General features: G+C 61.7%; 53 protein-coding genes, 1 tRNA gene and 1 riboswitch (1 of these 55 only partly in view). Of the genes, 28 read left to right on the top strand and 26 right to left on the bottom strand.

The genetic code is table 11. The features are described 5' to 3' along the window. Positions 1 to 791: the 5' portion of a polyamine ABC transporter substrate-binding protein gene (locus ACINK1_RS14340; protein WP_376802182.1), read on the bottom strand. Its footprint begins 313 nt before the window's first position; only the first 791 of its 1104 coding nucleotides appear in the window; the start codon lies at positions 789 to 791; the stop codon falls past the left edge of the window. 137 nt (positions 792 to 928) lie between these two features. Between ACINK1_RS14340 and ACINK1_RS14335 the strand changes: the two genes are divergently transcribed. After that, positions 929 to 1303 (top strand): hypothetical protein, encoded by a 375-nt coding sequence (locus ACINK1_RS14335; protein ID WP_376802181.1) that lies wholly within the window; start codon positions 929 to 931, stop codon positions 1301 to 1303. A gap of 5 nt (positions 1304 to 1308) precedes the next feature. Here ACINK1_RS14335 and ACINK1_RS14330 read toward each other — a convergent pair whose 3' ends face one another. From ACINK1_RS14330 to pcaD, 3 genes are all read right to left on the bottom strand, one after another. Continuing rightward, positions 1309 to 1887, bottom strand: a complete 579-nt coding sequence (locus ACINK1_RS14330; protein ID WP_376802180.1) for a TIGR00645 family protein — start codon at positions 1885 to 1887, stop codon at positions 1309 to 1311. Between the two features lie 31 nt (positions 1888 to 1918). Beyond that, a complete protein-coding gene (locus tag ACINK1_RS14325) occupies positions 1919 to 2416 on the bottom strand; it encodes a toxin-activating lysine-acyltransferase (RefSeq protein ID WP_376802179.1) in 498 nt (165 codons plus the stop codon). Positions 2417 to 2479: 63 nt separating this feature from the next. Further along, positions 2480 to 3661 (bottom strand): 3-oxoadipate enol-lactonase, encoded by a 1182-nt coding sequence (gene pcaD, locus ACINK1_RS14320; protein ID WP_395760163.1) that lies wholly within the window; start codon positions 3659 to 3661, stop codon positions 2480 to 2482. A gap of 323 nt (positions 3662 to 3984) precedes the next feature. Between pcaD and ACINK1_RS14315 the strand changes: the two genes are divergently transcribed. Beyond that, on the top strand, positions 3985 to 4455 hold the full coding sequence (locus tag ACINK1_RS14315; protein WP_376802177.1) for a flavin reductase family protein: 471 nt from the start codon (positions 3985 to 3987) through the stop codon (positions 4453 to 4455). Here the strand turns inward: ACINK1_RS14315 and ACINK1_RS14310 are convergent. Next, positions 4419 to 5501, bottom strand: coding sequence for a class I SAM-dependent methyltransferase (locus ACINK1_RS14310; protein WP_376802176.1), 1083 nt, complete (start codon positions 5499 to 5501; stop codon positions 4419 to 4421). The two genes, ACINK1_RS14315 and ACINK1_RS14310, sit on opposite strands and share 37 nt — an antisense overlap. An 11-nt stretch (positions 5502 to 5512) precedes the next feature. Then, positions 5513 to 6520 (bottom strand): fumarylacetoacetate hydrolase family protein, encoded by a 1008-nt coding sequence (locus tag ACINK1_RS14305; protein WP_376802175.1) that lies wholly within the window; start codon positions 6518 to 6520, stop codon positions 5513 to 5515. Between the two features lie 395 nt (positions 6521 to 6915). Between ACINK1_RS14305 and ACINK1_RS14300 the strand changes: the two genes are divergently transcribed. Continuing rightward, positions 6916 to 7305, top strand: coding sequence for a hypothetical protein (locus tag ACINK1_RS14300; RefSeq protein ID WP_376802174.1), 390 nt, complete (start codon positions 6916 to 6918; stop codon positions 7303 to 7305). A gap of 103 nt (positions 7306 to 7408) precedes the next feature. Continuing rightward, positions 7409 to 8935: a DUF4403 family protein gene (locus tag ACINK1_RS14295; protein ID WP_376802173.1), complete on the top strand. Its 1527-nt coding sequence runs from the start codon at positions 7409 to 7411 to the stop codon at positions 8933 to 8935. A gap of 44 nt (positions 8936 to 8979) precedes the next feature. Here the strand turns inward: ACINK1_RS14295 and ACINK1_RS14290 are convergent, their stop codons facing one another. Further along, complete coding sequence (locus tag ACINK1_RS14290) at positions 8980 to 9303, bottom strand: hypothetical protein (protein ID WP_376802172.1); 324 nt, start codon at positions 9301 to 9303, stop codon at positions 8980 to 8982. A 147-nt stretch (positions 9304 to 9450) separates the two neighbouring features. Further along, complete coding sequence (locus tag ACINK1_RS14285; RefSeq protein ID WP_376802171.1) at positions 9451 to 9912, bottom strand: Lrp/AsnC ligand binding domain-containing protein; 462 nt, start codon at positions 9910 to 9912, stop codon at positions 9451 to 9453. 115 nt (positions 9913 to 10027) lie between these two features. Here ACINK1_RS14285 and putA point away from each other — a divergent pair, with 115 nt between their 5' ends. After that, the gene (gene putA / locus ACINK1_RS14280; RefSeq protein ID WP_376802342.1) at positions 10028 to 13144 is read left to right on the top strand and encodes a bifunctional proline dehydrogenase/L-glutamate gamma-semialdehyde dehydrogenase PutA; all 3117 of its coding nucleotides are present in this window, start codon (positions 10028 to 10030) and stop codon (positions 13142 to 13144) included. Positions 13145 to 13158: 14 nt separating this feature from the next. On the opposite strand, the gene ACINK1_RS14275 is transcribed toward putA, so the two are convergent. Beyond that, positions 13159 to 13809 (bottom strand): energy-coupling factor ABC transporter permease, encoded by a 651-nt coding sequence (locus tag ACINK1_RS14275; protein WP_376802170.1) that lies wholly within the window; start codon positions 13807 to 13809, stop codon positions 13159 to 13161. Positions 13810 to 13827: 18 nt separating this feature from the next. After that, a complete protein-coding gene (gene mmsB / locus ACINK1_RS14270; RefSeq protein WP_376802169.1) occupies positions 13828 to 14721 on the bottom strand; it encodes a 3-hydroxyisobutyrate dehydrogenase in 894 nt (297 codons plus the stop codon). 214 nt (positions 14722 to 14935) lie between these two features. On the opposite strand from mmsB, the gene ACINK1_RS14265 reads away from it, so the two are divergent. Next, positions 14936 to 17110 carry a TonB-dependent receptor gene (locus ACINK1_RS14265; RefSeq protein ID WP_376802168.1) on the top strand — a complete coding sequence of 725 codons (2175 nt, stop codon included), beginning with the start codon at positions 14936 to 14938 and terminating at the stop codon, positions 17108 to 17110. 54 nt (positions 17111 to 17164) lie between these two features. On the opposite strand, the gene ACINK1_RS14260 is transcribed toward ACINK1_RS14265, so the two are convergent. Continuing rightward, positions 17165 to 18235, bottom strand: a complete 1071-nt coding sequence (locus tag ACINK1_RS14260; RefSeq protein WP_376802167.1) for an alpha/beta fold hydrolase — start codon at positions 18233 to 18235, stop codon at positions 17165 to 17167. Between the two features lie 131 nt (positions 18236 to 18366). Here ACINK1_RS14260 and ACINK1_RS14255 point away from each other — a divergent pair, with 131 nt between their 5' ends. The 4 genes from ACINK1_RS14255 to ACINK1_RS14240 all read left to right on the top strand — a co-directional run bounded on the left by ACINK1_RS14255 (position 18367) and on the right by ACINK1_RS14240 (position 23522). Next, complete coding sequence (locus tag ACINK1_RS14255) at positions 18367 to 19470, top strand: histone deacetylase family protein (protein ID WP_376802166.1); 1104 nt, start codon at positions 18367 to 18369, stop codon at positions 19468 to 19470. Between the two features lie 175 nt (positions 19471 to 19645). Further along, positions 19646 to 20884, top strand: coding sequence for a glycosyltransferase (locus ACINK1_RS14250; protein ID WP_376802165.1), 1239 nt, complete (start codon positions 19646 to 19648; stop codon positions 20882 to 20884). Positions 20885 to 20889: 5 nt separating this feature from the next. Next, positions 20890 to 22320, top strand: coding sequence for an undecaprenyl-phosphate glucose phosphotransferase (locus ACINK1_RS14245; protein ID WP_376802164.1), 1431 nt, complete (start codon positions 20890 to 20892; stop codon positions 22318 to 22320). An 11-nt stretch (positions 22321 to 22331) separates the two neighbouring features. Continuing rightward, positions 22332 to 23522 (top strand): acyltransferase family protein, encoded by a 1191-nt coding sequence (locus ACINK1_RS14240; protein WP_376802163.1) that lies wholly within the window; start codon positions 22332 to 22334, stop codon positions 23520 to 23522. On the opposite strand, the gene ppk2 is transcribed toward ACINK1_RS14240, so the two are convergent. Next, positions 23519 to 24394 (bottom strand): polyphosphate kinase 2, encoded by an 876-nt coding sequence (gene ppk2 / locus ACINK1_RS14235; RefSeq protein ID WP_376802162.1) that lies wholly within the window; start codon positions 24392 to 24394, stop codon positions 23519 to 23521. The genes ACINK1_RS14240 and ppk2 overlap by 4 nt on opposite strands. Before the next feature lie 152 nt (positions 24395 to 24546). Between ppk2 and ACINK1_RS14230 the strand changes: the two genes are divergently transcribed. From ACINK1_RS14230 to phoB, 3 genes are all read left to right on the top strand, one after another. Continuing rightward, complete coding sequence (locus tag ACINK1_RS14230; RefSeq protein ID WP_376802161.1) at positions 24547 to 25905, top strand: ATP-binding protein; 1359 nt, start codon at positions 24547 to 24549, stop codon at positions 25903 to 25905. Positions 25906 to 26037: 132 nt separating this feature from the next. Further along, entirely contained in the window at positions 26038 to 26769 is a 732-nt protein-coding gene (phoU, locus tag ACINK1_RS14225; RefSeq protein WP_376802160.1) for a phosphate signaling complex protein PhoU, read from the top strand. Positions 26770 to 26782: 13 nt separating this feature from the next. Continuing rightward, the gene (phoB, locus tag ACINK1_RS14220) at positions 26783 to 27493 is read left to right on the top strand and encodes a phosphate regulon transcriptional regulator PhoB (protein WP_376802341.1); all 711 of its coding nucleotides are present in this window, start codon (positions 26783 to 26785) and stop codon (positions 27491 to 27493) included. Positions 27494 to 27542: 49 nt separating this feature from the next. Here the strand turns inward: phoB and ACINK1_RS14215 are convergent, their stop codons facing one another. After that, positions 27543 to 28073, bottom strand: a complete 531-nt coding sequence (locus ACINK1_RS14215; protein ID WP_376802159.1) for a GcrA family cell cycle regulator — start codon at positions 28071 to 28073, stop codon at positions 27543 to 27545. A gap of 380 nt (positions 28074 to 28453) precedes the next feature. Here ACINK1_RS14215 and ACINK1_RS14210 point away from each other — a divergent pair, with 380 nt between their 5' ends. The 3 genes from ACINK1_RS14210 (at position 28454) to ACINK1_RS14200 (ending at position 31631) form a co-directional block, all read left to right on the top strand. Further along, the gene (locus ACINK1_RS14210; RefSeq protein WP_376802158.1) at positions 28454 to 29665 is read left to right on the top strand and encodes an aspartate aminotransferase family protein; all 1212 of its coding nucleotides are present in this window, start codon (positions 28454 to 28456) and stop codon (positions 29663 to 29665) included. A 116-nt stretch (positions 29666 to 29781) separates the two neighbouring features. Beyond that, positions 29782 to 30648, top strand: a complete 867-nt coding sequence (gene argF / locus ACINK1_RS14205; RefSeq protein WP_376802340.1) for an ornithine carbamoyltransferase — start codon at positions 29782 to 29784, stop codon at positions 30646 to 30648. Further along, a complete protein-coding gene (locus ACINK1_RS14200) occupies positions 30645 to 31631 on the top strand; it encodes an Hsp33 family molecular chaperone (RefSeq protein WP_376802157.1) in 987 nt (328 codons plus the stop codon). The genes argF and ACINK1_RS14200 overlap by 4 nt, the downstream gene beginning before the upstream one ends. A gap of 19 nt (positions 31632 to 31650) precedes the next feature. On the opposite strand, the gene argE is transcribed toward ACINK1_RS14200, so the two are convergent. The 3 genes from argE to metZ form a co-directional block, all read right to left on the bottom strand. Next, complete coding sequence (gene argE / locus ACINK1_RS14195; RefSeq protein ID WP_376802156.1) at positions 31651 to 32817, bottom strand: acetylornithine deacetylase; 1167 nt, start codon at positions 32815 to 32817, stop codon at positions 31651 to 31653. Between the two features lie 6 nt (positions 32818 to 32823). Further along, a complete protein-coding gene (gene apaG, locus ACINK1_RS14190; RefSeq protein ID WP_376802155.1) occupies positions 32824 to 33219 on the bottom strand; it encodes a Co2+/Mg2+ efflux protein ApaG in 396 nt (131 codons plus the stop codon). Positions 33220 to 33506: 287 nt separating this feature from the next. Further along, positions 33507 to 34709, bottom strand: coding sequence for an O-succinylhomoserine sulfhydrylase (gene metZ / locus ACINK1_RS14185; RefSeq protein ID WP_376802154.1), 1203 nt, complete (start codon positions 34707 to 34709; stop codon positions 33507 to 33509). Between the two features lie 43 nt (positions 34710 to 34752). Beyond that, a riboswitch (SAM riboswitch) is annotated at positions 34753 to 34833 on the bottom strand. 53 nt (positions 34834 to 34886) lie between these two features. Here metZ and ACINK1_RS14180 point away from each other — a divergent pair. Together ACINK1_RS14180 and ACINK1_RS14175 are read left to right on the top strand one after the other, a co-directional pair. After that, the gene (locus tag ACINK1_RS14180) at positions 34887 to 36023 is read left to right on the top strand and encodes a 2'-deoxycytidine 5'-triphosphate deaminase (protein WP_376802153.1); all 1137 of its coding nucleotides are present in this window, start codon (positions 34887 to 34889) and stop codon (positions 36021 to 36023) included. A gap of 186 nt (positions 36024 to 36209) precedes the next feature. Next, positions 36210 to 36467, top strand: a complete 258-nt coding sequence (locus ACINK1_RS14175) for a hypothetical protein (protein ID WP_376802152.1) — start codon at positions 36210 to 36212, stop codon at positions 36465 to 36467. A gap of 4 nt (positions 36468 to 36471) precedes the next feature. On the opposite strand, the gene ACINK1_RS14170 is transcribed toward ACINK1_RS14175, so the two are convergent. Together ACINK1_RS14170 and ACINK1_RS14165 are read right to left on the bottom strand one after the other, a co-directional pair. Beyond that, positions 36472 to 37464 carry a radical SAM protein gene (locus ACINK1_RS14170; RefSeq protein WP_376802151.1) on the bottom strand — a complete coding sequence of 331 codons (993 nt, stop codon included), beginning with the start codon at positions 37462 to 37464 and terminating at the stop codon, positions 36472 to 36474. Between the two features lie 136 nt (positions 37465 to 37600). Next, positions 37601 to 37674, bottom strand: a tRNA-Gly gene (locus ACINK1_RS14165). A gap of 145 nt (positions 37675 to 37819) precedes the next feature. Between ACINK1_RS14165 and ACINK1_RS14160 the strand changes: the two genes are divergently transcribed. Together ACINK1_RS14160 and ACINK1_RS14155 are read left to right on the top strand one after the other, a co-directional pair. After that, positions 37820 to 37999 carry a hypothetical protein gene (locus tag ACINK1_RS14160; RefSeq protein WP_376802150.1) on the top strand — a complete coding sequence of 60 codons (180 nt, stop codon included), beginning with the start codon at positions 37820 to 37822 and terminating at the stop codon, positions 37997 to 37999. Further along, positions 37996 to 38601 carry an SCO family protein gene (locus ACINK1_RS14155; protein WP_376802149.1) on the top strand — a complete coding sequence of 202 codons (606 nt, stop codon included), beginning with the start codon at positions 37996 to 37998 and terminating at the stop codon, positions 38599 to 38601. The genes ACINK1_RS14160 and ACINK1_RS14155 overlap by 4 nt, the downstream gene beginning before the upstream one ends. 5 nt (positions 38602 to 38606) lie before the next feature. Here ACINK1_RS14155 and ACINK1_RS14150 read toward each other — a convergent pair whose 3' ends face one another. From ACINK1_RS14150 to ACINK1_RS14140, 3 genes are all read right to left on the bottom strand, one after another. Beyond that, positions 38607 to 40547, bottom strand: coding sequence for a glycosyltransferase family 2 protein (locus tag ACINK1_RS14150; RefSeq protein WP_376802148.1), 1941 nt, complete (start codon positions 40545 to 40547; stop codon positions 38607 to 38609). Between the two features lie 11 nt (positions 40548 to 40558). Beyond that, positions 40559 to 41473, bottom strand: coding sequence for an EamA family transporter (locus tag ACINK1_RS14145; protein WP_376802147.1), 915 nt, complete (start codon positions 41471 to 41473; stop codon positions 40559 to 40561). A gap of 126 nt (positions 41474 to 41599) precedes the next feature. Further along, positions 41600 to 42115 carry a cupin domain-containing protein gene (locus ACINK1_RS14140; protein ID WP_376802146.1) on the bottom strand — a complete coding sequence of 172 codons (516 nt, stop codon included), beginning with the start codon at positions 42113 to 42115 and terminating at the stop codon, positions 41600 to 41602. Positions 42116 to 42303: 188 nt separating this feature from the next. Between ACINK1_RS14140 and ACINK1_RS14135 the strand changes: the two genes are divergently transcribed. The 3 genes from ACINK1_RS14135 to ACINK1_RS14125 all read left to right on the top strand — a co-directional run bounded on the left by ACINK1_RS14135 (position 42304) and on the right by ACINK1_RS14125 (position 45858). Continuing rightward, a complete protein-coding gene (locus ACINK1_RS14135; protein ID WP_376802145.1) occupies positions 42304 to 43170 on the top strand; it encodes a LysR substrate-binding domain-containing protein in 867 nt (288 codons plus the stop codon). A 77-nt stretch (positions 43171 to 43247) separates the two neighbouring features. Further along, positions 43248 to 44108, top strand: a complete 861-nt coding sequence (locus tag ACINK1_RS14130; protein WP_395760162.1) for a transporter substrate-binding domain-containing protein — start codon at positions 43248 to 43250, stop codon at positions 44106 to 44108. Positions 44109 to 44241: 133 nt separating this feature from the next. Then, positions 44242 to 45858: a lysine--tRNA ligase gene (locus ACINK1_RS14125; RefSeq protein ID WP_376802143.1), complete on the top strand. Its 1617-nt coding sequence runs from the start codon at positions 44242 to 44244 to the stop codon at positions 45856 to 45858. 7 nt (positions 45859 to 45865) lie between these two features. On the opposite strand, the gene ACINK1_RS14120 is transcribed toward ACINK1_RS14125, so the two are convergent. Both ACINK1_RS14120 and ACINK1_RS14115 read right to left on the bottom strand, forming a co-directional pair. After that, positions 45866 to 46933, bottom strand: a complete 1068-nt coding sequence (locus ACINK1_RS14120; RefSeq protein WP_376802142.1) for an energy transducer TonB — start codon at positions 46931 to 46933, stop codon at positions 45866 to 45868. A gap of 128 nt (positions 46934 to 47061) precedes the next feature. After that, positions 47062 to 47694 (bottom strand): helix-turn-helix transcriptional regulator, encoded by a 633-nt coding sequence (locus ACINK1_RS14115; protein WP_376802339.1) that lies wholly within the window; start codon positions 47692 to 47694, stop codon positions 47062 to 47064. Positions 47695 to 47880: 186 nt separating this feature from the next. Here ACINK1_RS14115 and ACINK1_RS14110 point away from each other — a divergent pair, with 186 nt between their 5' ends. Both ACINK1_RS14110 and ACINK1_RS14105 read left to right on the top strand, forming a co-directional pair. Next, a complete protein-coding gene (locus ACINK1_RS14110) occupies positions 47881 to 48240 on the top strand; it encodes a DUF952 domain-containing protein (RefSeq protein ID WP_376802141.1) in 360 nt (119 codons plus the stop codon). 17 nt (positions 48241 to 48257) lie between these two features. Beyond that, on the top strand, positions 48258 to 49322 hold the full coding sequence (locus ACINK1_RS14105; protein WP_376802140.1) for a quinone-dependent dihydroorotate dehydrogenase: 1065 nt from the start codon (positions 48258 to 48260) through the stop codon (positions 49320 to 49322). A gap of 3 nt (positions 49323 to 49325) precedes the next feature. Here the strand turns inward: ACINK1_RS14105 and ACINK1_RS14100 are convergent, their stop codons facing one another. Continuing rightward, positions 49326 to 50660 carry an MATE family efflux transporter gene (locus tag ACINK1_RS14100; protein WP_376802139.1) on the bottom strand — a complete coding sequence of 445 codons (1335 nt, stop codon included), beginning with the start codon at positions 50658 to 50660 and terminating at the stop codon, positions 49326 to 49328. Next, complete coding sequence (locus ACINK1_RS14095; RefSeq protein WP_376802138.1) at positions 50660 to 50929, bottom strand: DUF6460 domain-containing protein; 270 nt, start codon at positions 50927 to 50929, stop codon at positions 50660 to 50662. The genes ACINK1_RS14100 and ACINK1_RS14095 overlap by 1 nt, the downstream gene beginning before the upstream one ends. A 125-nt stretch (positions 50930 to 51054) precedes the next feature. Between ACINK1_RS14095 and ACINK1_RS14090 the strand changes: the two genes are divergently transcribed. From ACINK1_RS14090 to pdeM, 3 genes are read left to right on the top strand one after another with little or no spacing between them, the layout of a single operon-like run. Further along, positions 51055 to 51987 carry a class I SAM-dependent methyltransferase gene (locus tag ACINK1_RS14090; RefSeq protein WP_376802137.1) on the top strand — a complete coding sequence of 311 codons (933 nt, stop codon included), beginning with the start codon at positions 51055 to 51057 and terminating at the stop codon, positions 51985 to 51987. Between the two features lie 6 nt (positions 51988 to 51993). Beyond that, complete coding sequence (locus tag ACINK1_RS14085) at positions 51994 to 54498, top strand: ligase-associated DNA damage response DEXH box helicase (RefSeq protein WP_376802136.1); 2505 nt, start codon at positions 51994 to 51996, stop codon at positions 54496 to 54498. Then, positions 54495 to 55223, top strand: a complete 729-nt coding sequence (pdeM, locus tag ACINK1_RS14080) for a ligase-associated DNA damage response endonuclease PdeM (RefSeq protein WP_376802135.1) — start codon at positions 54495 to 54497, stop codon at positions 55221 to 55223. Before ACINK1_RS14085 ends, pdeM begins: the two co-directional genes overlap by 4 nt. 10 nt (positions 55224 to 55233) lie before the next feature. On the opposite strand, the gene ACINK1_RS14075 is transcribed toward pdeM, so the two are convergent. After that, positions 55234 to 55869: TIGR02186 family protein (locus ACINK1_RS14075; RefSeq protein WP_395760161.1), on the bottom strand; the 636-nt coding region annotated here is incomplete at its 5' end.

The following is a 55869-nucleotide window of genomic DNA, read 5'->3' as shown; positions in this document are numbered from 1 at the left end:
ACATAGGCGATGTCAACGAGCGGCTTGCCGGTCTGTTCGGCGGCCTCACGGGCACGTTTGCGTGCCTGAAGCACATCACCGGAGTAACCGATCGCCAGACATATGTCCCCGCCTGCGAGCGCGTTGATATATTCCGAGGAATGGTACTTCTTCACGAAAGGGCGAACGGCCTGAAGCAACTCGGCCGCCCGGCGCAGATCAGCCTCACTTTTCGAATCGGGATCGAGACCCAGATAACGCAGCGCAGCAGGGAACAATTCCTCGGTGGCGTCCAGCATATAGACCCCGCAATCACGCAATTTTCGCAAGATCGCCGGATCAAAAACCAGCTTCCAGGACTCAAGCGGTGCGTCCGCGCCCAGACGCTGGCGCACTTTGGCAACATTATATCCGATGCCCGTCGTGCCCCACATATAGTTGACGGCAAAGCGGTTGCCGGGGTCATAGCGGCCAAGCCGTGAGGTCACCTCGTCCCAGGCATTGGCGAGGTTGCCAAGCTTGCTCTTGTCGAGCGGCAGATAAAGATTGAGCGGGATCTGGCGCGGCAGGAACGAGGCGGTGACAACCACCAGATCATAACCCGTCTTGCCGGCAAGCAGCTTGCTTTCGACGATATCCATCTGATCGAAGGTATCGTAAATGACCTTGATACCCGTTTCCTGTTCGAAAGCGGCGATAACCAGCGGATTGACGTAATCAGACCAGTTATAAATGCGCAGCTCTTCACTGCGCGCCGGTGTCAGAATAGAGAGCAGGACGCCCAGAATGATCATCGTTCCTGATTTCAACATCGCCGTTACCCCGTGCAAACCACGGCAAAACCTAGCAGCCCGCGCCGCAAGCTCAAGCGGTCCGCAGACAGTCTTTTACGTTTTGCTAACCCCTCGCATTCACAACTTGACGTGCACCAGTGGCAAGGAGGCCTGTTATGGCAATCGATATCGGACTTGGCAGCGTCAACAACGCCCAGGTGCTCATAAGCCTTGCTGAAAGTCTCGGCACAGGCACGCAGCCAAGGCGCATCAGGGCGCCCACCGTTACCGCCGAGCAGGCCGAAGGTACCTTTACCGGCAGACTGCCCGATGGCCGCAACGTGTCGTTCAATGTCAGCGACTTCAGGGATGGGCGGGCACGGGTACGTTATTCAAGCGCCAACGAGGTCAAAAACGGTCAGGTCCAGGTCAATGGCAATGTTCTGCGCTTCGACAATGTCCAGCTGGCCGTCCTGTCAAATGGCCGCGCCCAGTTTTCCCGCGTCGACCCGACCACAAGCCGGGTCCAGCAGGCGACGCTGCAGCGCTGATACGTTCAGTCGCCTTCGTATCCCAATGCCTTCGACTTGGCTGTGATATAATCCATGATCGCCAGCAGCACGCCCGACATCACGAAGGTGATATGGATGACAATCATCCAGTAAATGCGTTCGGATGAGAGATTGGCTTCGGTGACGAAGACTTTCAGCAGCTGGATGGCCGAGATGGCGGCAATCGAGGCGACCAGCTTCAGTTTCAACCCGCCAAAATCGATCTTGCCGAGCCACGCAGGGCGATCGGGGTGATCCTCGATATCCATTTTCGACACGAAGTTTTCATAGCCGGCAAAGGTGACGATCATCACCAGATTGGCCGCAAGCGAGATATCGATCAGCGACAGAATAACCAGAATGATCGATTCAGCCTTCGTGCTGCTCGAAACCGCAAGATGGAACAGTTCGAACAATTCGCGGGCGAAGATGATGAGGAGCGCCAGCGTGCCCAGGACGAGCCCGAGATAGATCGGTGCAAGCAGCCAGCGCGACATAAAGAGAGCGTTTTCAACGAAAGCCTCGACGGTGCTCGCCGGCGCGCGGGAGCGGGAGGGTTCAGGGTCTGTGGTCGATTTTGCCATGGCAGCTTTTGTCCTGAAACTGAAGGGTTACTCAAGTGAAGGCGGCGGGCGGCAGACGCGGCTGAACGCCGTTCAACGCGTGGCGGCTCACCTCATCGACGAGCGGGTGCAGATTGGCTGGGTGGCCGGCGGCATCGACAATCCACGGGATGTCCCCGCTGCGCCATTCATCACGCGACAGCGTGAGCGGAAACGAGGTCGCCCGCGACAGGCGTTTGTCAACATCAACAGATACCATGGCCCACCACAACGCCGCGACAGGTACGGTTTCGCCCGGGCGATCAGGGACCGGCGCATGGGCAACAACATATTGCCCCAGCAGCAGGGCGGGAATGATTGCGCTTTCGAGATCCTGAAGCTTGAATTTGCGATGGCGGGGCGAGCGCATGAGCGCCCCGACCATCGTGCCGAAGGCATGAGCCGCATCGCGGGTGCGTGCCTGCCCTGCCTGAACGTCGTCAGCAGCGCCCTGCGCTCCCGATGATCCGTTCGACGAGAGCGAAACAGACAGGCTGGGAAATGTCGTCATGATGCCAGAGACGTTCCTGGGGTCAGTCATTTTCGTCTATCCACCTTTTTTGTTTCGACGGGTTCACGCTTCGGCGATTTTATCGCCGAGCACATCGCGCACCCAGCGCATGGCGCTGTTGGCGGCAGGCACGCCGGCATAAATCGCTGATTGCATCAGCAGGGCGCGCAATTCTTCCATCGTCACGCCGTTCGTCTCAATCGCCGGCCGCAGATGGAGCTTGAATTCCTCCTCGCGGTTGATGGCCAGGGTGATGGCCAGAACAAGCATCGAGCGCGTCTTGCGCGGCAGCGTCGGGTCGCCCCAGATCTCGCCCCAGGCGATGCGCGTGATGAAATCCTGAAACGGGCGCCCGTACGCGCCAGCCCTGTCCAGCGCCCGCTCGACATATTCAGCGCCAAGAACGCTCTTGCGATTGGCAAGGCCTGCCTCGAAGCTCAGGCCACCGGATGTGGCGCGTGGTGAACCGGCGTGGAGATCAAGCCAGGCGATGAGATGGCGGTTGACGATCGCCTTCTGCTCGATATTGAGAAGATGAGCGGCATTGGGGATCACAACAAATTCCGCTCCCGGGATGAGGGCTGCGATTGCACTGCCATCGGCAACGGGGGTTGCCGGATCGTCGGCGCCTGATATCACCAGTGTCGGCGCCGCGATACGCGGCAGATGCGCCCGCAGATCCATGTCACGGATGGCCTGACAGCACACCGCATAGCCGATACCTGAAATCGCGGCAAAGCGCTGCTTCACGGGCGCCACCAAATCCGGATGATCGCGAATGGTGCGGGCGGTGAACCAGCGCGCCATGACCCCGTCGACCAGCGACCCGCATCCCTTGCTGCGCGACTGCTCGATGCGCTGATTCCATAAATGGGTGTCCGGCATGATGGCGGCTGTCGCCATCAAGGTCAGGCTGCTGACACGGGCGGGATGGCGAAACCCCATGGTCTGGCCGGTCATGCCGCCGAGCGAGAGGCCAACGATGTGCGCCTTGTCGATATGAAGCGCAGCAAGGAGACCGGCCAGATCATCGAGCGAGGTCGGCTGATCAATCAGTTGCGAGCGCCCATGGCCGCGCGTGTCGTAGCGCAGAACGCGGTAGCGCCCGGCCAGAGCTTCCGCCTGGCCATCCCACATCTCCAGCGTCGTGCCGAGCGAATTGGAAAAGGCGACCACAGGCGCGTTTGCTGGTACTGTCAGGTCGAAGAACAATTCCGTACCATTGGCGATTTTGATGACAGGCATCAGTTCCTCACTGCGGATCGGCATGGCAGGCGATATCGGCACCTGTCCATGCCATCCGACGATCAGCTATCAAACGCAAGCGGCACAGATAAGATTGTCGCCGAGTTTCACGATTGCCTAATCCGTCAAGCGGCATGATATAGGGAGAGCTTCGGATCATAACAACGTTCTGTGACGGGCCGTTGTCTTGGACGTCGAGACCTAGCAGGTCATTAACCGGTCAGCAATGCGCGCTTCCCTTTCCCCCTTACGTGTGACGCGATACAGCCGGCCGGTGACGGCGTGAGGAGCTGATGGTTGATGGCGCTGCGTTTCGGCGGGGAATGGCGCAGTTCGCCGCCTCGGTTACCCTCATCACCAGTGATGGTGATGCCGGCCTGGCGGGGGTAACCGCCTCCTCGGTCACATCGGTGTCCGATGAACCGCCGATCATGCTCGCCTGTCTCAATCTTGCGGGGCGCACCAACCGGACGATCCGCGCCAACGGCGTGTTCTGCATTAATGTGTTGGCGCCAAAGCACCAACATCTGGCCGTCGCCTTTTCGGGGAAGGTTGGCAGCTCGCTTGATGAGCGCTTCAGCCTTGCGACATGGTCGCGACTGGAAAGCGCCTCGCCCGTCCTCGCCGGATGCCAGGTGGCGCTTGATTGCCGTCTTGTGGACGAGATGATCGTCGGCACCCATGTGGTCCTTTTCGGCCAGGTCGTCGCGCTTGCCCTTGGCCCGCACGCGCCGCCCCTTCTCTATTCAAGCCGCGCCTATCGCCGCCTTGATCTGTGGCCGGAAGAAGATTGAGTTTTGATGCCTCTGGCAGTGATGATCTTGTAGGTTCCGTTTTCGTGCGTGAGCGCGACGTCGTTGAACATATCGCCCAGCGTCCGCTCATAGGGAAGCTGGCGATTGGCAACCAGCAGCAATTGGCCGCGCGGTGACAGCGCCCGGGCGGCAGCGGTGATGAAGGACTGGCCGATTTTCGGTTCCGCCGCCTTTCCGCGATGGAAGGGCGGATTGGAGATGATCCAGTCATAGTGACGCTCCATCAACAGCCCGGTGCTGACATCATGCCAGTGCCAGGCGATGGTGCGCTCGCCAAAACGGGCGAGATTAACCCTCGCACAGGCAAGCGCGCGTGCATCAGCCTCGTAAAGATCAAGCGTGGCGATCTTTGGCGCGTGATCGAGCAGTGCGCCGGCAAGATAGCCCCAGCCACATCCCAGCTCCGCCACCTTGCCGGCGAGTGCGGCTGGCAGATTGTCGCCAAGAAACCGCGAGCCGGCATCAATCGCCTGCCAGGAAAAAAGACCCGGGCAGGTGACATAAGTCCCGATATGAGCCTGAGGCCGGGCGGCCTTTTGCCAGCGCGCAAGTTCAGCTACAGCTTTCTCATCAAGACGGGCCGGCTTGCGCAACCAGAAGACACGGCAACCGCTCTTGGGCACCACGCCATCAAGCCCCAGCAGAGCACCGACATCGCGCTCATGCGACTGTCCGCCCTCATCCTTGGCGCCGGCAATGACGATCAGACCGCCCGCCACGGTCGCTGCCAGCGCATCAGCGATAAGGCCACGGCCCTCCTGGCGGTCACGGCCCAGACGAACCAGCGTGCCGGCAAACAGATCGCCATCTGCACGCTCACTGACGACCTTGAAACGGCGGCGGACCAGCATGTCGTGATGTGCCTTGTCCGGCTGCAGGCAGACAAGGCTTGTGTGCCACTCATCATCCGCATCGGCGCCCGCCCGGGCATTGAGATAGAGCCAGGGAGCACTACCTGCGCCCGGGCCATCAAGCAGACCACGGCTGAAGGGCCAGAAGAGCGCGCGTGTGAGGGGATCATCCATGGCCGGTGACGTCAGCCGATCTCGACCGACTGCTCGATGGCGCCGAAGATCGAGTGGCGTTTGGCGTCGAGCATTTCAATGCGCACGCGATCGCCATGAACCATGAAGGCCGTCGCCGGCTCGCGGTTCCTGATCGTCTCGACACAGCGGCGCTCGGCGATGCAGGCATAGCCAAGACCGCCCTCCTCAACCATGGTTCCCGGCCCGCCATCAGGCCCGCGATTGGAGACCGTACCCGCACCCACCAGCGTCCCGGCCGCGAGCGAGCGTGTCTTGGCCGCATGTGAAATCAGCCGGCCGAAGTCGAAATTCATGTCCTTTGCCGTATTCGGCTTTCCGAAGAGACGACCGTTGAGCGTGCACAGAAGCGTTCCGTCGAGCCTGCCACCCTGCCAGGCTGACCCGAGCGCATCGGGCGTCACGGCCACTGGCGAGAAACTTGACGATGGCTTGCCCTGCAGGAAGCCGAAACCCTTGGCGAGTTCGGCGGGAATGAGATTGCGCAGCGACACGTCATTGACAAGCAGAACCAGGCGGATGTGAGCAAGGGCTGCCAGCGGGTCGATACCCATCGGCACATCGTCGGTAATGACAACAATTTCTGCTTCGAAATCGATACCCCAGGCCGCATCAGCCAGGCGTATGGGGTCGCGCGGCCCCATGAAGCCGTCGGAAGCACCCTGATACATAAGCGGATCAGTGAGGAAGGACGAGGGCATGTCGGCGCCACGCGCCTTGCGCACCAGTTCCACGTGGTTGAGATAGGCGGAGCCGTCGACCCATTGATAAGCGCGCGGCAGCGGCGCGGCGCAATCGCGTTCGTGGAAACGGATCGAGGGCACGGCATCATGAGCGAGGCTTTCGGCCAATTGGCGCAGCAGCGGCTCGCAATGATCCCAGTCGTCAAGTGCGGCCTGAAGCGTGGGAGCGATGGCGGTGGCATCGGTCGCCCGCGTCAGATCGTCAGAGACAACCACGAGACGCCCATCCCGTCCGCCTTTCATTGAAGCCAGTTTCATCTTCTTGCTCTTCCTCACCAGATGTTTTTTACCGCTTGGTACACGGCTTTACCGATAACAGCTTGCGGTGTGCAAACGCTGCTGGCAAGTTCCTTTGCCGGAGCGGGAGGCCGCATGGTGACACTTTACAGTTTTCACGCCTCGGCCGGCGCCAAATAAGGTGTATCTGGCCGCGCCCGCCGGCGCTTTTTGCCACTGCTTTTGTCCGGATGCGCCCTTTGTCCCGCTTGATGACATCCCCAGGACCTTGGCGAGCGACAGCGTGAGGCGAAGCCTGATGCGACAAGGCGCGCTCATGCGGGCGCACAAGCAGATGGTCAGTGAAAATACGTCCCCATCTTAATCACACGTCAAGCATATCTTGCTAATGTTGTCTCATCAGCAAGGAGTGCTTGATGACGTTAAGACCAGAACAGGTCGTACATGGTTACGAAATATGGCGGTGGGCTGAGCCGCTTGCCATCGACGCGTTGCGTGCAGTGTACCGCCATCGCATGGACGATGCGGCAGCGGCGGAATGGCTGGCGCGGGCGCATGGACGTGTCTGGGCGCTCTCCGCGCAGGGCGGTGCGGTCGATGAGGCGATGGGCGAGCTCGAACAACAAATCGTTCAGCTCGGGCATGAGCTCTGCCTCATCCATGATGGCAATGCGGCAGTCGCCAGCGAGATCGCCGAAACGCTGTCGATGCGGTTTCGCCGTGATCTGAGGAGCCTCAGCGCCCATGCCATCACGCTTGATGATATGAGCTTTTCGCTGCGCCAGGCCGCTGAACAGGTCGCCTGACGAGCAAACTCCGCGCTCGATATCGTCGTTTTGTGCAACAAGCCTGTAGCGGCTGCGGCCATTGCCGTCTAACCTCTGCGACTGCATGTCGCGGAGGTTGTAGATGATCCGCTTTCTGATGATCACTGCCGGGCTGTGCGTGGTTGCGGCGGGCGGGGTGTTCCTGCTGCATTCGTTGAGCGGCGGATCGATCACGCAGGAGCGGCCACTCGTTGAATCCGTGACGCCACTGCAGCCGGCGGTGCGCCAGTCAAATCTGATTATTCCAATCAACATTCCGCTGGAAACAATCGCCGCGGCTGCAAACGCTGCTGCACCGCCGCATCTCTCCGGCACCAGGCCCAATCCCGCCCCGTCGCTGTTTCGCGAGGCCCAGATCGACTACATGATTGATCGCAGCCCTATCACCTTCGCGGCCCAGGGTGGCGGGCTTTCGGTTGGAAGCGAGCTGAAAGGCAATGTCCATGTAAGCGGCCAGGGCGCCGGCAGCGTCACCCAGAGTCTTGGCGGGCTGATTGGCGGGCGCATCGGCTCACAACTGCAAAATCTGCGCTTCGACCAGACGGTGGCGATCTCGGGCAGCGTCAGCGCACAGGCACGCCCGCAACTGATGCCTGACTGGCACATCGCCCCTCGGCTTACCGGCAAGGTGACGCTGAAGGAGGTGCCTCTGACGATTTCAGGAGTGAAGCTGAATATTGCCCGCGAACTGCAGCCATTGGTCAATCAGGTGCTTGCGGCCGAGATCGTCAAAGCCGAAGAGACCCTGCGCGGCGATGACCGCATCATCAATCTCGCCCGTCAGGAATGGGGACGGCTGTGCTTGTCGAAGGTGCTGCCGACGGTCGCACCCGGCGCGCCGGCGCTCTATGTCGAGGTGAAGCCGGTCGCGGCGGTCGCCGCCCAGCCGGTGATTGATGCCAAGGGCGTGCATCTGCTGCTTGGTCTGCGGGCGCAGACCCGCATTCTCCCCGAGGCAACAAAACCGGAGTGCCCGTTTCCCTCGCGCCTTGAGATTTTGCCAGCGCACAATGCCGGCGGCATCACCGTGGCGTTGCCCATTGACGTTCCTTTCAGGGAGCTGAACAGGCTGTTGTCGGCGCAACTGGCCGGAAAGACCTACCCTCAGGATCAATCCGGCCCGGCAACAGTGACGATCCGCGCGCTTGATCTCACGCCTTCCGGAAAACGTCTGCTGCTCGCGCTCAAGGTAACGATCACCGAGAAAAAATTCTTTGGCCTCTCGGCTGACGGCGAGGTTTATCTGTGGGGACGGCCGGAACTCGACAAGGCGACGCAATCACTGAAGCTTGTCGACATCACCCTCGACGTCAAATCCCAAGCGGCCTTCGGGCTCCTCGGGGCTGCGGCATCCGCTGCCACACCTTACATCACCTCGCTGATTGCGGAGCGGGCGCAGATTGACCTGAAGCCCTTCGCCGCCGATGCCAGAGCGCGCATCGCTGCGGCAGCCAGCCAGGTCGAGGCCAGCCGCAGCGATGTCAAGGTCAACGTGACGATCAGCGATCTCAACCTGCAAGACATCGTCTTTGACGCAACCATCTTGCGCGTCACGGGCGAAGCGCGCGGGCAGGCGAGCTTGTCGGTGATCTCGCTGCCCGCACGCTGAGCATCAATGGCCCGTTTCCGGCGCCAGTGTCCCAGACGCCTGACTCACCAGCCGTAGCGAGGCCGGCCATACCCGTAACCGGGATGAGGGTGGCCGTAAAATGCGTGGCGGCCGTAATAGGGGCGCGGCGCGTAGAAGGGCTGTGGCGCGAAAACGGGGCGCTGGCGCCAATAGGCCGGACCATGGCGGTGGAAGCAGCGATAGGGACCGCACACCCAGGCGACGTTTTCAATCGCCGGCGCGGCGGCGGCATTCAGAGTGGTGGCGGCAACCGGCGCGAACGGCGCTGCAGAAGCGGGAAGCGAGGCGAATCCCAAAGCCGCGCCGACAAGCGCGACAGACAGCGACAGGCGGGACAAGGTCTTCATGGCATTTCTCCTAAAACAGGATCGTCGGAATGACGATGGGGCCATTATGAGCAATGGCCCTGAACCGGTTTTGAGAGCGCTGCTCAATTTCGGTTCATCAACCTGTCCAAACGGCAATGTTGCGGAAAGGTTGCGGCCCGCCCTGCCTCAGACGGGCAGGTCCGGCGAGCTTTTGACCTCTTCCATCACCGCATAGGTGCGCGTCTCGCGCACGCCGGGCAATGCCAGGATCGCCTCGCCCAGAAGCTGGCGATAGGCCGCCATGTCGGCCACCCGCACCTTGACCAGATAGTCAAAACCACCAGCGACCATATGGCATTCGATAACGTCGGGAACGCGGCTGATGGCGGTGGCAAAGCGATCGAAAACATCAGGAGTTGTCTTGTCGAGCGTGATCTCGATGAAGGCGAGAAAGCCGCGGCCCAGCTTCTCCGGCGACAGCCTCGCGCCATAGCCGAGAATGATTTCATCGCGCTGCAGGCGCTTGACACGCTCGGTGACAGCAGTCGGCGACAGGCCGACACGTTCGGCGAGTTCGACAGTCGTCATGCGCCCTTCCTGTTGCAGGAGGCTGAGCAGGCGGCGATCCAGACGGTCAGGCATCGACATGTGATAATCACTATTATTTCAGTTCATGATATATTTTTCCTCATAAAAAATATAAAATCAATGCTGGTATCACTACATTTCTTATCGCACAGTCATACGCATCGTGAGCTGCGAGATGATGCCGATGAGCGCTTTCCGTACTGACTATGCAAGCCCTGACGAAGCGATTGCCGTGCGCCTGCTGCGCGAGGCCGGGCGTGATCAAGCCGGCGAGCAGCAGATTGATGCGCTTGCCACCCGCCTCATCACCGCCATTCGCGCCAAAAGCGGAGGGCTTGGCGGTGTTGAGGATGTCTTGCGCGAGTATTCGCTCTCGACCAAGGAGGGGCTGGCGCTGATGGTGCTTGCCGAAGCACTCCTCAGAGTACCGGATGCGGCTACCGCCGACCGCCTCATCGAGGACAAGCTCGGGCAGGGTGATTTTGCCCATCATGAGGCCAAATCGGACGCCTTGCTGGTGAGCGCTTCGGCGTGGGCGTTGGGACTGTCAGCCCGCATCATCCGCCCCGGCGAGACGCCGGACGGGATCATCGCCGGGCTTGGCAGGCGCCTCGGCCTGCCAACGCTGCGCGAAGCGACGCGCCAAGCGATGCGGGTTCTGGGCAGCCATTTCGTGCTGGGCGAGACGATCGAGGAGGCGCTCAGGCGGGCCACGGGTGGCACGGCGCGATCCTATCGCTATTCATTCGACATGCTGGGTGAAGGGGCACGCACGGCAGCCGATGCCCGGCGCTATTTCGCCTCCTATGAACAGGCGATCGCGGCAATTGGCCGGGCGGCCGGCAATGCGCCGCTGCCCAACCGCCCGGGGATTTCGGTCAAGCTGTCGGCGCTCCATCCGCGCTATGAGGCCGTGAGCCGCCAGCGGGTGATGGCCGAACTCGTGCCGCAGGTAGTTAGTCTGGCGCAGGCGGCAAAATCCTTCGATCTCAATTTCACCATCGACGCGGAAGAAGCCGACCGCCTCGAATTATCGCTCGACGTCATCGAAGCGGCCGCAAGCGACTCCTCGCTTGCCGGGTGGGATGGTTTCGGACTGGCGATCCAGGCCTACCAGAAGCGGGCGCTGGAGGTGATCGGCTGGATCGACGGCCTTGCCCAGCGCCTTGAGCGGCGCTTCATGGTCCGCCTCGTCAAGGGTGCCTATTGGGACAGCGAGGTCAAGCGGGCGCAGGAGCGCGGCCTTGACGATTATCCGGTGTTCACCCGCAAGGCGATGACCGATCTCAACTATATAGCTGCGGCGCAGGCGCTGCTGGCCGCACGCCCGCGCCTCTACCCGCAGTTTGCCACCCATAATGCACTCACGATCGCCGCCATCATGCAGGCAGCCGGCAAACCGGACGGCTTTGAATTCCAGCGCCTCCACGGCATGGGAGAGGCTGCCTATGGCGCGCTCATGAGCGAGGTGGCGGGGGTTGCCTGCCGCACCTATGCCCCGGTTGGCGGGCATCGCGACCTCCTCGCCTATCTCGTGCGCCGGCTCCTCGAAAACGGCGCCAACTCTTCTTTTGTCAACGTCGCGGCTGATCCCGATGTGCCGGTTGCAAGCCTGCTGCAGCGCCCGGCTGCGTTGATTGCCGCCCCTGCCCGGGCGCGCCACCCGAAGATCGCCCTGCCCATGGACCTCTTTGGCAAGGAGCGGCGCAATTCGCGCGGGGTCGAATTCGGCCATGCCAAAAGTCTTGCCGGGCTTCTTGCCGAAGTGCAGGCCGGGCGTGCGCATGTCGTGGCCGCACCCCTCATCGATGGCAAGGCGCAATCAGGCCCTGCGGCGCCGGTCTCAAGTCCGGTTGATGGCAGCACCTGCGGCAGCGTCATCGACAGCGATGCAGAGGCCGTGAGGCTGGCAGCTGATACGGCATTTGTGGCGCAGCCGCATTGGGGCGCGCTGCCGGTCGATAAGCGCGCCCAATGCCTCGAGCGCGCGGCTGATCTCCTGGAAGCGCGCCGCGGTGCGCTATTGGCCCTGCTGCAAAGCGAAGGTGGCAAGACGCTTGATGACGCGCTCGCCGAAGTGCGGGAAGCGGTCGATTTCTGCCGTTTCTATGCCAGCGAAGCGCGCCGCCTGTTTGCGTCCCCGCAAATGCTGCCAGGTCCTACGGGCGAGGATAATCGCCTTTATCTCAAAGGTCGTGGCGTGTTCGTGTGCATCTCGCCGTGGAATTTCCCGCTGGCGATTTTTCTGGGTCAGGTAACGGCGGCGCTCGCTGCAGGCAATGCGGTGCTGGCAAAGCCTGCGGAGCAGACGCCGCTGATAGCCTTTCTCGCGACGCAAATCCTGCTTGAGGCGGGCATTCCGGCCAATGTGCTGGCTCTGCTGCCAGGGGATGGGCGGGTGGGGGCGGCACTCGTTGCTGATCCACGCATCGCGGGGGTTGCCTTTACCGGCTCAACGGACACCGCCCGGCTGATCAACCGCCAGCTTGCCGCCAAGGATGGGCCGATCGTGCCGTTCATCGCCGAGACCGGCGGCATCAACGCGATGATCGTCGATGCCACGGCGCTGCCCGAGCAGGTCGCAGATGACGTGGTGATGAGCGCCTTTCGCTCCACCGGCCAGCGCTGCTCGGCGCTGCGTCTGTTATGCGTGCAGGAGGATGTCGCCGACAAGGTGATTACCATGGTGGCAGGCGCTGCCGCCGAGCTTGCCATCGGTGACCCGCGCGATCCACGTATTCACATCGGTCCGGTCATTGATGCTGAAGCGCGCGAGCGGCTGCAGAGCCATATCGCGCGGCTCAAGCACGAGGCGCACACCGTTTTTGCCGGAGACCTGCCAAAGACAGAGACGCCAGGGTTTTTCGTTGCCCCGCACATCTTTGAAATCAGCGACGTCAGCGATCTCAAGGAGGAAATCTTCGGCCCTGTGCTCCACGTCGTGCGCTGGAAAGCAACGCGCGGCACCCATGGCGAGCCTGTTGGCCTCAAGCGCCTGCTGGCGCAGATCGCCGGCAATGGCTATGGGCTGACGCTGGGGCTCCAGACCCGCATCGACACCAATGCCGCTCTCGTGGAAGCAGGCTCACCCGCCGGCAATCTCTATATCAACCGCAACATGATCGGCGCAATCGTCGGCTCCCAGCCCTTCGGCGGGCGCGGCCTGTCGGGCACCGGCCCCAAGGCCGGCGGTCCGCATTATCTGGTGCGCTTTGCGAGCGAGCAGGTGGTAAGCAACAATATTTCAGCCGCCGGCGGCAATGCGTCGCTGATTGCCATGGGCGAGGAGTGAGCGGGCGATACCCCTCACATGCTGAGGCGTGGCACCATGGTGTAGGCGGTGATCCCCGGCGCTGATTCGACCTTCTTCAACAGGCGGACGGCCAGAGCGGTGAACAGCGGCTCGCACAGAATGAGCGGTACATAGGAGAGCGCGAAGGTGAGCCAGGCCGAGAACGCCGCGACCTCTGTTCCCAGCGCCAGCCAGAAGCCTACCATCGCCACAACGCCGCCGTAATAAATGGCGTCGAAGCGGATGATGGCAGCAAAGCCGATTGGCATCTTGTTGGCGGCGGAGAAGAAGCGGCGGCCCACCAGCGCATGAGCGGCAAACAGCGGCACAATCAGCGACAGGCTGTTGACGCCTAGATGGACCAGATCTTCGGGCTCGAAGAAGGCGCCCTGCAGCAACAGGCCGAGCGCAAAGCCAAGGAGCGTGGGCACAAAACCGAAAACGGCATAAACGACCGAGGCGCCGATGAAATGCAGTTCGGACGGGCCGATCTTCACATGGTAGATTTCCATGAAGAGGGAAAAGAACAGCGCTGCCAGAAGGGTGGAGATGATCAATGGCGGGGCCCGCCACAGCGAGCGGCTCTGGCCCAGAACAACGGTTGCGGCGGCGGCATTGGCATAGACGATCTTGGCAGCGTTCAGGACGCCCGGTTCGATGTGCATGGCTGGTTCTCCAAGGGGTCAGATCAGACCCTGATCGATGTGGCGAAAGATGGCAGAGAAGTCTTCGTTCGCATGCCCGAGTTCGGCGAAGCGGGCATAGATGGCCGCCGCGTGGCTGCCAAGCGGCGTCATCGCGCCTGCGCCTTCGGCCGCCTCCTGCGACAAGGTGAGATCCTTGAGCATGAGGGCTGCGGCAAATCCCGGCCTGTAATCATGATTGGCGGGCGATGTCGGCACCGGTCCTGGTACCGGGCAATAGGTGGTGAGCGACCAGCACTGGCCGGAAGAGGTCGAGGCAACATCAAAGAGCGCCTGATGCGACAGGCCAAGCTTGCCGGCAAGGGCGAAGGCTTCACTGACCGCGATCATGGAAATGCCAAGGACCATGTTGTTGCAGATCTTGGCTGCCTGTCCGTTGCCCGCGCCACCGCAATGGACGATGCGCTTGCCCATCGCTTCCAGAACAGGTCTGGCGCGCTGGAAGGCTTCGCCACTGCCACCCACCATGAAGGTCAACGTGCCGGCAGCAGCGCCACCGACACCCCCCGAGACCGGCGCATCAAGCGCCATCATGCCGGCCTTGACGGCCGCCTCGCTTGCCAGACGGGCCGAGGCAACATCAATCGTCGAGCAATCGATGAAGAGCGTGCCGTGGCGGGCCTCAGCAAGCACGCTGTCAGGGCCGCTGTAGAGGGCGAGCACATGCTTGCCCGCCGGCAACATCGAGATCACCACATCCGCCTCGCTCACCGCGAGCCTGGCCGAGGCGGCAAGCGTCAGTCCCAACGCCTTGGCTGCCTCCCGCGCCGCCGGCATCGGATCAAAGCCTACCACCTCATGGCCGGCCTTGAGCAGATTGGCCGCCATCGGCGCGCCCATATTGCCAAGGCCCAGAAAGCCAATTTTCGCCATCACGTTCCCGCCCCGCTCATACGTTCCTGATTAATGCGGCAGCCTAAGCGATTGCCGCCTTCTGGCAAGAGCTGGGTGCAAGGTCGGCAAATAGACAGCGCGCGCGGCAGGAGCCACTGGCGGTGTGCTGACCGATCAAAAGACAGTTTGACATAGGGATCTGGAAAAATTAAATGTAATGTTATAACATAACATTATTGAAAGAGAGAGCGCTGTGCCCTTTTCGCTGCCCCTTCGCCGGTTCGCCGGCCCATCGCTGGTTTTCCTTCTCGCCAGCACCGGCGCTCGCGCCCAGACTGTCACCTTGCCGCAAATCACGGTCACAGCACCCAGCCCGATCGTTTCGGGTTCTGGAAACGCCGGAGGCGGCTTTGCCGACGGGGAATTGCCGGTCGTGCCCGGAACTTTCTCATCCGTAACCGTGGTGCCTCGCGCCGACATCATACGCCAGCAGCCCACGACGTTGGGAGACGCGCTTGCCGATCGGCCCGGGATTTCAGGCTCGACCTACGCGCCGGGCGCGGCAAACCGGCCGATCATCCGCGGTCTCGACAATTTCCGGGTGCGCATCCAGGAAAACGGTATCGGCGTGCAGGATGTTTCGACAATCGGCGAGGATCACGCCGTGCCGATCAATCCGCTGGTCAATGATCGCATCGAGGTTATTCGCGGCCCCGCGACACTGCGCTATGGAAGCCAGGCGATCGGCGGGGTGGTGAGCGCGGAAAACAGCCGCATCCCGACCTCTCTTCCGGTGGATGGCTACTCCGGGCAGGTCCTTGGCGGCTTATCCTCCGCCGAGCGAGGGCGCAACGGCGCCGCCTCGATCGACATCGGGGCAAACAATGTCGCCCTGCATGTCGACGGCTTCATCACCGCCAGCGACGATTACGGTACCCCGCTCGGGCGCCAGATCAATTCAGCGGCACGCGCGCAAGGCGGAGCAGCGGGACTTTCCTACATTGGACATTCGGGCTTCGCTGGCTTCGGCTACAGCCATTACAATGCGCTTTACGGCATCCCTGGCGGCGACGCCGCTGCCTCCCGCACCCGCCTGGATCCGACGCAAGACAAACTCTTTTCGCGTGGCGAGTATCGCTTCGACAGTGGCCTGTTCGAAGCCGTGCGCTTCTGGCTGGGCGCCTCCGATTACAAGCACAATGAGCGCGGGCTGGACGATGCCGGCATCGACAGCATTCGCGCCACCTTCACCAACCGGCAGGTCGAGGGGCGAGTGGAAGTCCAGCACGTGCCGGTGCAGACCGTGTTCGGAACGCTGGTTGGCGCGGCGGGCGTACAGGGCGACCTGGCAAAGCTTGGCACCTCTGGCGAGGCGGGGGGATTGCTCTCCCCGACCGATACGCGTTCGCTCGCCGGCTATCTCTTCGAACAATTGCAGCTTGGCGCTGGTTTGCGCCTGCAGGCCTCGGGGCGTATCGAAGCGGTGAGAGCGGCTGGGACAACCAGCTTCTTTCCCGCAAGTTTCCTGCCGAGCTTTTCGCCAACCGGCGAGGTCGGCGCCGACGGAAATCCGCTGCTTGCCGCCGACGCGCTCGCCCAATCTTCGTTCACCCGACGCTTTACCCCCAAGAGCGCCGGTTTCGGCATTTTGCAGGATCTTCCCTTCGGCTTCGTCGGCAGCATCTCGGGGCAATATGTCGAGCGGGCGCCAGCGGCAGCCGAACTCTTCTCGCGCGGTTCGCACGATGCGACCGCGACGTTCGAAATCGGCGACCCCAATCTCAAGCTCGAGCGCGCGCGCACGGTCGAGATCGGCTTGCGGCGCGCCGAAGGCCCGCTGCGCGTCGACGCGACCGGCTATTTCACCCGCTACACCGATTTCATCTACCGAAGGGTGACGGGAGTGCGCTGCGACGAAGAATTCTCAAGCTGCGGCGGCGACGGATCGTTGCAGCAAATTGTGTTCACCCAGCAGAACGCCATTTTCTTCGGGGCGGAAATAGCAACCCAATGGGACGCGATCCACACCGATGGCGGTGGTGTCATCGGCGTCGACGCTCAATATGATTTCGTGCGCGCCCAATTCGACGATGGGACCTTCGTGCCGCGCATTCCGCCCCACCGTCTCGGCGGTGGGTTTTTCTGGCGCGAGAATGGGCTGTTCGCGCGCGTTAATGTCTTGCACGCCTTCGACCAACGCCAGATCGCGGCCAATGAGACGACAACGGACGGCTATACCCTGCTGCGCGCCGAGCTGAGTTACACCCAGCCGACTGACCGCAAAAAAAGCGGCATTCGGGAATTCACCATCGGCATTCGTGGCGATAATCTCCTCGACGAGCAGGTACGCAATGCGGCCTCGTTCAGAAAGGACGAAATCCTGCTGCCGGGCCGCAGCGTCCGCCTCTTTCTGCACGCGCGGTTCTGAGCAGCCGCGCACGGGGTCGCCATCACACGGGCCACAAGTCCGCGCCAGAATACGCTACCGGCCGGCTTGCGCGGCTCGCGGCACATTTGCCAGAAACTCCTGCAATTGTGCCTTCCAGAACTTCGCCTGTCCCGTGGTGCCATGGCCTGCCGTGTCCGGGCTGGCGGGAATGAGATAGAGGCGGGCGTTTTTGATCCGCTTCAGCTCACGCTCCATAATACCAAGCTCGGGAGGGTTGCGCTCGTCATCAGCCGAGTTGATCGCAAGGACGGCTGCGGTGATGGTCTCGAGCTTGGCAGCGGGATCATAGTCGCGCGATGAATCCCATTGGTACATGAAATCGTTGGCATCTGCGGTAAAAGGATCGTTCAACCGCTTGTCGAGAAGCTGATCGGCCTTCTCGCGGGTGGCGGCAGCCTTGTGCAGCGCCTGATTGCCGCCATTGGTGGCAAGGGCATAGAAGGCGTTGGCTGTTTTCAGCGCCGGTGGCTGGGCGGTGTAATTGCCATTGTTCCAGGCGGGATCATTGCGCACGCTGTCGATGATGAGACGACGCAGGATCCAGTTACGGCCAGCAACTGCGCTTGGCTGTGAGGCCATCGGCACGACCGCGTCCATGAAACCGGGATAGGCGGTGGCCCAGGTCCAGGCATGCATGCCGCCCATGGAATTGCCGAGAACCAGCCGCAGATGTTTGATCCCCAACCCTTCGGTGACGAGACGGTAATGGGCCAGCACCATGTCATCATAATTATAGCGCGGGAATTTGGCCCGCAGCCCATCAGATGGTTTTGACGATTTCCCAGCGCCGAGAGCATCAGGCAGGATGATGAAATATTTGGTGGCATCGAGCGGCTGCCCGGGACCGAATAACTCGCCGGCGAAACCCGGCGATACCATGCCGGTGCCCGAACCGGCGGTGCCATGAAGGATCAGCACCGGTTCGTTCTTCGCATCCCCGATGGTGGTGTAATGGAGCTTGACCTCCGGGAGCACCTCACCTGAGGAAAAGCGGAAGTCGCGAGCGATATAGGCGCCTTCTTTGGGCGCTGGATAATCAGCCGCAACGGCCAGCGTCGTTACACAGGCCATCAGGCATCCGAGGAATAATCGCGCCGTTCTCATGTCACACTCTCCCCTGTCATGGCCATCTTGCCGCTGGTGGCCTGTAAAGTCGATGATGCGACGACTGGATGAGTTCGACAAGCGGTCTTTGGTCGCCCGACCGGGGGTCAGCTTGGAAGGAGCGAGCGACTATGCTTCTCTTCAATCTCCCTGCGGCGCGCCTGATGCAAGGCCATGCGATGAACCTTTATTTTTCTGAAACCCAGCTCGCCCACAAGCCCACCCAGTTCATGATGCATGGCCGCATCGTTGCGCCCTTTGAAACGCCTGAGCGGGCAAGCGCACTGGTCACAGCGCTTGTCGGCATCGGCCTGACGAGCCTGACGCCACGCGACCACGGGCGTGAGGCCATCCTGGCTGTCCATGCCGATCATTATGTGCGCTTTCTTGAAACCGCCTACCAAAGGTTCAGCGCGCTGTCGCCGCGCGGGCCGGAGGTGTGGCCGAACGTCCATCCCTACCGGGGAGCGGGCGCCGATCTGGCGCATCGCGCGCCGCCGCGCACCACCGGCATCGTCGGTCAGGCCGGCTGGTATATGGGCGATATGGCCTGCGCCACCATGGAGGGAAGCTTCGCTGCCGCCTACGCCTCGGCGCAGGCCGCCATCAACGGCGCCGATGACATCGTGGACGGCGCACCCGCCTCCTTTGCCCTGTGCCGCCCGCCCGGGCATCACGCCTATAGCGACCGCGCCTCAGGCTTCTGTTTCCTCAACAATGCGGCAATTGCGGCCGAGCGCCTGCGCAGGCGCTTCTCGCGAGTGGCGATCATCGATTTTGATACGCATCACGGTGATGGCACGCAGGCGATCTTCTATCGCCGCAATGATGTTTTCTACGCATCGGTGCATACCGACCCGTCCGCCTATTATCCCTATTTCGCCGGCTATGGCGACGAGATCGGCGACGGGGAAGGGCGTGGTTTCACGCTCAACCTGCCGCTGGCGCCAGGCGCCGATGACCGCGCCTTTGCTGGTGCCAATCAGACATTGGCGCAGGCCGTCAAGGCTTTCGGCGCCGAGGCGCTGGTGATTTCCGCCGGATGGGACGCTCATGGCGAGGATCCGCTGTCGAAGCTGAAGGTGACGACGGCAGGGTTTGCCCAGATCGGCGCTATCTGGGGCAGCTTGCGCCTGCCCTCGGTGATCGTTCAGGAAGGCGGCTATTCGCTGATCGCCAGCGCCGCTGCTGCCCCCGCGTTCCTGACAGCGTTTGACCGTAGCATCGGCCAATAAAAATAGGCTTTTAAGCATCTTTGCTAAGGTTAAGCTGCGGCAAATGCTGCCGGCTGCCGGAAAATACCGAAAATAACGACGCGATCCTGTCCTTTGGCACGCTCTTCGCAAAACCAAGCGTGAGAAAGGCGATGTGTTCGCCTGTGCGCCACAGACGTCCCAAATGGATACACTCATGTCGTTTACCATTGTCTCCATCCACACCATGGACCCACGCGGGGCCAAAGTCGGCGGTATCGAGACGCATATCCGCCATCTCCTGCGCCATCATCCCGCCGATGCGCGCCTTATGCTGGTTGGCATCGACGAGCGCGGCGATCTGCCGACGGGCCGTATCAGCGAAATCGATATCGAAGGCCGCACCATTTCGTTCCTGCCGCTCATGCGGGTGGAGCCAGGGGCGCAGATCAATGCCGCAGCCTCCCTGTCCTCTTCCGTGACGCTGCGCTTTGCCATGCGTCTGACAGTGGCGCTGCCGATGCTGCGCCGTCTGTTGGCAAAATCGCCCGCCATCGTCGAAGTCGAGCGCCTTGAACTGGTGCTGCCTGCGCGCCTGCTCGGTCACCCGGTGATGGCGCTCCTGCATAATGAGGGGCAGCGCGGCGACAAGATGGATTCCATCCTTGGTCGTCACTGGTGGGTGCACGAAGTGGCCGAATGGCTGGCGGTGCGCCTTGCCGCGCAACTCTTCTGCGTCACACAGAAACTTCGCGAACGGGTGGCCGCCCGCCATCCCGCCCATGCGGCAAAGATCGGCATGCGCACAGTGTCGGTTGATTGCGATCTCTTTTCACCGAGCCCGTTCGATACCAGCGAGCGCAAGCTGCGGGTTGTCTTTGCCGGCCGTCTCGATGCCTTCAAGGACCCGCCGCTGATGTTCGATGTGGCGGCCAGACTTCACGCGAGATTGAACGGCGCCTTCGAATTCCATTATTGCGGCGCCTCCGACCCGACAGTGTTTGGCGAGTTTGCGGCAATCTCCGCCTTTACCATACGCCATGGCGCGCTGACGCCACGCCAGGTCGCCGCTGTCATGCGGCGCGCCCATGTCGGCATTCTCACCTCCTATTACGAGGGCATGCCGTGCTTCCTGCTTGAACTGCTGGCGAGCGGGCGCCCCTATGCCGGCGTTCACCTGCCACAATTCGATCAGATCGTGAGATCGGGCCACAGCGGAGAAATGGTGGCTCGCAGCGAGGACCGCGCGCAGACCGCTGCGGCGATGAGCGAGGCCGTGATCGCCGCGTGGAACGGCATCCGCCTGGGTATCTACACGCCAGAAGGAATCGCTGCCTCTGTCGCCAGCTTCGCGGTGACGCGCCAGCTCGCCGAGATGTTTGCGCTGATGCGCCGGCTTGCACATGCCGGCCAGCCGCCCGTCAGCGAACCCCGTTTTGTTGCCGCAGGAGAATAAGCGTCATGTCCCTTTCCGACGAACGCGCCAATGACCTGTTCATGGTCGAACCGCTGCCAAGCGCGGAACGCGGCATCTTTTCAGTCTTTGCACTCTTGTGCGACACGGCTGTCATCGTTCTGACAGCCCTGCTCACCGGCCTTGCCTATCATGCGACCATTTACGGGTCCCTCGGGCCGCTCAGCAAGCCGCTTGCCTATGGCATCATCATTGCTGTCACCTACGCCCTGCTCAAATTGTCGCGTGGCGATTATGGCATGGCGCGTTATGCGCTGGCGCGGCGTGGTGCAGAACGTGACCTGCTGACGTGGACAACCGCATTCGTATGCGTGCTGTGCATCAGTTTCCTGGCCAAAACGAGCGAGCTTTACTCGCGCGGGGCCATCGTCGTTTTCTTCGGCGCAGGCCTTCTCGCCCTTCCGGCGCTTCGCCTTGCGCTTGGCGGATTGTCGCGGGCGCTGCTGAGCGATGGGCGTATGGTGACGCGCCGCACCTTTCTGGTGGGAAGCGAACGTGATGTTCTGGCCTTCCATCGCCGCTTCCGCGCCAATTGTCCCGGGCTTGAACTGGTCGGCAGTGCGTTTGTGCACGCTGACAGCCATGAGCTTGACAGCGAACTTTCGAAAGCCGTCGCCAAGGCAAGGGTGCTGACACCAGATGACATCATCATCGCCGTGCCGTGGGCGGACCATAGGCTGGTCGAGCACTGCATCGATGCGTTCATGACGATACCGGCGGCCATTCATCTGGCACCAGAGCGCATTCTTGATCGTTTCGATGACATGGCGGTTGCCAAGCTAGGGCCGCTCTCAAGCCTGCAGATCACGCGGCCGCCTCATCATGCCAGCGAGCGGCTGGCAAAGCGCCTTTTCGATATCGTTGCCGCGACCGCAGGGATCATCATCCTGGCGCCGCTCCTTGCGGTCGTTGCGGTGCTGATCAAGCTTGATTCGCCCGGGCCGGTGCTCTTTTTCCAGAACCGCTTCGGCTTCAACCAGAAGACGTTCCGTATCTTCAAATTTCGTACCATGACGACACTCGATGACGGCCAGACGATCCGGCAGGCAACCCGTGACGACCAGCGCGTCACCCGCATCGGCCGGCTGCTGCGCCGCTATTCAATCGATGAGCTGCCACAGCTCTTCAACGTGCTGATCGGCGATATGTCGATTGTCGGGCCAAGGCCGCATGCGGTTGCGCATAACCACGCCTTTGAGCGACGCATCTCGCTTTATGCGCGCCGGCACAATGTGAAACCGGGGATCACTGGCTGGGCCCAGGTGAATGGCCTGCGCGGCGAGACGGATACTGACGACAAGATGCGCCGGCGGGTCGAACATGACCTTCATTACATCGATAATTGGTCGCTGCTGTTTGATCTGCGCATCTGCGTGATGACGCTCATCAGCCCGTCAACCTTCAAGAACGCTTATTGAGGATCAGCACCATGTCGCCATTGACCCAGCGCTTTCACGTGCTCGACGCCTGGCGTGGCGTTGCCGCACTCCTCGTGGCGCTTGAACGTCTCCACGCCAATGGCTTCTTCTACAACCTGCCGATCGTTCGCAATTCCTATCTCTTCGTCGATTTCTTCTTTGTCTTGTCCGGCTTTGTCATCGCTCATGCGTATGGCGCCAAGCTGGACGGGATGAAGCCGGCAGCAGCCTTTGCGCTACGTCGTTTCGGGCGCCTGTGGCCGCTGCATATGCTGCTGCTTGCGATGTTCGTTGCTTTTGAAGCCGTGAAACTCGCCCTCAGCCTGAAGGGTGTGGCGATGGACGTTCCGCCCTTCTCCGGCACAAGCTCTCCCGCGACGATCCTGACCAATATCGCGCTTGTTCATGGCCTCAATCTCTATGAGGTGCTGACATGGAACCAGCCCTCATGGTCGATCTCTGATGAGTTCTGGACGTATCTCCTGTTTGCGGCGGTATGTGTTGTGGGCGCGCGCCGCCTGAGCCTGTGGTCGACGATGCTGAGCCTTGCGGCGCTTCTGACGCTGATCCTCGTGGCACCGCGCGGCATGGATTCAACCTATGATTTCGGCATCCTGCGCTGCATTGCCGGCTTTTTCGCCGGCGTCGTCACGCAGCGTCTGTGGCAGCGCGCCGGCAGCGCTGTGCGGTCGCGGGTGATGGCATGGTCAGCCTGGCTTGAGCCGCTGATGATCCTTGCGGTCATCGTCTTCGTGTCGGCTGCCGGGCGCGGGCCCCTTGCCTTCCTCGCACCTTTCGTCTTCTCGGCCATGGTGTTTGTTCTCGCCTTCGAGAGCGGGCCGGTATCACGGCTCATGACTGGCCGTGTCTTCCAGGCGCTCGGCGCCTGGTCCTATTCAATCTACATGGTGAATTATTTCGTCGTGCTGATGGTCGAGCGCCTCGTCAATTCAGCGCAGCGCGAGCTTGGTACGTCGCTGATCGAGACGGTGGCGGTTAACGGGCAGCCGAAGGCGCTTTATGCCTTCGGCCCGGCGGGGGCGATGGATGCGATGGCGGTTGCCTATCTCGCCGCCGTCCTCGCCTTGTCCTTCCTCACCTACACATTGTGCGAAGCACCGGCGCGACGTTTCTTCAACCGCCAGGCTGACCGGCTCGAGCAGCGCGCAAAGCCGCGACAATTAGCGGGTGCCTGTGCCTAGTAACGGTCGATGAACAAACGCCCGTCGCCAACAATCTTGAGATCAGGATGGCCGACCAGTTCGGTGTCCTTGCCGGCATAGTCGATGCGCGACAAGACGATCTGCAAAGCCGCGATCCGCGTGCGCAATTTGTCATTGGCAAGAATGACCGTCCACGGTGCGTCATCAGTGTCGGTCTTCTTGAACATACGGGAAAAGGCGCGCGAATAGGCCGGCCATTGGTGAACGGCCTTGAAATCGATCGGAGAAAGCTTCCACAGCTTCAAAGGGTCCTGGTGGCGCGCCCACAGGCGCTTGAGCTGCATTTCGTGACCGACATCGAGAAAGATCTTGAAAAGGTAGATGCCGTCGCGGATCAGCATGCGCTCAAACGTCGGTGCTTCTTTCAGGAACGCCTTGCATTGATCCTTGGTACAGAAGCCGTTGACCGGTTCAACGGCGGCACGATTATACCAGGAGCGGTCGAACAGGACGATATCACCACGCGTCGGCATGGCCGACACGTAGCGCTGGAAATACCATTGGCCCTGCTCGGCTTCTGAAGGTTTCGACAAGGCGACGGCCCGCGCGGTCCGTGGCGGCATGTGCTGGAGGAAGCGGGCAATCGTGCCTCCCTTGCCGGAGGCATCACGCCCTTCAAAGACAATGACGATGCGCGCGCCCGTGTCGCGGGTCCAGGCGTGCAGCTTCAAAAGTTCGATCTGCAGCTCATGGATGCGCTTATCGTAGTCCTCACGGTCGAACTTGCTGTCGTAAGGATAGCCGCCGGATGTGAAGGCGCGATCCCTGATCTCGGCTGGCAGTTTTTTGGCATCAAGCGAGAAGGACTCATAATCACCGGCTTTGTTCTGCCCTTTGATGCCTCGTGCCATATGCTCAATCCCCGATTGCCAGCGTGGAGGAAAACATATCACTGAAACGGCGTGTCAGACAAAAGGCTGAAGGAAGCGTCTTCTCTTCGTCACCGATTCGCCGCAAACTTGTCGCCGAGCCTGTTCCCGAACGCCATCTTCCCCGGAGGCCCATGAGCGTCATCGACAAACAGGAGCGCTCGCGCATCGCAGCGACCTTGCCTGCGCGCGTGCGGCTTCTGCCCGACGGCGGACGCCTGTGGCTGATCGGCGTCAGCGCCGCCGTTTGTATCGCCTTCGCTGTGATGAGTGATGCACCCTGGTGGCTGAGTGCTGTGGCGTTCCTGGCACTGTCACTCACGATCTTTGTGACGAGCGTCCCGTCAAGCGATAGCCGGCACCGGGCGGATTTCTCCGCAAATAACCTGCGTCGCGATCTCGATCACCGCAGCGCGCTGCTGATCGCCGCGCTGCCTGATCCGTGCGTGGTGGTCAACCGGCGTGGCGTCGTCGTCATGCATAATGAGCAAGCCGCCAGCGCCATTGTCGGCCTGCGCATGGGCGAACCACTGTCATTCGTGCTGCGCGTGCCCGCAGTGACGGAAGCCTTGCGCCTGGTGCTCGCCGGCGGGCGCTCGCCGGCTGTACACTTCGGCGAGAGAGTTCCCATCGAGCGCAGCTTCGAGGCATTTGTCGAGCCGATCCACGTCAACCCGTCATCTGCCGGCAGCATTCCTGATTATGTGCTGATCATCCTTCACGATGAAACCAAGCGCCAGCGCCTTGAAACGATGAGGGTCGATTTCATCGCCAATGCCAGTCACGAGTTGCGCACGCCGCTCGCCTCCCTTCTCGGGTTCATCGAAACCCTGCAGGGACCCGCCCGCAACGACACGCCGGCGCGAGACCGCTTTCTGGGCATCATGCGCCAGCAGGCCCTGCGCATGTCGCGCCTCATCGATGATCTGTTGTCACTGTCACACATCGAGCTCAACGCCCATGTCAGGCCGCAGGCGGTCATTGACGTGTCCTCCGTGGTGGCCCAGACGGTCGATGCGTTGTCGCCGCTTGCCAATGACAACCAGTCACGATTGCAGCTGACGTGCGAGGGCGCGCCCTTCGCGATCAGGGCCGAGCGCGATGAAATCTACCGTGTATTCGAAAATCTCATTGAGAACGCCATCAAGTATGGCGGCGACGGACAGACGGTGCGCATCATAATCGATCGCGAGCCGGCGCAAGACGGCTTTGCGGCTGCGGTGCGGGTGAGCGTGGTCGATCAGGGTCCTGGCATCGCACCTGAACATTTACCCCGCCTGACAGAACGCTTTTACCGGGTCGATACCCAGACCAGTCGCGCCAAGGGCGGCACCGGGCTCGGACTGGCGATTGTCAAACACATCCTCGCCCGCCATCGGGCGCGGCTGACGATCAACAGCACCCTCGCTGAGGGCTCGACATTCTGCGTGCGTTTTGATGAAGTCTTTCAAGGCGATGCGTCCTGTCACCCTATTGTCAAGGAAGGATCATAAAGACGTCTCCGCAGATCATCGCGCCCGATTGCCTCAGGAAGCAAGCGTAACCCGCTTGCACTTCTGCAAAAGCTGCGATCAAGCTGTCTAATGTGTCGTCTCCTCGCTGCGAGGAGTGTTGCACGACAGGACATGAGGAAAAATACCGTGGATCATACCGTCAAGGCGTTTGAAGATGAGCTGGAAAATCTGACGCGACTGATCGCCGAAATGGGCGGGCTTGCTGAAAAGGCGGTTGCTGATTCAGTCCTGGCGCTCGGCCGACGCGACCTTGATCTCGCAGGGATTGTCGTTCGGGACGATGTGCGCCTCGACAGGTTGCAACGGGAGGTCGAAGAAGCCGCCATTTTGCTGATCGCCAGGCGACAGCCGGTTGCAAGCGATCTGCGCGATGTTGTCGGCGCGCTGCGCATCTGCAGTGATCTTGAGCGTATCGGTGATCTGGCAAAGAATATCGCCAAGCGGGTGATTGCCATGGGCAGCGGCGTGCCGCCGCAGAAGCTGGTGCATGGCGTTTCCCACATCAGCCAGATTGCGCTTGAACAGCTCAAGCATGTGCTCGACGCCTATACCCAGAAGGATCAGGGCAAGGCGCTCGGCGTGTGGAAACGCGATGAGCAAATCGATGCGATGTACACCTCGATCTTCCGCGAGCTGCTGACCTACATGATGGAGGATGCCCGCAACATCACCGCCTGCACGCATCTCCTGTTTACGGCCAAGAATATCGAGCGCATCGGCGATCATGCCACCAATATCGCCGAGACGGTGTATTATGTCTCGACAGGTGAAAATCTGTCGGAAGACCGGCCGAAAGGTGATGATTCGCTCTACACATCCAGCATCCCCACCGCCGCCCAGTAGGTCCACCATGGTCATGCATACGCGGGTGATGATTGTCGAAGACGACGAGCCGCTGACCTTGCTGCTGCGCTATAATCTGGAAGCGGAAGGCTACAAGGTTGATGCTGTTGCGCGCGGTGACGACGCCGAGACGCGCCTCAGGGAGCATCAGCCGGATCTGGTGTTGCTCGACTGGATGCTGCCGGGCCTCAGCGGCATTGAACTGTGCCGGCGGCTGAGGGCGCGGAGCGAAACGGAACGTCTGCCGATCATTCTGCTGACGGCGCGCGGGGAAGAGGGCGAGCGCGTGCGTGGTCTCTCGCTGGGCGCTGATGATTATGTCGTCAAGCCGTTTTCAATACCCGAACTGATGGCCCGCGTGCGTACACTCCTGCGCCGCTCCCGCCCTGAACTGGTGGCCAACCAGCTGCGTGCCGGCGATATCGAGCTTGATCGCGAGACACACCGGGTGCGACGCGCCGGGCATGAGATCCATCTTGGTCCGACGGAATTCCGCCTGCTCGAATTTCTCATGCAATCGCCCGGGCGGGTGTTCTCGCGCATGCAATTGCTCGACGGTGTATGGGGCCATGACGTCTACGTCGATGAGCGCACTGTCGATGTTCATGTCGGACGCCTGCGCAAGGCCGTCAATCGCGGAAAGATGATGGACCCCATCCGCACCGTGCGGGGCGCTGGCTATTCATTCAATGATCAATTCAGCAGCCGCGGCGCTGCAGCCTGAGGCTGACGGCGCCTCGGGCTGACGTTTTCTGCGGCCGAAGGTGGCTCGTTCACACCCTGGCGCGGACATCGCGCTGCGCCTGGCGGCGGCGCTCATTGGACGGTTGATAGGCAACCGCGCAATGATAGGGGCAGTAAGGCTTTTCGTTGGAGCTATCCGCGCCGCAGAAGCCGAAATCGGTCGCGACCGGATCACCGATCGGCCAGCGGCAGGTACGAAACCCGAGTTGCGTGATGTCGATCTTGTCGTTCGTTGGCGCGGGAAAAGGAATCATCACCGCCGGCTGGGCAATGACATCGATCTGGGCCTCGGTCTCGATTTTGAGCGCGGTGGCGCCAAAACTGATGGGGCGGGACGACACTGTGCGCTGGACATGACCCGTCGATTTCTGCTTCGGACGGGCGGCGCGTGGCGCCTGACTTGCCGACTTTGCCCGACCCGACAGGCCGAGCCGATGGACTTTGCCGATCACGGCATTACGCGTGATGCCACCCAATTGCTGCGCGATCTGGGTGGCGGTCAAACCGTCTTCCGTCCATAGTTTCTTTAACAATTCAACGCGTTCATCGGTCCAGTTCATATCATGCCCCCCGCCAGTCCGTGGACGGAATCCCTCAGCGCTCGCCTTATTGCTGTAGCAATCGGCTCCGCACGCCTTGACTGTTAAGCTGTATTACTGCGCCACCACGATATGTCGTGGCCCGCAGTTACGTACCTACTACAGGCTGAATCTGACGCGCAAGCGCGCCAGGCCCCGTCAGCGTGTTATCCCCAGATGTGTGGCAAAGTTGAGTCCGCGTACGAAACCTTCCTCACCCTTCGTAAAGTTGACATAAGTTCAAGATTCAATAGAATTCATGCTCTCAGGCCGCCGGTGGGCGGCTTTCGCTTTTTTGTACCGCAGCCCTCTGCTTGTCAGTCCAGCCAAGCTCACGACCAACGGCCCGAAAGGATGCGCCCATGACCACGCCATCGCCGCTTCTGCCTGCCTTCGCCCGTTCGGAGCTTGCATTTGCCCGAGGTGAGGGCGCGCGCCTGTTCACCGCCGATGGCACATCCTATCTTGATTTTGCCGCCGGCATTGCCGTCAATTCGCTCGGACATTGCCATCCGCATCTGGTCGCGGCACTCAAGGCGCAGGCCGAGACGCTGTGGCATGTGTCAAACATGTATCGCATTCCTGAACAGGAAAAGCTGGGCGCCCGCCTCGTCGAGGCGACATTCGCTGATTATGCCTTCTTCACCAATTCAGGCGCCGAGGCGCTTGAAGCCTCGATCAAGATGGCGCGCAAATATCATGCGGCCAAGGGAGCGCCCGAGCGCTATCGCCTGATCACCTTTGAAGGGGCTTTTCATGGCCGCACCCTGGCAACGATTGCGGCGGGCGGACAGGCCAAATATCTTGAGGGTTTCGGACCCAAGGTCGATGGCTTTGACCAGGTCCCCTTCGCTGATCATGAGGCGGTGAGGGCCGCCATCGGCCCGCACACTGCCGGCATCCTCATCGAACCCCTGCAGGGCGAGGGCGGCATTCGCCCGGTGCCGCCGCAATGTCTGCGGGGCTTGCGTGCCCTGTGCGACGAGCATGGCCTTCTGCTGATCTTCGACGAGGTGCAGACGGGCGTTGGCCGCACCGGCAAGCTGTTTGCGCATGAATGGGCCAATGTCACACCCGATATCATGGCGATTGCCAAGGGCATCGGCGGTGGCTTTCCCATCGGTGCCTGTCTTTCAACCAAAGAGGCTGGCATCGGCATGACGGCCGGCACGCATGGCACGACGTTTGGCGGCAATCCGCTGGCCTGCGCGGTGGGCAATGCGGTGCTTGATGTGGTGCTGGCGCCGGGCTTCCTCGACCATGTGAACGATGTTGCGGGCTATGCCAAGCAGAAGCTGGCGGCGCTGAAGGATCGCCATCCGCAGGTGATCGAGGCCGTGCGTGGCGAAGGGCTGATGATGGGCCTCAAGGTCATCCCGCCGGTTGGCGACGTGGTGCAGGCCCTGCGCAAGCAGCATCTGCTGACGGTTGGCGCCGGCGACAACACGGTGCGCCTCCTGCCGCCGCTGGTAATCACGCGCGGCGACGTCGATGAAGCCCTTGTCAGCCTGGAAAATGCCTGCCGCGAATTCGAGACGGCGCGTGCTTCGAGTACAAAAGGGGAAGCGGCATGAGCAGAAACGGCGTGTCGACATTGAGTTCGGCCCGGCGCTCCGGCGCGCGCAAAACCGTGTCGGCGGTGAAGCATTTTCTCGATCTGCGCGACATGTCGGGCAAGGAATTGCGTCACATGATCGAGTGGAGCCGCGCGACCAAGGCATCACGCGAGGCCGGCAAACCGCAGGACAAACCGCTTGCCGGCAAGATGCTGGCGATGATTTTCGAGCGCCCGTCCACGCGTACCCGCGTATCCTTTGACGTGGCGATGCGCCAGCTTGGCGGCGAGACGATGGTGCTGACGGCAGCCGAAATGCAATTGGGGCGTGGCGAGACGATTGCCGACACCGCGCGCGTGCTGTCGCGCTATGTCGATGCCATCATGATCCGCATTCTTGACCATGGTGTGCTCGAAGAGCTGGCGGCCAATGCGACGGTACCGGTCATCAACGGTCTGACACGGCGCTCGCATCCCTGCCAGGTGATGGCGGACGTGATGACGTTCGAGGAGCATCGCGGGCCGATTGCCGGGCGCAAGGTGGCGTGGTCGGGCGATGGCAATAATGTTCTGGCTTCCTGGGTGCATGCCGCCGCGCGCTTTGACTTTGAACTGAGGGTGGCGGCGCCGCCTGAACTGGCGCCGCGTCAGGATGTTATCGAATGGGCGCACAGCGCAGGCGCCAATGTCACCTTCACGACGGACCCCGAACAGGCGGTTGACGGGGTCGACTGTGTCGTCACCGACACGTGGGTGTCGATGGGCGATGTCGAGGCGGAACGCCGGCACAACCTCCTCAAGCGCTATCAGGTCAACAAGCGCCTGATGGCGCGCGCCAAGCGCGATGCCATCTTCATGCATTGCCTGCCGGCGCACCGCGGCGAGGAAGTGACGGATGACGTCATCGACGGCGCCAATTCGGTGGTGTTCGACGAGGCGGAGAACCGTCTGCATGCGCAGAAGGGTATTCTTGCCTGGTGTCTGGGAGGCATGCAGGAGTGAGCGAGGCGCCGTCACGTCCGGCGCGCGCGGTGCGCGATGATAGTGTTCTGCCCTTTCAGGTGGACAGCCTTGACGTGCGCGGGCGCATCGTCAGGCTCGGCCCGGTGCTCGACCTCATCCTGTCGCGTCATGATTATCCGCGCCCCGTTGCCCGATTGCTTGCCGAAGCGGTAGCGCTGGCGACGCTTCTGGGAAGCGCGCTCAAATTCGATGGCCGCATGGTGCTGCAGACCAAGGGCGATGGCCCGGTCGGCATGCTGGTTGCTGATTTCGAAGCCCCTGACGGCATCCGCGCCTGCGCAAGCTTTGACAAGGGACGCCTGGCGCAAGCGCAATCAGCCGGACGCATCAGCGCTCCGGAGCTCCTCGGCAGCGGCTATCTTGCGATGACGCTCGATCAGGGCGCGGATATGAAAAACCGCTACCAGGGCATCGTCGAGCTTGATGGCGCCAGCCTTGAGGAGGCGGCCAGCACCTATTTCCTGCGCTCCGAACAGATCCCCTCGCTCGTCAAGCTGGCGGTCGCTGAAAGTTTCACGCCGGTCAACGGCACCATGCAGGCAGGCTGGCGGGCGACCGGATTTCTGGTGCAGTTCCTGCCCGAAAGTCCGGAGCGGCGGCGCATGGCCGATCTGCCGCCGGGCGATGCGCCCTCCGATTTCGTGGCGCCCGTCCATCGCGACGATCAAGCTTGGCTGACCGCCCAGGCGCTGGTCGAGACGATCAGCGTCGATGAGCTGGTCGACCCGATGGTATCGCCGGAAACCCTGCTCTACCGTCTCTTTCACGAAGAGGGCGTGCGGGTTTTCGAGGCGCAGGCGATCCGCGATTTCTGCCGCTGTTCGCAGAAACGCATCGTCGGCGTGCTCAAGAGCTTCGATGCCGAGGAGCGCGCCAGCCTCGTCAACAATGGCCGTGTCAACGTGACCTGCGAATTTTGTTCGCGCGCCTATGATTTCGTCGCCGAGGAAGTGGTCGACTAGATCGAAAACCGGGTTGAGATTACAGGCCGGCGCGGCAGCCTTCGAAGAGGCGATCAAGGAAGGCCTCGCAAGTGCGCAATTCGCTGACCGCGATCCATTCATCCGGCTTGTGCGCCTGGGCGATATCGCCGGGGCCGCAGATGATGGTGGAGATGCCGGCTGCCTGGAACTGCCCGGCCTCGGAGCCGTAGGGCACGACGATGGTGTGGTTGCCGCCGCTGCAGCGCAGCGCCAGAGCTTCGGCAAACGAGTCCTTTTCCGGCGCCAGACCGTTGAGCCAGAACTGACGCTCATGGGTGATGGCTGATTCAGGGGCGGTTGCCGTGAGATAGGGCAGGATGACACGGTTGGCATGGGTGCAAAGGCTGTCGACGACCGCCTGCATGTCAAGGCCGGGCAACGCCCGTATTTCCCAGTTCACCATCGTGTCCAGGGGGACGATATTGCGCGCGACCCCGCCTTTGAAGACACCGACATGGAGCGTGGTGAAAGGGGGATCGAAGGGGCTCGTGGCATCAGCGCGCTCACGAAACTGTGCTGCCAGCCGCTCGATTTCCGCCACCAGCATGGCGCCGGCCACAATGGTGTTGGCGCCATCCGAGGGTTTCGATGAATGCGCTTCACGTCCCTTGAAACAGGTGAAATAACCAACCGCCGATTTATGACCGTTGGCGACTTTCATCAGGCTTGGTTCGCCAACCAGAACCGCGCGCGGTTTGGGCAGATCATGGCCGAAGCGGGCAATCGTCGGCAGGATGCCCTCGCAGGTCGTCTCCTCGTCGTAAGAGATCACCAGATGGACGGGTGTGGTGAGGGCGGTCGCCTTGTTCGCCACCATCTTTGCCAGACAGACTGCGATATAACCCTTCATGTCGGCGCTGCCGCGGCCAAACAGCTTGTCGCCCCTCCTCGTCAGCGTGAAGGGATCGCTGGTCCAAGCCTGCCCTTCCACCGGCACCACATCACTGTGGCCGGACAGGCAGATGCCGCCGGCTCCCTCAGGGCCGATGGTGGCAAAGAGGCTCGCTTTCGCCGCCAGGGGATCGGTAATGCGCTGCGAGCGGATGCCGTGGCTCCCCAGATAGGAGTCAACCCAGGCGATGAGATCAAGATTGGATTTCGACGAGACCGTATCAAACGACACGAGGCGGGCGAGAATAGCTTCGCTGGAGAGAAATTCGGCCATGCGCCGTCAGTTCAGGACGCGGCGCATATGCGGGCTGTCGAGCGAGAAAGCCGGAATATCAACATCGAATGTTTCGCCATCGGACCCTTCCATGGTGTAGGCGCCGACCATGATGCCCGAGGGCGTGCTCAGCGGGCAACCGGAGGTGTACTGGAAGTGCCCGCCGCTGCCCAGAACCGGCTGCTCGCCGACAACACCGCGCCCATGAACTTCCTGCACCCGCCCATTGGCATCCGTGATCTTCCAGTAGCGCGAGCGCAACCGCACCGTTTCAGCACCGTGATTGCGGATATCGATGGTGTAGGCCCAGAAGAAAACACCCTCATCGGGCGAGGATTGCTCGGCAAGAAATTGCGGCTCGACCGATATTTCGATGGTGCGCGTCTGGCGGCGATAATTCATGGCAGGATCTCCGCGCCAAGCTTTAGGGTCAGGACCCATTAATTTAGGCAAAACGGCATGGCACGAATGGATAAAATGGCAGGAGAAGCCCGAAAAGCATACCCTTTGGTATGGTTGAGGGCGTCGACGAACCAGTTTGCCATTCGTGCCTTGTCCTTCGGATGGGGTGACATGACGCGATCTTTATGTCGCAAGCCTTTGAACGTCAGACGACTTCCTGCAGGCTTGCTCCTCAACCTCGCGCCATGTCCCTCCCACCGTTTCGCCCAAATTAATGAGGCCTGACCCTAGGCAGCCCCCAGAGCGCCGTCAATGTCGGCAAAAAGGTCGTCGACATGCTCCAGGCCAACCGACAGGCGCACATAGGCCTCGGAAATCCCCATTTCCTGCCGCGCCTGCGGGCTGAAGCGCTGATGGGTGGTGGTGGAGGGATGCGTGATCAGGCTCTTGGCGTCACCAAGATTGTTGGAAATGGCGATGAGATTGAGCGCATCAAGGAAGCGGAACGCGTCCGCCCGCCCGCCCTTCAGCTCAAGGCCGACCAGCGTCCCGCCCGCCCGCATCTGCCGGCGGGCCAGTTCATATTGCGGGTGATCGGCGCGGTAGGGATAAAGGATACGTTTGAGCTTGTCATGGGAGGCAAGCCGGTCGGCAAGCTCGGTTGCGTTGGCTGTCTGGCGTTCGACGCGCACACTCAGCGTCTCGAGCCCCTTCAGCATCACCCACGCATTGAAGGGGCTGATTGCCGGGCCGGTCTGGCGCAGGATGGTGTGATAATGATCCTGAATGATCTTGTCGCTGGTGACGATGAGGCCACCAAGGCAACGCCCCTGTCCGTCGATATGCTTGGTGGCTGAATAGACCACCACGTCGGCGCCAAGCTGCAAGGGGGATTGCAGCAGAGGGGTCGCAAACACATTGTCGACGATGAATTTGATGCCAGCTTCACGGGCAATCGCAGCGATTGCCGCAATATCATAAACATCGAGCGTCGGATTGGTCGGGCTTTCAAGAAAGAAGGCTTTTGTGTTGGGGCGCAGCGCCCGGCGCCAGACATCAAGATCCGCCCCCTCGACCAGCGTTGAGGCAACGCCGAAGCGCGGCAGGAATTCCTCCACCACATAGCGGCAGGAACCAAAGAGCCTGGACGCTGACACAACGTGATCGCCGGCGCCAACCAGCCCCATCAGAGCGGTGGTCACCGCTGCCATGCCGGTCGCGGTCGCGCGCGCCGATTCCGCGCCCTCAAGGGCGGCGATGCGCTTTTCCAGCATTGAAACGGTGGGGTTCGAAAAGCGCGAATAGATATAGCCGGGATCATTCCCTTCAAAGCGGGCAGCGCAGGTCGCCGCATCGGGATAGACGTAGCCCTGCGTCAGGAAGAGTGCTTCGGACGTCTCGCCAAATTGCGAACGCTCGGTGCCGGCATGGACGGCGCGCGACTGAGGATGAAGCGAGCGAATATCAAGGCGGCGGGGAGTGATCGTCATGTGCAAGCCTTTCACAGGGGCTCGCAAATGACCGGTGGCGCGTTTATCGCGCATCCCGGCCTTTTAGCGAGCAGTCAATAGCGTGGTCGCAAGCCGGCCGGCCCAAATCGCCACGCGAAAAACTGCCTATCGCGAACACGGCTTGGCGTCAACCAAGCCATGGGCTAGATGGCAGGGATGACATCACGCCCTGCGACCACCCTCACACCTTTGCCAATCTCCGGTATTCTACCCTGCCAGGCGATCGCCGCCATGGTCGCGCGCGGCGACATCAGCACCACGCGGCCCCTCGATGACGATCAGATCCAGCCAGCGAGCCTTGATCTCAGACTGGGCGCGCGCGCCTACCGGGTGCGGGCGAGCTTCCTGCCGGGGCGCCGGCTGGCAGTGTCGCAGCGGCTTGAAGAAGTGGTGCTGCATGCGTTCGATATCAGCGAGGGGGCGGTACTCGAAACCGGCTGCGTCTATATCGTGCCGCTGATGGAAAGCCTGGCACTGCCGTCGGCGATCGCCGCCTCGACCAACCCAAAAAGTTCCACCGGGCGCCTGGATATTTTCACCCGTGTCATCAGCGATCATGCGGTGCTGTTCGACAAGATTGCGGCTGGCTATCACGGACCGCTTTACGCTGAAATCAGTCCGTCGACCTTCCCCATTCTGGTGCGCGCCGGTTCGCGGCTGTCGCAGATCCGTTTCCGCATTGGCGATCCGCGCGTGCGCGATGGCGACCTTGCGGCACTGCATCAGGCCGAGCGCCTCGTTGACAGCGAGGAAGCTCTTCTGGCGAGTTCGGTGGCGGTATCGATTGATCTGTCGGGGCGCGGCAAGGAACGGCTCATCGGCTACCGGGCCAAGAAGCATGCGGGGCTTGTCGATGTTGATCGCCGCGCTGCGCTCGATATCGATGATTTCTGGGAGCCGCTTTACGCGCGCGGCAGCGGCTCGCTGGTGCTGGATCCATCGGAATTTTATATTCTCGCATCAAAGGAAGCCGTCCATGTGCCGCCCGACCATGCGGCCGAGATGGTGGCGTTTGATCCGCTTGTGGGAGAGTTTCGTGTCCATTACGCCGGATTTTTCGACCCCGGCTTCGGCCATGCTGCGGCTGGCGGCGCGGGCGCGCGGGCGGTTCTGGAAGTGCGCTCCCATGAAATCCCCTTTATCGTCGAGGATGGGCAGATTGTCGGCCGGCTCGTCTATGAGCGGATGAGCGAGCGCCCGGCCCGGCTTTACGGTGAAGGCGAAGGCTCGAATTACCAGGGGCAGGGCCTTAAATTATCCAAACATTTTCGTCAGCCTCCCGATCACACCTAGAGCATCATCCCGCCAGGTGGATACCGGCTGGCGGAAAAAGATGATGCGAAAGCAATAATCTAGAGCAAAAATCCGTTCCAACTTGATCGGATTTTGCTCTAATTGACGCGGACTTGCAATTCTCTCTTGTCTTGTTGTTTTCGAGAGCATGCTCCAGCCGTGTTGGCGGCGCAAACGGAGAGAGGTTTGAGCGATACCCCCCCATCGCAGCCCCTGCCACCGCGCCCTGCCTGGGTCCGCGCGGCGATGGAGCGCGAGGACAGGCGGCGCATGCGCCAGAACCTTGGCGCCGGTCTTGCCGTTCTGGGGTTGCTGATCGTGGGCTACTGGCTGGTGGAGAGTTTTGCCCAGTCACGCCGGGTGCTGCTGTGCCTTGAAGCCGGTCACCGCCTTTGCGTCCGCGATCCCGAGCTTGACGCCATCCGCGCCCGGCGCGGCTCGTGAGGTGTCAACTCTGGCAGCTGCCGCCGCCAAGCACGCAGAATTTAGCGCAATGGGGATGATTGAGACGAACAGCCCCTTCATCGAACATGCCGCCATCGGCCGTGGCTGCCGCAGCCAGCGTTGGACCCATGTCGAAGCGCTCATCATAGGGCAGCAGCGTGCATGGCAGGACGGTGGCCGCTGAGGCGCCTTTGCGCTTCACCACCATGCGCGAGGACGCGCACATCAGGCTTGCCGGGTCGACATTAAGAAGCGACCAGCAGGCGGTCGTGATCTCAGGAACATCGACGCGCTCGTCCATCTCGGGGAAAAGGACGAGGCGGGCCGGATCGCCCGCATCAAGCGGCCAGCCACGCTCGGCGAAGAGCGCGCGGTAGCCAGCGCGCAATTCGTCGTCATTTTCGGACCAGCAGGTACGCCCGGCAATCGCCAGATCAGCGCCCTGCCCGACGAGCCAGCCTATGCCTTCAAGGGTCCGTTCAAACGAACCGACGCTGCGCTCGCTGTCATGAAGTGCAGGTGTATAGTGATCAACACTGACGCGCAGAGACAGGCTGGCGCCGTAGGTGGCGATCAATGCGGCGAGCTGCTGGCGCACAGATGGTCTTTGCATCGGCTGCATGGCATTCGTCAGCACCAGCACTTCGAAGCCCCGCGACAACGCCAAATCGAGGATCGCCCCCATATCAGGGTTCATGAAGGGCTCGCCGCCGGTGAAACCGATATGGCGGGTTGGCAGGCCCTCTCGGGTGATTTCGTCAAGAAAATGCGCGACATCGGCAATGGTCAGATAGGCCAGCCGGTCGTTTTTTGGCGAACTCTCGATATAGCAGTTAACGCAGGTGATATTGCACAGCGTGCCGGTGTTGAACCACAGCGTCTCCAGGCGGTGGAGAGCAACACTGGCGCGCTCCTCGCCCTTCAGGGTGCGGCGCGGATCGGTGAATTTGCCAGGATGTAGCGAGGCTGTCTGGCGTGGCATGGGTGCGTTCATCATCGCTTATCGGTCGCCGATGGAAAAGGCGCTGTCAACGCAGGGAAATCACGAGCACCGCCAAGTGTGACATTTACTCCCCGACAATTGATCACATTTTCGTGGCAATCCGAACAAAATGGAAAATAAATGCGTCGATTGGAGCGGGCGAAGGGAATCGAACCCTCGTATGCAGCTTGGGAAGCTGCCGTTCTACCATTGAACTACGCCCGCGCAGAGGTTCTTGTAGCCATGCTTGCGCACAAGGGCAATATGATGTGCTCTCAGGGGCTGTCGCCACCGGGCGAACAAGCCTATGATGCGGAATTATTCTGCGCTCTCACCACCACTGCGGAAAGACATCACGATGAGCGACGGCATGACAATCGCGATGGCCGATGCCACCCCGCCACCCGCCACCCGCCCGCATCGGCTGGCAATTATCTGCCTGGCCGGTGGCATCAGCGCTGCGGTTGCCGGCGCGCTGGTGCTGTGGGCGGTTGAGGGGCCGCGCGTCTTCGTCGATATCCTGCTTGCCGGCGTCGCCGCCTGTCTGTGAAAGAGACCGCCAACGTGAAACTCACTGCCAATCGCCTCGTCTTTCTGTTGTCGCTGCTCATTCTGGCCGGAGGGCTTGCGGCGCTGTCGTGGACACTCACATCCGGCAGAAACCAGCAGCAGGCGGCAAATCTCGGCGGCCCGTTTTCGCTCATCGACCAGAATGGCCGGGCGGTTGACCAGACCATCCTTGCCGGCAAGCCGACGCTGCTGTTTTTTGGCTACACCCATTGCCCCGACATCTGCCCGACGCGGCTCTACGAGATGGCGCAGTTCGTCGCCCGGATGGGGCCGCAGGGCAAGCGTCTCAACGTGGTGTTCGCGAGCGTTGATCCTGAACGTGATACGCCGCACCTGCTGAAGGGATATCTGTCCGGCTTCAGCGATGATTTCATCGGCCTCACGGGGTCGAGCCAGGCGGTGGCAGCCTTTGCCAGATCGTGGCGCGCCTTCTATCGCAAGGTCGGCGATACGCCCGACAGCTACTCCATGGACCACACGGCGGCGATCTATGTGCTCGATAAAAAAAGCGCGTTTGTCGCGCTCATCGATATTGAAAAGGCGCCCGACAAGGCAATGGCGCTGCTGCTGACGCTGCTGTAGGCGGCTCAGCTGTTGTCCTTCTGGCGGCCAACATGGTCGGTCTTGGCCCAGTAAAAGGGCGACCTTGCCAGATCAACCACCGCAATCCAGGCGGCAAGCGAAACCAGCACCCAATAGGCCGGCAGGCTCACGACATCGATCAGGCGCAGCCTGATACCGCTTCGTCTGGCGCCGATGGCGATCATGAGGATGGCCACGCCATGGCCGGCGACAAACAGGATGATGGCGGACGCCATCAGCAGCGGGCTGTTCGGGCTGTCGAGCGACGTGATGGTCGCAAGCAGGATCATCATGCCAAAACACGACAGCGGGTAGATCAGCGCGGCGGCGAGCGTCGCGACAAGCGTGCCGGCGAGGGCGATCGAACCGCGCCATGACAGATCGCGCGCCAGCCGCAGCGGGTGCGACAGATGGACAAGCGCCGTCTGCATCCAGCCTTTCAGCCAGCGGCGGCGCTGGGAGAACCAAGAAGTGAAGCGCGCGGGCGCTTCTTCCTGCGTCTGGCTTGCCACAGCGCCGATCGAATAACCAAAGCGTGCCAGACGGATCCCAAGATCGGCATCTTCGGTGACATTCCACGGATCCCAGCCCATGACGTGGCGGAGTGCGCTGGTGCGGAAGTGATTGGAGGTGCCACCCAGCATGACGGGCATGTCAAGGCTGGCAAGTCCGGGAATGACGACTCGAAACAAAGCCGCATATTCAAGCGCGAACTGGCGCGCAAGCCATGATGCATCGGCATTGTCGATGGCAAGGGGCGCCTGGACACACGCAAGACGTGGCCCTCCGCCAGCGAAAGCCGCGGCGGCGCAGCGTAACTGGTCAGGGGCAGGAATGTCCTCGGCATCAAAAATCGTCACCAGCTCACCACGAGCGAAAGCCAGCCCAAGCTGCAAGGCGCGCGGCTTGGTTCGCGGCAAGCCCGACGGAACCTTGAGCACGGCGTAGCGGCGATCACCATCGACCGCCGCGATCGCCTCTCGCGTCTCCTCATCATCTTCCTCCAGCAGCAGCAGGAATTCGATGAACGGCGCCGGGTAATCAATCTGCCCCAGCGCTGCCAGCAATTGCGGGATGATCCGCGCCTCGCGATAGACCGGCACGAGCACTGAATAGGTCGGCAGCTTATTCTCGGGAAGGCGCGGCGCTGCTTCCTGGTCAGCCTTCAGCATGAAGGCGCAACGCAAGCCCAGGGCAATCCCGAACACGATGGCAAGCGCGATCGTCGCGACCGCTACCGGCAGGAACAGAGGGAGATATCCCTCGGCAACGGCGATCAACATCGCCGCGACGGCGAGGAACGACAGCACGAACGACCGCCGGGCACGGCGCGGTGTATCGTGCGCGCTCAAATCGGGGCGCTCTGTCAACAAGGGAGTGATGTGCGTGGCAAGCAGCCGGTCGCCAGCCTGAGCAATCATCGCCTCCCGGCCATCGTTCGGACAGGCAATCGCCAGGCGGGCCGGCGCATCGGGCCCTGCGACGAGCGTGAAGAGGCGCTCCACATCGCGGCCATGCGGCATCAGCGCGTAGTAACGTTGGCCATGATGGTCGACGGGCAGGATGCGCGTTGCCAGAGGTGATGACAGGGCGCGCGCGCTGAAGGCATCATTGCTGATGGCGGCATTGCGCGGATCGATGAAGGGCAAGCCAAGCGCACGGGCAAGGGCACGCAGATAGGCTCTCTGCGTGCGCCCGTTGACGCTGATGAGAATGTCGTGGGCGCTCACACCGAGTTCTTCGGCCCGCGCCATGGCGGCGTTCAGCTCGCTGGCCGACACGCCGATATCGACCAGAAACGCCAGATCAGCCGGATAAGCTGGATAAGCGAGGTAGGCGGCGCCTGGCTGTTCGCCAAGGCCGGTCCTGCCCGGCGCGTCCGTTGACCCTTGCGACCATGCCGCGCCCGTAACACCGGCAATTTGATCGATTGAATGATCTGTCAATGCGGTTCCCGTTATCTTCTGAAACCGCGCACAGTATTTCGTAAATTTTCTGCCGATTTTAAATTGACGTTCGCGTGTAAGAAATTGCCTATATTCATGATAATCAAACCACATACAATAAATATTATTCCTATTAATTCCGTATTATCTATTTGTTCTCCAAATACAATGTACGATAAAATAACGCCAAAAACTGGTATAAGTAATGCAAACGGTGCTATATAGAGTGATCCTCGCTTCTGTATTAATGATCCCCATATATAGTATGCAAATAATGTCGATATTATCGACGTATACAGAACCGAAAGAACCGAATTCGTGTTGATGTGCGTCGTCAGCGCGGCGACGGGATTTTCAAACAGACATGACGCCAGCAGAAAGGGAACAACCGGGACGAGGCTGATCCATGTCAGAATATCGAACATGGGTATGTCCTTGTGCATTTTGAGGAGGTTGTTGAAAACACCCCAACAAACGGCACCGGCAAGAATGCAAGCCATGCCGAGCGCCGTCGATGCCTGGAGCCCGTCTGCCAGCAACAAGGCCATCCCAAGGAACCCGCAAGCAACAGCAACGCAACCGGTGCGCGTGATACGCTCGGCGAGAAACGTGACGGCAATCATGATCGTGAAAAACACCTGCGACTGCATGGCAACCGCAGCGATACCGGCCGGCAGGCCAAAATAGATGCCAAGAAACAGGCAGCCGAACACGCCGATGCCAAACACGCCCCCGAGAAGCACGATTTGACCCAGGCCGATGGCCGGACGCCTGACGCCAAAGAGAACCGGCAGGGCGCAAACAAAAAAGCGCAGGGCCAGAAACAGCAGTGGCGGGAGATCGCTCAGCCCCAGCTTGATGACGACGAAATTCAAGCCCCACACAAAGGTAACGAAGATCAGCAGAAGGGATTCCCGCCACGCCATCAGCCGAACCGTTGCCCTGCTGCCAGTGCCAAAAGTTCAACCCGGACGATACCGTCCGGGTTGGTGAGGCACATGATGACCGCCGCGAGCGACGGGGGCGGGGCGGGTTCAGCCATGTGCGCTCTATTACTCGGCCGCCGTCATGATGCGGTCGCGCGGGTCTGCCTTGGGGCCGCCGATGATGACGGTTTTCTCGGGGATGGCGGCAAAGACGCGCTCGGGAAGATTGTACATTTTGGCCAGCGTCGCGTTCGGCACGCCGCTCATCATTTCGGAAAACTCAATGGTCTGCGGCTCTTCATGCGACAGCACGACGAGGAAGCTCAGCCGTTCTTCCCCGAGGTTTTCAATCCAGTGGAGATAGCCCTGCGGCACGAACGAGATATCACCGGGCTTGAGATCAAGATAATGCGTCTCCCCCTCCGGGCCGACAATGCCGACGCGACCAACGCCGCTGACGCAGAAATCGAGCTGGTGGGCGTTGGGATGGGTGTGCGGTTCGCGCACCGCATGGGCCTCAAGCTCAAGCGCCTGAACGGCCAGCCCTTTGAGCACAGGAAAATTCTTTGAACTCGCTCGGTAGAAATCGCCATTGGCGAATTGCTTGAAGACGTTTTGCTTGAAGGCGAATTGATTGCTCATACGATGATCCTTCTTTGCCGTTTGACTGATTAATGATGTATACTCTTGCTTATTTTTATTTATTGATGTTTTACGCTCGCGTATCATTATAATATCTACTTGTTTCGATATAAATTAAGAGGATTGCTATTTGATTTTCAATTGAATAATATTTATGTTGAATTCAATCAATCTGAACTGTTGGTATCATGAGCACCCTGCGCAAGATCGATCCGCTGTTGCTGGAAGCCTTTGTCGCTATTGTAGAGACGGGGAGTTTCTCAGCCGCCGCCCAGCGCATCGGCCGAACCCCGTCGGCGATCAGCATGCAGATGACCAGGCTGGAAGCGCTGTTTGCGCCGGCGGCTCTGTTTCAGGTGCACGGCCGGCGCAAACGGTTGACCGCCCGCGGCGAAGTGCTGCTGACGCACGCCAGACGCATTCTGCAGATCAATGACAGCCTGTGGAACTCGATGGCGGCGGCTGGCGGCCCTCATCGCATCCGCTTTGGCACTCCTGACGATTATCTCAATACGCTGCTGCCGAATGTTCTCGACCGCTTCGCGTCGGTTTATCCCGAGGCGGAAGTCGAGCTTACCTGCGAGCCCAGCGAAGCGCTCAACCAGCTTATCGAGCGCAGCAAGATCGATCTGGCGGTCGTGACCAAACGGCCTGACGATCGCGATTCGGAAGTCCTGCGCAGCGAACCGATCGTCTGGGTGTGCGCCAGTCGCGAGATATTGCGGCGCGAACCGACGATGCCTCTCGCTCTCTTTCAGCCCGGGTGCCTGGCCCGCCAGCTGGCGCTTGATGCCTGCGTGAAGGCGCAATTGCCGCACAAGGTTGCCTATTCGAGCCCCAGCCTGTCGGGGGTGCTGACGCCGGTGCGCGCCGGACTCGCCGCTGCGCCGATCGCCCGCTGTTCGGTACCGCCTGATCTGTTGATCCTCGATGAGGCGGATGGGATGCCGATGATCGAGCCGCTCGTCCTTGCCCTCAAACGCAGCAAAGCGCCGCTGCAAGGCGCGCTGGTCGATTTTCTTGCCAATGAGATTTCCATGGAGTTGCGGCGATAGGCGGCTCTCGCGTGATGGCGCCTGTCGCCACCCAGAGCCTGTTTCACCGCCCGGGGTTTGCGGCTAGAAGTTTGACAATGACAAGATTTCTTCTTTTACCGATGCTCGCCATCCTGGCTGGCCCACTATTGTCACCCTGGAGCCCGGCTCATGGCGATGAACAAGCTGCGACGCTTGCCGTCCCTCATTACTGGGACCCCCAGCGGCGCATCGAAAGACCCAATCTCGCGGGTTTCACCGGTACCGTGCGCTTTCTTACCGCGCCGGATCACCCGCCCTTCAATTTTCTCAACGCTCAAAACGAGCTGACAGGCTTTAACGTCGAACTTGTTCAGGCCGCCTGCCTTGAACTGACGCTGCGCTGTACGATCCAGGCGCGCGGCTTCGACACGCTCCTGCCGGCTATTCGTGACAAGCAGGCTGACGCCGCCATCGCCGGGCTGGCGCTGACGCCGGCGCTCAGGCGCGACATGGATGTCGGCGATGTCTATCTGCACAATCCCGCCCGCTTCGTGGTTCGCCGCGCCAGTGAGGCGTTTGCAACTGATGGCGAAGGGCTTCGTGGCAAAAATATCGGCGTGATTGCCGGATCGGCCCATGCTGCCTTCCTCGGCTTCTATTACAAAGAATCAAACCTCAAGCCCTACCCGACGGCCCAGCTGGCACGGGACGCGTTGAAAAAAGGCGAGGTCGAGGCGGTATTTGGCGATGCCGTCAGCTTGTCGTTCTGGATTAACGGCACCGCTTCGGACAATTGCTGCACCTTCCGCGGCGGTGCCTTTGATGAAAGCCGGTTCTTCGGCGAAGGCTATGCCATCGTGTTCCACAACGGGGCGAGTGCGCTGCGCCAGGCATTTGATCACGCTTTGCTGCGCTTGGCCGAGCGAGGCGTCTATTCCGAAATTTATCTGCGCTGGTTTCCAATCAGCCTTTATTGAGACGCGCCGTAGCGTTTTGCCGCAGATGTCTTGCCGGGGGTGGCGTCAGCCGAGCGAGGTGACCCCCCCTCGGAAAATCATTTTTCTTTTGCGAAACATGGCCTAGGTTCCGCCACCCGCAGTGGAGTTGAGAATGTTGATTGCCGATGACCTACGCAATGCCGCCGAGGACAGCGCCGCCTGGCCGTTCCAGGAAGCGCGAAAGATCATCGCCCGCCTCGCCAAACAGCCGAAAGAGCGTGTCATCTTCGAAACCGGCTACGGTCCCTCCGGTCTGCCGCATATCGGCACATTCGGCGAAGTGGCGCGCACCTCGATGGTGCGCCACGCCTTCCGTGTCCTGACCGACGACAAGATCGCGACCCGCCTCATCTGCTTTTCCGACGACATGGACGGCCTGCGCAAGGTGCCGGAGAACGTCCCTAACCGGGACATGATGGAGGCCTATCTCGGCAAGCCGCTGAGCCGCATTCCTGACCCGTTTTCAAACGAGCATCCGTCATTTGGCGCCGCCAACAATGCGCGCCTCATGGGCTTTCTTGATGCTTTCGGCTTTGACTACGAATTCCTCAGCGCGACCGATACCTACATGTCGGGCGCCTTCGACAAGGCGCTGGTGCGGCTTCTTGAGGTCTATGACGAGGTGATGGCGATCATCCTGCCGACGCTCGGCCCGGAGCGGCGGGCAACCTACTCGCCTTTCCTGCCGATTTCACCGACTAGCGGTATCGTGTTGCAGGTGCCGATGATTGCTCGTGATGTCAAAGCCGGCACCATCACCTATACTGACCCTGACAGCGGCGCGGAGGTAACGACGACGGTGACGGGCGGCGCGGTCAAGTGCCAGTGGAAAGCCGACTGGGCGCTGCGCTGGTATGCGCTTGGCGTTGATTATGAAATGGCCGGCAAGGACCTCATCGAATCGGTGAAGCTGTCCTCGCGCATCTGCCAGGCGCTTGGCGGCAGGGCGCCCGAAGGCTTCAATTACGAGCTCTTTCTCGATGAGGAGGGACGCAAGATATCGAAGTCCAAGGGCAATGGGCTGACGATCGACGACTGGCTGTCCTATGCCTCGCCGCAAAGCCTGTCGCTGTTCATGTACCGCGAACCAAAAGCCGCCAAGCGGCTCTTTTTCGACGTCATCCCGCGCCATGTCGACGAGTATCAGCAATTCCTTGACGCCTATCCGCGCCAGGACGCGAAACAGAAGCTCGGCAACCCGGTCTGGCATATCCATTCCGGGGCGCCGCCGTCATCGTCATCGCCGGTGAGCTTCAGCATGCTGATGAACCTGGTGGCGGCCTCGAACGCCGACAAGGCGGAGGTCCTGTGGGGGTTTGTCGGCCATTACCTGCCGGGCGTGACGCCTGACAGCCATCCGGCACTGGCGCGCGAAATCGACTACGCCATCCGCTATTATCACGATTTCATTCTGCCGACGAAAAAGCACCGTCACCCCGATGCTGCCGAGCGCGCGGCGCTTGGCGATCTGCGCCTGGCGCTTGCCGGTTTGCCCGCCGGGGCGACGCCTGAATCGATCCAGACCGTCATCTACGACATCGGCCGTCGCGAACCCTATACGACGACGCAGAAAGACGGGTCGGTCGGCGTCAAGCTCGACTGGTTCAACATGCTCTATCAAGTCCTGCTCGGGCAGGAGAAGGGGCCGCGTTTCGGCACGTTTGTTGCCATGTACGGCGTTGCCAACACCCTCAAGCTGATCGATGGGGCGCTGGCCAAAACAAGCTGACATAATGTCAGCGCAGGCCAAAGCTGAGCGGTAACGTCAACGTCAGCAGCGGACCGCTAAAATCATCCGGCAGCGGGGGAAAGGGCGCGGCGCGACGCACGAGCGCCAGCCCTGCCTCGTCCAGCGCCTCGCTGCCGGACGAGCGCAGGACATTGATGGAGCCAACCTGTCCGGCCCGCGAGATGGTGAAGCGGACGACAACGACACCCTGCTGACCGGCAGCACGGGCTTTCTCGGGGTATGTCTTGACCCTGTTGAGAAACGCCGCCACCTGGCGGATGTAACCGATCGAGGGCTGGTCGTCTTGAAGCGAGCGCGCCGGCGGCTGCCTCGATGGTTGCGGGGCAGGCACGGTTGAGATGCTGTCCTCGTGCCGCTGCTCGGCCGTCTGGCGTGGCGGTTGCGGCTTTGCGGTGGTTTGGTTGCGCTCAACTTTGGGTGGTGCGGGCCTGACAGGTTCGGGCCTGACAGCTTCGGTTTTCGGCGCCGGTTTAACCGGCTTTGCCGGCAAAGGCTGTGGGGCTGCGGCTGCAGGCGTTTCGCCCGCCTGGCTTTCCAGCAGAGGAAGAGGAGACGGCGCAGGCGCCACCGCCGGCGGCGTGTCCGCCTTGGCGGGTTCTTGCGCCGGGGGGTCTGGTTGTGGCGGGGAGACCGCTTCAGGCGTGGCCTTGCCCGCATCGGCAGGCTTGTCACTGGCAGCAGGAAACTGATCAGGCGGCGGTGGTCCTTTTTCCGCGATCGGCGGGTCTGCCGCAGGTGCCGGAGGGGGTGTGGGGGCAGCGTCGGGGATGGGCGGGCCGGGTGGAGGCGTCACCGGCTCGGCCTGGTCCTTCTCCGCCTTGTCGGTGCTTGCGGGTGATTTATTGTCGATCACATCGACGTCAAGCGCTTCAGCAGGCGGGACGCTTGTGCGCTGGCTTGCGGCAGGAAAAGGCAGCGGCAGAAAGAAGGCAAGATGAATGAGCAAGGCCATCAGCAGCGGCCAGAACGCGAGGCGCTCGATGTCAGCCCGCGCAAAGAGGCGCATCTGCGTGTTGGGGCGTATGGCGTCCAGCCCTGCCTGCCTGACATTCATGATGACACGTCACATCCACCCTAATCGCTCCATCCACCGACGAGATGGGACGGAGGGGCGCTCTTAGCCGATCACAGCCCTGGACGAAAGCCATGGCGGATCGATGGCCACCCTTCGAGCCGGTGGCGTTACTGGCTGGCCCACAGAATGCGGGCGATCCATTCGACATCCTGCGCGTCCAGCGTGCGCACCGGATGGCTGGGGTTGAGGGAGGCAAGCTCGACCAGCTTGGCGGTGCGCCGCAGCAGGATCTTGGCCATGATTTCTCCCGCATTGGTCTTGGCCACGACCCGGTCACCGCGGCGCACCGGCTCACCCGGCGCGACGATGATGCGATCACCATCGCGGTAGAGCGGCAACATGGAATCACCTGTGATCTCCAGCGCATAGACCGTGCCCTGGACGGAGGCTGGAAAGTTGATCTCGTCCCAGCCACCCCCTGTCGGAAATCCGCCATCGTCAAAAAACCCGCCGGCGCCGGCCTGCGCAAAGCCAATCAGCGGCAAGGGCCGTTGTGTGGGCACGCCGTAACTGCCTTCGACAAAGGCGACGAATTCCTCAAGGCTCGTACCGGTTGCCTGCATCACCTTGGCAAGCGATTCCGTTGACGGCCAGCGCTCGCGCCCGTCGATCGACACACGTTTCGAGGGGTTAAACGTCGTGGCGTCAAGCCCCGCCTTGCGCGCCAGCCCTGATGCCGAAAGCCGATGACGATCAGCCAGCGCATCAAGCGCCGCCCAAACCTGCCCATGCGTCAACATCATTACCAAGCCCTCGCTTCGCGTCGGCTACGTGATAAAGGATAGTTTTCTTAGAACATAGAGAATAAATTCTTTGACACCTCCCGTCCAGACCCGCCCGGCAGAGAATTCGGCGCGACAAACCAGCTTTGACTTGCGATCAGGACGAAGGCAGGTCTAAGGCGACACGGTAAAAGGAGCGACAGGGTGCAGCGCGCGGCCATCATCTTCAAGATCACGACGCTTGGCGCATGGGCCAATGCCGAAGTCGCGGGGCGTTTCAACGGGGCCGGCGTTGATCTGCGCGACGGCTACATTCATTTCTCGACGGCGACGCAATTGCGCGAGACGCTGGAGCGCCATTATGCCGGCCTCGACGGGCTGGTGCTGATAGCTGTCGACGCCGATGAGCTGGGCGACAAGCTCGTCTATGAACCCTCACGCGGCGGCGACATGTTCCCTCATCTCTACGCGCCTTTGACGATGGCAGCCGTCCTGTGGGTGAAGCCGCTGGTGCTGCGCAGCGATGGAACTCATGCGTTGCCGGACCTTGAGGCTGTGCGGTGAAACGCTTTCTCTCGGCGATGTCGTCCCTTTCCTTGCCGGCCCTTCATCTTTTTGAAGCCGAGACCGCCCATCGCCTGTCGCTTGAGGCGTTGAAAGCCCTGCCGCTTGCCTGCCCTGTCAAGGATGATCCACGGCTTGCTGTTTCGCTCCTCGGCCTTTCCTTCGCCAATCCTTTTGGCGTTGCGGCCGGGTTTGACAAGAATGCCGAAGTGCCGCGCCCGCTGCTGGCGCTTGGCTTTGGCCATGTCGAGATCGGCGGCGTCACGCCACGCCCGCAGAGCGGCAATCCACGCCCGCGCGTCTTTCGCCTGCCGGCTGACGGCGCGCTCATCAACCGCCTTGGTTTCAACAATGAGGGCATGGAGGCAGTTGCCGCGCGGTTGGCGCGCCTCAAGCGCCAGGGCGGTATTATCGGTGCTAATCTCGGCGCCAACAAGGACAGCACCGACCGCACCCTTGACTACGTGCGGCTGGTGCATCGTCTGGCGCCATCGATCGACTATTTTACGGTCAACGTCTCCTCGCCCAATACGCCGGGACTGCGCGATCTGCAGGCTGAGGCAGCCCTTGATGACCTGATGGCACGCGTCATGGAGGCCCGCCACACGGCGGCGCTGGCCCGCCCTGTGCTCCTCAAGATCGCGCCTGATATCAGCGAGGCTGAACTTGACGGCATCGTCGCGGTGGTCCGCCGGCGCGCGGTTGATGGCGTCGTCCTGAGCAATACGACGATTGCGCGCCCTGGCCTTGCCGAGCGCCGGCTTGGCAGCGAGAGCGGTGGCCTGTCGGGTCGCCCGCTGTTCGCGCGCTCAACCCGCCTGCTTGCCCATGCGCGCATGCGGCTTGGCGACAAGACCCCCCTGATCGGCTGCGGCGGAGTTGATAGCGGCATGGCGGCCTGGACGAAGATTCGCGCCGGCGCCAGCCTCGTCCAGCTCTACACCGGGCTTGTCTATCGCGGTCTGCCGCTTCTTGACGAGATGAAGGCGCATGTGACGGCGCGCCTGTCAGCTGGTGGATATACAACGCTTGCTGACGCCGTGGGAGGTGAGGCAGCGACATGGGCAAGCGAGCCAATGTAGCCTTCACACGAGGGTGTGGAAGCTGCGCGCGAATTCGCGCCGGTAGGCAAACAACAGGCTGATCCCTCTGGCGCCCAGAAAGACCAGCAGCGACAGCCACAGCCCGGCATTGCCGAGCCATCCGCCGATGAGCGCAAAGGTGGCGATATAGAGGACAAAGCTCAACACCATCATGTTGCGCATCGCCGCCGTCCAGGTCGCACCAATAAAAACGCCGTCGAGCTGGAAAGCCAATGCTCCGGCAAACGGCGCCAACGCGGCAAAGGGGAGCACACTTTCGGCGGCAAGCCGCACCTCCTCATTGCCGGTCATTGCCGCAATCACCGCAGGCCCTGCAAGGTAGAAAACAACAGCGAGGAGGACACCGTAACCAAGCGACCAGTAGCGGGTCAGGGTCGTCGCGGCGCGGAAGGCGGCGAGGTTGCGGGCGCCAAGCGCCTGGCCGCAAAGCTGTTCAGCGGCGGTTGCAAAGCCATCGAGCGTATAGGCGCCGATCAGGAACAGGTTCATCAGCAAGCCGTTTGCCGCCACCGTCACATCGCCCTGCGCCGCGCCCTGGCGGGTAAAGAACAGAAACCCGCCCAGGAGCAGCAGCGAGCGCAGCATGATGTCGCCGTTGATCGCCATCAGGGCGACGAGGCTGGAGGGCTCCAGAACGGCTTTCCAGTTGAGCGCGTGGCGCCGGTCAACCAGTCTGACGACAAAATAGGCGCAGGCCATCGTACCAACGATTTCGCTGAGGACAGCGGCGAGCGCTAGCCCCTCGACGCCCAAATGAAAATGAAGCGTGAGGAGCGCCGCACCCGCGGCGTTGCTGATATTGAGTATGATCTGGGTGATGAGGCCAAGCCCGGTCCGCCCCATGCCGATCAGCCAGCCCAGAAGCGTGTAATTGGCAAAGACGAAGGGCGCCGACCAGACGCGGATGGAGAAATAGGCGCGGGTTGCCTCCTGGACATCTGGGCTGCCGCCGGTGAGCCAAAGCCCACCCTCGCGCAACGACACCGACAAGAGCAGCAGGGCAAAGGCGCAAACGAGGCCGAGCAGCAGGGCACGAACCAGAATGATGCGCTGGCTTTCGCTATCGCCCGCTCCCAGCGCCTGCGCGGTCAGCCCGGCTGTCCCCATACGCAGGAAGGCAAAGGGCCAGAAGACAAAATCAAACAGGACGGCGCCAATCGTCACCGCGCCAATCAGCCGCGCCTCGCCCAGTTGCCCAATCACCGCGAGATCGACGAAACCCACCAGCGGGGTCGTCAGATGGGCAAGTGTCATCGGGATCGCCAGCGCCAGCACCCGGCGGTGGCTGACCTCGACCGGGCGCGGGTCAGGCGCCATCAGCGACGCGAGGCAAACAGTCTCGTGACAAGAAAAATCGGCACCACAACGACAGCACCGACGAGGAGCCAGTTGCCGATTTCGCCCAGCGCATCAAAGCCGGTACGCCACAAGCGAATGATATTGCGCTTGATCACATCGAGAAGGTCGAGCGGGGTTAAATCAAAATAGCTGAGGACGAAGCCGACGATCAGCGACAGCACCACAAGCTGCACAATGACGCGGACAGGCGAGCCACCCAGAAATCCATTCACATTCGTGCCCGACATGGCTTATTCCTTTGCTGTCATCGCTGTTGTGGCGTTGTGCCCGCTGCTTGGCAAGAGGGGGCTTGGCAAGAGGGGGCTTGGCAAGAGGCGCTTGGCGTCGTCGCCTGATCGGTTACAAGACCACAATGAACCCTGTCTACCCGCCCAACTCGTCGTCCGGCAATCTTCTTGCCGACCGGCGCTATGATTATGCGCTGGCGCTGATGGCGCGCGGCGATGACCAAGGGGCCGGCGATCTGCTGCATCAGGCGCTCGACCTTGTCCCTGGCTGGGCGGCTGCCCATGTCGCACTGGGCGAGATATTGGCAAAGCGCGGGGACATCGAACAAGCGTGTGCGGCGCTGCGTGCTGCACTTGTCAGCGATCCCGTCGATCATCTGGGTGCGGGCGCCCGCCTGGCGGTATTGAGGGGCGAGACGCCTGACCATCTGCCGCCGGCCCATGTGCAGGCCCTGTTTGATGGCTATGCCGCGCGGTTTGAGGACAGTCTGGTGGGGGCGCTCAATTACCGGGCGCCTTCCCTGCTGGTGGAGGCGGTGGAGGCGGTCTTGCCCGGGCATCATTTCGCGGCGATGCTTGATCTTGGATGCGGCACGGGGCTGGGCGCGCGCGCTTTCGCCGATCGTGCCGCCGCCATCGATGGCATCGACCTGTCACCGGGGATGCTGCGCCGGGCACGCGATAGCGGGCTTTATCGCCAATTGATTGCCGGTGATCTCACAGCGCTCCTGCAAACGCCCGCCGCGTCGTCCTTGCAACCTGGATATGATCTCGTGATCGCTGCCGACGTCTTCGTCTATCTCGGTGAGCTTTACCCGACACTCCAGGCGATCTTCGATCGTCTGGCGGCGGGCGGCGTCCTTGCGTTCACGGTTCAGTCACATGCGGGAGACGGTGTGGTCCTCGGCGCTGATTATCGCTTTGCCCACGCCTCGACCTATCTGGCGCAGCTGGCTCATCATCTGGGCTTCACGGTGCGTGCCGCGAGCCCCGCAGTTACACGTCAGGATCGCGGCATCGACGTGCCGGGCGAACTGTGCGTGTGGGCGAAGAGCTGAACCCAGGTGCGCAAGACGAAACCCCTTTCCCTGTTGCCGCCAGCCTTTGAAACCTGGTTTGCAGAACGCGGCTGGGAACCGCGTACCCACCAGCTCGCCATGATCGACAAAGCGCGCCATCACAGGGACGCGCTGCTGATCGCACCAACCGGCGCCGGCAAGACGCTTGCCGGGTTTCTGCCAAGCCTGGTTGACCTTGCCGAACGCCCCAAGCGGGCAAAGCGCCTGCACACGCTTTATGTTTCTCCATTGAAAGCGCTGGCGGTCGATGTCTCACGCAATCTTGAGCGGCCGATTGCCGAGATGAACCTTGCCATCACCCATGAGACGCGAACCGGCGACACGCCGGCCGCCCGGCGACAGCGCCAACGCATTAATCCGCCGGATATTCTGCTCACCACACCGGAACAGGTCGCGCTCCTGCTGGCATCGCGCGAAGCACAACTCCTGTTTGCCGATCTGCAACGCGTGATCTTCGACGAGGTGCATGCGCTGGCCCCCAACAAGCGCGGCGATCTGCTGGCGCTTGATCTGGCACGGCTGCGCACCATCGCGCCGCACGTGTCGGTCGCCGGCCTCTCGGCAACTGTCGCGGATCCGGAAAGTTTGCAAGCCTGGCTTTCGTGTTGCGGGTCAGGCCGGCCACAAGCCGACATCCTCCGCTTTTCCGGCGGCCCGCCGCCGAAGATCACCATTCACGAGCACAGCCTCAACCGACTGCCCTGGTCAGGCCATACCGCGCGCTGGGCCTATGACGGCGTTTATGACGCCATCAAATCCCACCGCATGACGCTTGTCTTCGTCAACACGCGCTCGCAGGCCGAGATGGTTTTTCAAGGGCTTTGGGAGCTTAATGAGGACAGTCTGGCGATCGCGCTCCATCATGGCTCGCTCGATGTCGGCCAGCGCCGTCGCGTCGAAGCGGCGATGGCGGCCGGCCGGCTGCAAGCTGTCGTTGCAACCTCCACGCTTGATCTGGGGATCGACTGGGGTGACATTGATCTGGTCATTCACATCGGCGCGCCCAAGGGCGCCTCGCGTCTGGCGCAGCGCATCGGCCGCGCCAATCACCGGCTGGACGAGCCATCCAAGGCGTTGCTTGTGCCGGCGAACCGCTTCGAGGTGCTGGAATGCCGGGCGGCGGTGGAGGCTGTTGCTGCGGGCTTGCAGGATGCGGCGACGGCGCGCGAGGGCGGGCTTGACGTTCTGGCCCAGCACATCTGGGGTGTTGCCTGTGGCGGACCCTTCCACCCCGATGATCTCTACAAGGAGGTGCGGACGGCAGCACCCTATGCTGCGCTTCCGCGCCAGGACTTCGACCGCCTCGTCGATTTTGTGGCGACCGGTGGCTATGCACTGAAGAGTTATGAGCGCTTTGCCCGGCTCAAAGCACTCCCTGACGGGCGTTTGCGCCTCACGCATCCCCGCCTTGCCCAGCTCTATCGTCTCAATGTCGGCACGATCATCGAGAGCGACACGATCAAGGTGCGCCTTGTCGGCCGGCTGGCGCGGCGTGCCAAGGCTAGCACGTCGGTAGCGCGTGGCGGGCGGGTGCTCGGCAATATCGAGGAATATTTCATCGAGCAGCTGGTCGCCGGCGATACGTTTGTTTTTGCCGGCGAAATCCTGCGTTTCGAAGCCATGGCGGCAGGCGAGGCGCTGGTGACGCGCAGCGCCTCGCCTGATGCGAAAATTCCGACCTACGCCGGCGGGCGTTTTCCCCTGTCGACCTCGCTTGCCGCCGGCGTACGTAAACTTGTTGCCGATCCGGGCACATGGTCCGCCCTGCCAGAACCAGTGCAAGAATGGCTCGGGCTGCAACGCGACAAATCGGTGCTGCCCGGACAGGACGATCTGCTGGTCGAAATTTTTCCCAGACAGTCGCGCCACTATCTCGTCTGTTATCCGTTTGAAGGCCGACTGGCGCACCAGACGCTTGGCGTCCTGCTGACGCGGCGGCTCGAGCGGGCAGGCGCCCGGCCGCTCGGCTTTGTTGCCAGCGATTATGCTCTGGCGATCTGGATGCTGGGGGATGTCGGCGATAAGCTGAGTTCGGGACGGCTGTCGCTGTCGACACTTTTTGATCAGGACATGCTGGGGGATGATCTCGACGCATGGCTTGACGAATCGAGTGTGATGCGACGTACCTTCCATCATTGCGCGATGATTTCGGGCCTGGTCGAGCGCCGCCATATCGGGGAAGAAAAGACGGGGCGGCAGATGTCGATTTCAACCGGCCTCATCTATGATGTGCTGCGCAGTCACCAGCCCGACCACATCCTCCTGAAGGCCGCGCGCGCGGATGCGGCAACCGGCCTCCTCGACATTCGCCGGCTTGGCGACATGCTGGCCCGGGTGAGGGAACGGATCGTGCTTAAAATCCTGCCGCAGGTGTCGCCTTTGGCCGTCCCGATCCTGCTTGATATCGGACGCGAAAGCGTTGCCGGCGTCTCCGCCGCTGATGTTCTCGGGCAGGCCGCCGCCCGGCTTGTCGAGGATGCCACAAGGTGACGTCGCCTGCGCCGCTGCGAGAGGCAATCACCGGAGGCGACCTGCCAGCGATGCTTGCCGGGCGCTCGTTCCTGGTGGTGGCGGAAGGCGGGCTGTTTGATGTTGCCGAAGCCTCGCTGATCGTTGCCGATCTCCATCTCGAGAAAGGCTCATCACTGGCGCGCCACGGACGCCTCGTGCCGCCCTATGACAGCGGAGCGACGCTGGCGGTTCTGGCTCGCATGATCACACGCCTCATGCCCAGGCGCGTTGTCTGCCTCGGCGACAGTTTTCACGATGGCGAGGGCGCGAGCCGGCTTGGCGATGAGGAGCGGCGCCAGCTTGCCCACCTGCAATCAGGCCGTGACTGGCTGTGGGTGTCCGGCAATCACGACCCGCAGCCGCCCGCCGGGGTTGGCGGGGATTTCGTTACCCAGTCAGCCCTCGGGCCTATCACACTGCGCCATGAGCCGATGGCGGGGCGCGCGGTCTTCGAGATTGCCGGTCATCTCCATCCCGCCGCCCGCCTGCGTACGCGTGCCGGTACGCTGAAACGGCGCTGCGTTGCGAGTGATGGCCGTCGCGCTGTCCTGCCGGCGCTCGGCGCCTATGCCGGCGGGCTTGATCTCGGGCACAAGGCCTTTTCCGGGCTGTTCGACGAGAAAAAACTGATCGCCTATATGCTCGATGGCGGCAGCATCTATCCGGTCGCGCTCGGGCGCACGCGCCGGGCCGTGGCCAGCTAGCCTCTCAACTTCAATTGCGCCGGAAGACGATACCGGCCATCCAGCCCATGGCAATCGCCAGCACAACCGATGCCAGCCCGTATAGCAGCGGTTGCTCGCGAGAGGCGCGGAAAACGGAGGCCTCGAACCCTTCCTTGACGAGGTCAATGGAGGCCTCGCCGCGCGCCACTATCGCGCCCTGTGACAAGAGCAACACGTCGATTTTGTAAGAACCGACAGGAGTGTTCGCCGGCAGCGGAAAACTGGCGCGCAACACCGTGTCATTGATGAAGGTGACACCCCGATCGCTCTCGACATAAAGCCCGTCCGTGCGTTTTGCCGCAACGAACGCGTCGCGGAACGCCTTGTCGTCCACATCACCCGGCAGCCGCCCGCGTGTCGACAGCCTGAGAAAATCGAGGCCGATGTTATGCTCGGCCCGCAGATCATCGCCCGCAATATCGGCAAAGGGCCGATTGGCAATGGCGGCAAAATAGGTCGGCGCACCCACATAGGTGCGTGAAGGGCCATTGACCCACAGGCCGGCCCAACGCACTTTTCTGCGCGTCACCTGCGTGCGTTCCGGGCCGCGGATCAGCGCCACCGCATCATAGGCACCGCTGCGCGAGATGCTCTGGCCATCGCGCTCAACCACGGTGATCGCCAC

The organism is Raskinella chloraquaticus (SeqCode), from assembly GCF_021731865.1.
Lineage (GTDB): Bacteria > Pseudomonadota > Alphaproteobacteria > Rhizobiales > UBA4765 > Raskinella > Raskinella chloraquaticus.
Note: the sequence above shows the minus strand (reverse complement) of the source record. Positions and strands in the feature narration are given on the sequence as shown.

What these genes read in the sequence shown, in the direction of transcription:
- ACINK1_RS14335 (WP_376802181.1), top strand. Translation starts at nt 929, where the DNA reads ATGGCAATCGATATCGGACTTGGCAGCGTCAACAACGCCCAGGTGCTC.
- ACINK1_RS14330 (WP_376802180.1), bottom strand. Translation starts at nt 1,887, where the DNA reads ATGGCAAAATCGACCACAGACCCTGAACCCTCCCGCTCCCGCGCGCCG.
- ACINK1_RS14325 (WP_376802179.1), bottom strand. Translation starts at nt 2,416, where the DNA reads ATGACGACATTTCCCAGCCTGTCTGTTTCGCTCTCGTCGAACGGATCA.
- pcaD (WP_395760163.1), bottom strand. Translation starts at nt 3,661, where the DNA reads ATGCCTGTCATCAAAATCGCCAATGGTACGGAATTGTTCTTCGACCTG.
- ACINK1_RS14315 (WP_376802177.1), top strand. Translation starts at nt 3,985, where the DNA reads ATGGCGCAGTTCGCCGCCTCGGTTACCCTCATCACCAGTGATGGTGAT.
- ACINK1_RS14310 (WP_376802176.1), bottom strand. Translation starts at nt 5,501, where the DNA reads ATGGATGATCCCCTCACACGCGCGCTCTTCTGGCCCTTCAGCCGTGGT.
- ACINK1_RS14305 (WP_376802175.1), bottom strand. Translation starts at nt 6,520, where the DNA reads ATGAAACTGGCTTCAATGAAAGGCGGACGGGATGGGCGTCTCGTGGTT.
- ACINK1_RS14300 (WP_376802174.1), top strand. Translation starts at nt 6,916, where the DNA reads ATGACGTTAAGACCAGAACAGGTCGTACATGGTTACGAAATATGGCGG.
- ACINK1_RS14295 (WP_376802173.1), top strand. Translation starts at nt 7,409, where the DNA reads ATGATCCGCTTTCTGATGATCACTGCCGGGCTGTGCGTGGTTGCGGCG.
- ACINK1_RS14290 (WP_376802172.1), bottom strand. Translation starts at nt 9,303, where the DNA reads ATGAAGACCTTGTCCCGCCTGTCGCTGTCTGTCGCGCTTGTCGGCGCG.
- ACINK1_RS14285 (WP_376802171.1), bottom strand. Translation starts at nt 9,912, where the DNA reads ATGTCGATGCCTGACCGTCTGGATCGCCGCCTGCTCAGCCTCCTGCAA.
- putA (WP_376802342.1), top strand. Translation starts at nt 10,028, where the DNA reads ATGATGCCGATGAGCGCTTTCCGTACTGACTATGCAAGCCCTGACGAA.
- ACINK1_RS14275 (WP_376802170.1), bottom strand. Translation starts at nt 13,809, where the DNA reads ATGCACATCGAACCGGGCGTCCTGAACGCTGCCAAGATCGTCTATGCC.
- mmsB (WP_376802169.1), bottom strand. Translation starts at nt 14,721, where the DNA reads ATGGCGAAAATTGGCTTTCTGGGCCTTGGCAATATGGGCGCGCCGATG.
- ACINK1_RS14260 (WP_376802167.1), bottom strand. Translation starts at nt 18,235, where the DNA reads ATGAGAACGGCGCGATTATTCCTCGGATGCCTGATGGCCTGTGTAACG.
- ACINK1_RS14255 (WP_376802166.1), top strand. Translation starts at nt 18,367, where the DNA reads ATGCTTCTCTTCAATCTCCCTGCGGCGCGCCTGATGCAAGGCCATGCG.
- ACINK1_RS14250 (WP_376802165.1), top strand. Translation starts at nt 19,646, where the DNA reads ATGTCGTTTACCATTGTCTCCATCCACACCATGGACCCACGCGGGGCC.
- ACINK1_RS14245 (WP_376802164.1), top strand. Translation starts at nt 20,890, where the DNA reads ATGTCCCTTTCCGACGAACGCGCCAATGACCTGTTCATGGTCGAACCG.
- ACINK1_RS14240 (WP_376802163.1), top strand. Translation starts at nt 22,332, where the DNA reads ATGTCGCCATTGACCCAGCGCTTTCACGTGCTCGACGCCTGGCGTGGC.
- ppk2 (WP_376802162.1), bottom strand. Translation starts at nt 24,394, where the DNA reads ATGGCACGAGGCATCAAAGGGCAGAACAAAGCCGGTGATTATGAGTCC.
- ACINK1_RS14230 (WP_376802161.1), top strand. Translation starts at nt 24,547, where the DNA reads ATGAGCGTCATCGACAAACAGGAGCGCTCGCGCATCGCAGCGACCTTG.
- phoU (WP_376802160.1), top strand. Translation starts at nt 26,038, where the DNA reads ATGAGGAAAAATACCGTGGATCATACCGTCAAGGCGTTTGAAGATGAG.
- phoB (WP_376802341.1), top strand. Translation starts at nt 26,783, where the DNA reads ATGCATACGCGGGTGATGATTGTCGAAGACGACGAGCCGCTGACCTTG.
- ACINK1_RS14215 (WP_376802159.1), bottom strand. Translation starts at nt 28,073, where the DNA reads ATGAACTGGACCGATGAACGCGTTGAATTGTTAAAGAAACTATGGACG.
- ACINK1_RS14210 (WP_376802158.1), top strand. Translation starts at nt 28,454, where the DNA reads ATGACCACGCCATCGCCGCTTCTGCCTGCCTTCGCCCGTTCGGAGCTT.
- argF (WP_376802340.1), top strand. Translation starts at nt 29,782, where the DNA reads ATGATCGAGTGGAGCCGCGCGACCAAGGCATCACGCGAGGCCGGCAAA.
- argE (WP_376802156.1), bottom strand. Translation starts at nt 32,817, where the DNA reads ATGGCCGAATTTCTCTCCAGCGAAGCTATTCTCGCCCGCCTCGTGTCG.
- apaG (WP_376802155.1), bottom strand. Translation starts at nt 33,219, where the DNA reads ATGAATTATCGCCGCCAGACGCGCACCATCGAAATATCGGTCGAGCCG.
- metZ (WP_376802154.1), bottom strand. Translation starts at nt 34,709, where the DNA reads ATGACGATCACTCCCCGCCGCCTTGATATTCGCTCGCTTCATCCTCAG.
- ACINK1_RS14180 (WP_376802153.1), top strand. Translation starts at nt 34,887, where the DNA reads ATGACATCACGCCCTGCGACCACCCTCACACCTTTGCCAATCTCCGGT.
- ACINK1_RS14170 (WP_376802151.1), bottom strand. Translation starts at nt 37,464, where the DNA reads ATGATGAACGCACCCATGCCACGCCAGACAGCCTCGCTACATCCTGGC.
- ACINK1_RS14160 (WP_376802150.1), top strand. Translation starts at nt 37,820, where the DNA reads ATGACAATCGCGATGGCCGATGCCACCCCGCCACCCGCCACCCGCCCG.
- ACINK1_RS14145 (WP_376802147.1), bottom strand. Translation starts at nt 41,473, where the DNA reads ATGGCGTGGCGGGAATCCCTTCTGCTGATCTTCGTTACCTTTGTGTGG.
- ACINK1_RS14140 (WP_376802146.1), bottom strand. Translation starts at nt 42,115, where the DNA reads ATGAGCAATCAATTCGCCTTCAAGCAAAACGTCTTCAAGCAATTCGCC.
- ACINK1_RS14135 (WP_376802145.1), top strand. Translation starts at nt 42,304, where the DNA reads ATGAGCACCCTGCGCAAGATCGATCCGCTGTTGCTGGAAGCCTTTGTC.
- ACINK1_RS14130 (WP_395760162.1), top strand. Translation starts at nt 43,248, where the DNA reads ATGACAAGATTTCTTCTTTTACCGATGCTCGCCATCCTGGCTGGCCCA.
- ACINK1_RS14125 (WP_376802143.1), top strand. Translation starts at nt 44,242, where the DNA reads ATGTTGATTGCCGATGACCTACGCAATGCCGCCGAGGACAGCGCCGCC.
- ACINK1_RS14120 (WP_376802142.1), bottom strand. Translation starts at nt 46,933, where the DNA reads ATGAATGTCAGGCAGGCAGGGCTGGACGCCATACGCCCCAACACGCAG.
- ACINK1_RS14115 (WP_376802339.1), bottom strand. Translation starts at nt 47,694, where the DNA reads ATGTTGACGCATGGGCAGGTTTGGGCGGCGCTTGATGCGCTGGCTGAT.
- ACINK1_RS14105 (WP_376802140.1), top strand. Translation starts at nt 48,258, where the DNA reads ATGTCGTCCCTTTCCTTGCCGGCCCTTCATCTTTTTGAAGCCGAGACC.
- ACINK1_RS14100 (WP_376802139.1), bottom strand. Translation starts at nt 50,660, where the DNA reads ATGGCGCCTGACCCGCGCCCGGTCGAGGTCAGCCACCGCCGGGTGCTG.
- ACINK1_RS14095 (WP_376802138.1), bottom strand. Translation starts at nt 50,929, where the DNA reads ATGTCGGGCACGAATGTGAATGGATTTCTGGGTGGCTCGCCTGTCCGC.
- ACINK1_RS14090 (WP_376802137.1), top strand. Translation starts at nt 51,055, where the DNA reads ATGAACCCTGTCTACCCGCCCAACTCGTCGTCCGGCAATCTTCTTGCC.